Source organism: Micromonospora sp. B11E3 (assembly GCF_039871625.1).
Classification (GTDB): domain Bacteria; phylum Actinomycetota; class Actinomycetes; order Mycobacteriales; family Micromonosporaceae; genus Micromonospora.
Genome location: NZ_JBDPMC010000011.1, coordinates 1 through 56952, shown reverse-complemented (window position 1 = coordinate 56952; position 56952 = coordinate 1). Strand labels below are relative to the sequence as shown.

At 74.8% G+C, this 56952-nt stretch carries 48 protein-coding genes and 1 pseudogene (1 of these 49 only partly in view); 23 read left to right on the top strand and 26 right to left on the bottom strand.

The genetic code is table 11. The features are described 5' to 3' along the window. Positions 1-131, bottom strand: the beginning of a protein-coding gene (locus ABGB16_RS08680) for a hypothetical protein (RefSeq protein ID WP_347667522.1). The gene continues 178 nt to the left of window position 1, outside the view; only the first 131 of its 309 coding nucleotides appear in the window; the start codon lies at positions 129-131; the stop codon falls past the left edge of the window. A gap of 182 nt (positions 132-313) precedes the next feature. Next, entirely contained in the window at positions 314-1399 is a 1086-nt protein-coding gene (locus ABGB16_RS08675) for a 3-deoxy-7-phosphoheptulonate synthase (protein WP_347667450.1), read from the bottom strand. 228 nt (positions 1400-1627) lie between these two features. Here ABGB16_RS08675 and ABGB16_RS08670 point away from each other — a divergent pair. The 5 genes and pseudogenes from ABGB16_RS08670 to ABGB16_RS08650 form a co-directional block, all read left to right on the top strand. Beyond that, a pseudogene (locus ABGB16_RS08670) lies at positions 1628-2153 on the top strand (alkaline phosphatase PhoX); the annotation flags it as partial. A gap of 182 nt (positions 2154-2335) precedes the next feature. Continuing rightward, positions 2336-2590, top strand: a complete 255-nt coding sequence (locus ABGB16_RS08665) for a hypothetical protein (RefSeq protein WP_347667449.1) — start codon at positions 2336-2338, stop codon at positions 2588-2590. A 206-nt stretch (positions 2591-2796) separates the two neighbouring features. After that, positions 2797-4089 carry a pitrilysin family protein gene (locus tag ABGB16_RS08660; protein WP_347667448.1) on the top strand — a complete coding sequence of 431 codons (1293 nt, stop codon included), beginning with the start codon at positions 2797-2799 and terminating at the stop codon, positions 4087-4089. After that, positions 4086-5435, top strand: coding sequence for a pitrilysin family protein (locus ABGB16_RS08655; RefSeq protein WP_347667447.1), 1350 nt, complete (start codon positions 4086-4088; stop codon positions 5433-5435). Before ABGB16_RS08660 ends, ABGB16_RS08655 begins: the two co-directional genes overlap by 4 nt. Before the next feature lie 1077 nt (positions 5436-6512). Beyond that, a complete protein-coding gene (locus tag ABGB16_RS08650; RefSeq protein WP_347667521.1) occupies positions 6513-7112 on the top strand; it encodes a hypothetical protein in 600 nt (199 codons plus the stop codon). Positions 7113-7194: 82 nt separating this feature from the next. Here the strand turns inward: ABGB16_RS08650 and ABGB16_RS08645 are convergent, their stop codons facing one another. Further along, positions 7195-7740, bottom strand: coding sequence for a plasmid pRiA4b ORF-3 family protein (locus ABGB16_RS08645; protein WP_347667446.1), 546 nt, complete (start codon positions 7738-7740; stop codon positions 7195-7197). Positions 7741-7892: 152 nt separating this feature from the next. Between ABGB16_RS08645 and ABGB16_RS08640 the strand changes: the two genes are divergently transcribed. Continuing rightward, positions 7893-8639: a pyrimidine reductase family protein gene (locus ABGB16_RS08640; RefSeq protein WP_347667445.1), complete on the top strand. Its 747-nt coding sequence runs from the start codon at positions 7893-7895 to the stop codon at positions 8637-8639. Between the two features lie 64 nt (positions 8640-8703). Here the strand turns inward: ABGB16_RS08640 and ABGB16_RS08635 are convergent, their stop codons facing one another. Beyond that, positions 8704-8955, bottom strand: coding sequence for a M4 family metallopeptidase (locus ABGB16_RS08635; RefSeq protein ID WP_347667520.1), 252 nt, complete (start codon positions 8953-8955; stop codon positions 8704-8706). Beyond that, a complete protein-coding gene (locus tag ABGB16_RS08630) occupies positions 8841-10253 on the bottom strand; it encodes a M4 family metallopeptidase (protein ID WP_347667444.1) in 1413 nt (470 codons plus the stop codon). Before ABGB16_RS08630 ends, ABGB16_RS08635 begins: the two co-directional genes overlap by 115 nt. Before the next feature lie 400 nt (positions 10254-10653). Here ABGB16_RS08630 and ABGB16_RS08625 point away from each other — a divergent pair, with 400 nt between their 5' ends. From ABGB16_RS08625 to ABGB16_RS08615, 3 genes are all read left to right on the top strand, one after another. Next, complete coding sequence (locus ABGB16_RS08625) at positions 10654-12447, top strand: ATP-binding protein (RefSeq protein ID WP_347667519.1); 1794 nt, start codon at positions 10654-10656, stop codon at positions 12445-12447. Between the two features lie 197 nt (positions 12448-12644). Then, positions 12645-13793 carry an exonuclease SbcCD subunit D gene (locus ABGB16_RS08620; RefSeq protein WP_347667443.1) on the top strand — a complete coding sequence of 383 codons (1149 nt, stop codon included), beginning with the start codon at positions 12645-12647 and terminating at the stop codon, positions 13791-13793. After that, positions 13793-16267 carry an SMC family ATPase gene (locus ABGB16_RS08615; protein WP_347667442.1) on the top strand — a complete coding sequence of 825 codons (2475 nt, stop codon included), beginning with the start codon at positions 13793-13795 and terminating at the stop codon, positions 16265-16267. Before ABGB16_RS08620 ends, ABGB16_RS08615 begins: the two co-directional genes overlap by 1 nt. Positions 16268-16280: 13 nt before the next feature. On the opposite strand, the gene ABGB16_RS08610 is transcribed toward ABGB16_RS08615, so the two are convergent. Beyond that, entirely contained in the window at positions 16281-17540 is a 1260-nt protein-coding gene (locus ABGB16_RS08610; protein ID WP_347667441.1) for an RNA-guided endonuclease TnpB family protein, read from the bottom strand. Positions 17541-17836: 296 nt separating this feature from the next. On the opposite strand from ABGB16_RS08610, the gene ABGB16_RS08605 reads away from it, so the two are divergent. From ABGB16_RS08605 to ABGB16_RS08595, 3 genes are all read left to right on the top strand, one after another. Further along, positions 17837-18823 carry a hypothetical protein gene (locus tag ABGB16_RS08605; RefSeq protein ID WP_347667440.1) on the top strand — a complete coding sequence of 329 codons (987 nt, stop codon included), beginning with the start codon at positions 17837-17839 and terminating at the stop codon, positions 18821-18823. Continuing rightward, a complete protein-coding gene (locus tag ABGB16_RS08600; protein WP_347667439.1) occupies positions 18823-19680 on the top strand; it encodes a fused MFS/spermidine synthase in 858 nt (285 codons plus the stop codon). Before ABGB16_RS08605 ends, ABGB16_RS08600 begins: the two co-directional genes overlap by 1 nt. Positions 19681-19887: 207 nt before the next feature. Next, positions 19888-20748, top strand: coding sequence for a DNA-3-methyladenine glycosylase 2 family protein (locus ABGB16_RS08595; protein ID WP_347667518.1), 861 nt, complete (start codon positions 19888-19890; stop codon positions 20746-20748). Positions 20749-20860: 112 nt separating this feature from the next. On the opposite strand, the gene ABGB16_RS08590 is transcribed toward ABGB16_RS08595, so the two are convergent. From ABGB16_RS08590 to ABGB16_RS08580, 3 genes are all read right to left on the bottom strand, one after another. Then, the gene (locus ABGB16_RS08590; protein ID WP_347667438.1) at positions 20861-21376 is read right to left on the bottom strand and encodes a DUF1990 domain-containing protein; all 516 of its coding nucleotides are present in this window, start codon (positions 21374-21376) and stop codon (positions 20861-20863) included. 67 nt (positions 21377-21443) lie between these two features. Next, positions 21444-21866, bottom strand: a complete 423-nt coding sequence (locus ABGB16_RS08585) for an SRPBCC family protein (RefSeq protein WP_347667437.1) — start codon at positions 21864-21866, stop codon at positions 21444-21446. A 192-nt stretch (positions 21867-22058) separates the two neighbouring features. Beyond that, positions 22059-22271 carry a hypothetical protein gene (locus ABGB16_RS08580; RefSeq protein WP_347667436.1) on the bottom strand — a complete coding sequence of 71 codons (213 nt, stop codon included), beginning with the start codon at positions 22269-22271 and terminating at the stop codon, positions 22059-22061. Between the two features lie 134 nt (positions 22272-22405). On the opposite strand from ABGB16_RS08580, the gene ABGB16_RS08575 reads away from it, so the two are divergent. After that, complete coding sequence (locus ABGB16_RS08575; protein WP_347667517.1) at positions 22406-23518, top strand: ATP-dependent DNA ligase; 1113 nt, start codon at positions 22406-22408, stop codon at positions 23516-23518. 36 nt (positions 23519-23554) lie between these two features. Then, positions 23555-25138: an alpha/beta hydrolase gene (locus tag ABGB16_RS08570; protein WP_347667435.1), complete on the top strand. Its 1584-nt coding sequence runs from the start codon at positions 23555-23557 to the stop codon at positions 25136-25138. A 108-nt stretch (positions 25139-25246) separates the two neighbouring features. Here the strand turns inward: ABGB16_RS08570 and ABGB16_RS08565 are convergent, their stop codons facing one another. Next, positions 25247-25762, bottom strand: a complete 516-nt coding sequence (locus tag ABGB16_RS08565) for a potassium channel family protein (protein ID WP_347667434.1) — start codon at positions 25760-25762, stop codon at positions 25247-25249. A gap of 91 nt (positions 25763-25853) precedes the next feature. Here ABGB16_RS08565 and ABGB16_RS08560 point away from each other — a divergent pair, with 91 nt between their 5' ends. Then, complete coding sequence (locus ABGB16_RS08560; RefSeq protein WP_347667433.1) at positions 25854-26306, top strand: GNAT family N-acetyltransferase; 453 nt, start codon at positions 25854-25856, stop codon at positions 26304-26306. 31 nt (positions 26307-26337) lie between these two features. Here ABGB16_RS08560 and ABGB16_RS08555 read toward each other — a convergent pair whose 3' ends face one another. From ABGB16_RS08555 to ABGB16_RS08535, 5 genes are all read right to left on the bottom strand, one after another. Continuing rightward, positions 26338-27057 carry an ABC transporter ATP-binding protein gene (locus tag ABGB16_RS08555; RefSeq protein WP_347667432.1) on the bottom strand — a complete coding sequence of 240 codons (720 nt, stop codon included), beginning with the start codon at positions 27055-27057 and terminating at the stop codon, positions 26338-26340. Continuing rightward, the gene (locus ABGB16_RS08550) at positions 27050-28045 is read right to left on the bottom strand and encodes an ABC transporter ATP-binding protein (RefSeq protein WP_347667431.1); all 996 of its coding nucleotides are present in this window, start codon (positions 28043-28045) and stop codon (positions 27050-27052) included. Before ABGB16_RS08550 ends, ABGB16_RS08555 begins: the two co-directional genes overlap by 8 nt. 1 nt (position 28046) lies before the next feature. Next, positions 28047-30899, bottom strand: coding sequence for an ABC transporter permease (locus ABGB16_RS08545; RefSeq protein ID WP_347667430.1), 2853 nt, complete (start codon positions 30897-30899; stop codon positions 28047-28049). Further along, entirely contained in the window at positions 30896-34084 is a 3189-nt protein-coding gene (locus ABGB16_RS08540; RefSeq protein ID WP_347667429.1) for an FtsX-like permease family protein, read from the bottom strand. The genes ABGB16_RS08545 and ABGB16_RS08540 overlap by 4 nt, the downstream gene beginning before the upstream one ends. A gap of 199 nt (positions 34085-34283) precedes the next feature. Then, positions 34284-35021 carry a GntR family transcriptional regulator gene (locus tag ABGB16_RS08535; RefSeq protein ID WP_347667428.1) on the bottom strand — a complete coding sequence of 246 codons (738 nt, stop codon included), beginning with the start codon at positions 35019-35021 and terminating at the stop codon, positions 34284-34286. A gap of 417 nt (positions 35022-35438) precedes the next feature. Here ABGB16_RS08535 and ABGB16_RS08530 point away from each other — a divergent pair, with 417 nt between their 5' ends. After that, the gene (locus ABGB16_RS08530) at positions 35439-35627 is read left to right on the top strand and encodes a hypothetical protein (protein ID WP_347667427.1); all 189 of its coding nucleotides are present in this window, start codon (positions 35439-35441) and stop codon (positions 35625-35627) included. A 483-nt stretch (positions 35628-36110) separates the two neighbouring features. Here the strand turns inward: ABGB16_RS08530 and ligD are convergent, their stop codons facing one another. Continuing rightward, positions 36111-37136 (bottom strand): non-homologous end-joining DNA ligase, encoded by a 1026-nt coding sequence (gene ligD, locus ABGB16_RS08525; RefSeq protein ID WP_347667426.1) that lies wholly within the window; start codon positions 37134-37136, stop codon positions 36111-36113. A gap of 47 nt (positions 37137-37183) precedes the next feature. Here ligD and msrB point away from each other — a divergent pair, with 47 nt between their 5' ends. From msrB to ABGB16_RS08510, 3 genes are all read left to right on the top strand, one after another. Further along, a complete protein-coding gene (gene msrB, locus ABGB16_RS08520; RefSeq protein WP_347667425.1) occupies positions 37184-37594 on the top strand; it encodes a peptide-methionine (R)-S-oxide reductase MsrB in 411 nt (136 codons plus the stop codon). A 195-nt stretch (positions 37595-37789) separates the two neighbouring features. Then, complete coding sequence (locus ABGB16_RS08515; RefSeq protein WP_347667424.1) at positions 37790-38050, top strand: Prokaryotic metallothionein; 261 nt, start codon at positions 37790-37792, stop codon at positions 38048-38050. A gap of 53 nt (positions 38051-38103) precedes the next feature. Then, a complete protein-coding gene (locus tag ABGB16_RS08510) occupies positions 38104-38559 on the top strand; it encodes a GNAT family N-acetyltransferase (RefSeq protein WP_347667423.1) in 456 nt (151 codons plus the stop codon). A gap of 95 nt (positions 38560-38654) precedes the next feature. On the opposite strand, the gene hemQ is transcribed toward ABGB16_RS08510, so the two are convergent. From hemQ to hemE, 3 genes are read right to left on the bottom strand one after another with little or no spacing between them, the layout of a single operon-like run. After that, the gene (gene hemQ / locus ABGB16_RS08505) at positions 38655-39356 is read right to left on the bottom strand and encodes a hydrogen peroxide-dependent heme synthase (RefSeq protein WP_347667422.1); all 702 of its coding nucleotides are present in this window, start codon (positions 39354-39356) and stop codon (positions 38655-38657) included. After that, the gene (gene hemG, locus ABGB16_RS08500; RefSeq protein ID WP_347667516.1) at positions 39353-40762 is read right to left on the bottom strand and encodes a protoporphyrinogen oxidase; all 1410 of its coding nucleotides are present in this window, start codon (positions 40760-40762) and stop codon (positions 39353-39355) included. Before hemG ends, hemQ begins: the two co-directional genes overlap by 4 nt. Before the next feature lie 11 nt (positions 40763-40773). Continuing rightward, complete coding sequence (hemE, locus tag ABGB16_RS08495; protein WP_347667421.1) at positions 40774-41865, bottom strand: uroporphyrinogen decarboxylase; 1092 nt, start codon at positions 41863-41865, stop codon at positions 40774-40776. 134 nt (positions 41866-41999) lie between these two features. On the opposite strand from hemE, the gene ABGB16_RS08490 reads away from it, so the two are divergent. Beyond that, positions 42000-42572, top strand: a complete 573-nt coding sequence (locus ABGB16_RS08490) for a DUF3000 domain-containing protein (protein ID WP_347667420.1) — start codon at positions 42000-42002, stop codon at positions 42570-42572. 121 nt (positions 42573-42693) lie between these two features. On the opposite strand, the gene ABGB16_RS08485 is transcribed toward ABGB16_RS08490, so the two are convergent. Continuing rightward, positions 42694-43566, bottom strand: coding sequence for a hypothetical protein (locus tag ABGB16_RS08485; RefSeq protein WP_347667419.1), 873 nt, complete (start codon positions 43564-43566; stop codon positions 42694-42696). A 76-nt stretch (positions 43567-43642) separates the two neighbouring features. Beyond that, positions 43643-45004 (bottom strand): trypsin-like peptidase domain-containing protein, encoded by a 1362-nt coding sequence (locus tag ABGB16_RS08480; protein ID WP_347667418.1) that lies wholly within the window; start codon positions 45002-45004, stop codon positions 43643-43645. Positions 45005-45439: 435 nt separating this feature from the next. On the opposite strand from ABGB16_RS08480, the gene ABGB16_RS08475 reads away from it, so the two are divergent. From ABGB16_RS08475 to ABGB16_RS08465, 3 genes are all read left to right on the top strand, one after another. Beyond that, positions 45440-46771 (top strand): ribonuclease D, encoded by a 1332-nt coding sequence (locus ABGB16_RS08475; RefSeq protein WP_347667417.1) that lies wholly within the window; start codon positions 45440-45442, stop codon positions 46769-46771. A gap of 220 nt (positions 46772-46991) precedes the next feature. Next, entirely contained in the window at positions 46992-48212 is a 1221-nt protein-coding gene (locus ABGB16_RS08470) for a thiolase family protein (protein WP_347667416.1), read from the top strand. Further along, positions 48209-50311: a 3-hydroxyacyl-CoA dehydrogenase NAD-binding domain-containing protein gene (locus ABGB16_RS08465; RefSeq protein ID WP_347667415.1), complete on the top strand. Its 2103-nt coding sequence runs from the start codon at positions 48209-48211 to the stop codon at positions 50309-50311. The genes ABGB16_RS08470 and ABGB16_RS08465 overlap by 4 nt, the downstream gene beginning before the upstream one ends. A 125-nt stretch (positions 50312-50436) precedes the next feature. On the opposite strand, the gene ABGB16_RS08460 is transcribed toward ABGB16_RS08465, so the two are convergent. The 5 genes from ABGB16_RS08460 to ABGB16_RS08440 all read right to left on the bottom strand — a co-directional run bounded on the left by ABGB16_RS08460 (position 50437) and on the right by ABGB16_RS08440 (position 56492). Then, positions 50437-51270 (bottom strand): ABC transporter permease, encoded by an 834-nt coding sequence (locus tag ABGB16_RS08460; RefSeq protein ID WP_347667414.1) that lies wholly within the window; start codon positions 51268-51270, stop codon positions 50437-50439. Positions 51271-51277: 7 nt separating this feature from the next. Next, positions 51278-52225 carry an ATP-binding cassette domain-containing protein gene (locus ABGB16_RS08455; protein ID WP_347667413.1) on the bottom strand — a complete coding sequence of 316 codons (948 nt, stop codon included), beginning with the start codon at positions 52223-52225 and terminating at the stop codon, positions 51278-51280. A gap of 28 nt (positions 52226-52253) precedes the next feature. Continuing rightward, positions 52254-53093: a DUF4097 family beta strand repeat-containing protein gene (locus ABGB16_RS08450; protein WP_347667412.1), complete on the bottom strand. Its 840-nt coding sequence runs from the start codon at positions 53091-53093 to the stop codon at positions 52254-52256. A gap of 75 nt (positions 53094-53168) precedes the next feature. After that, the gene (locus tag ABGB16_RS08445) at positions 53169-53702 is read right to left on the bottom strand and encodes a hypothetical protein (RefSeq protein ID WP_347667411.1); all 534 of its coding nucleotides are present in this window, start codon (positions 53700-53702) and stop codon (positions 53169-53171) included. A gap of 249 nt (positions 53703-53951) precedes the next feature. After that, on the bottom strand, positions 53952-56492 hold the full coding sequence (locus ABGB16_RS08440; RefSeq protein WP_347667410.1) for a malectin domain-containing carbohydrate-binding protein: 2541 nt from the start codon (positions 56490-56492) through the stop codon (positions 53952-53954). Between the last annotated feature and the right edge of the window lie 460 nt (positions 56493-56952).

The following is a 56952-nucleotide window of genomic DNA, read 5'->3' as shown; positions in this document are numbered from 1 at the left end:
AGCGGCCGGGTGTCCGGCTCGTCGGCGGCCTCCGGGCCGGTCGGCGCGTCCGTCGCGGTGGCACTCGTCACGGCCGCGTCGCCCGCGGTACGGTCGAGCGCGGTCGGATCGGTCCCGGCCTCGTCACTCATGGACTCGTCGCTCACGCCGACCACCTACCCGGGGCGGAAACGGTCAAACGTCACCCGCGCCGCCCCACCCTGGCCCGGCTGCCGGTGATCATGGAGTTGGCGGCCTTGTCGATCTCCGAATCAGCCGCCAACCCCATGATCATCGGTGTCCCCGGGGGCCCGCGCGGGTGGGGGCGGGTGGGTCAGGCGGGGGTCGTCAGGGCGGGGGTGCGGCGGCGGGTACGGACGGCGGCGGCCAGGTCCTCCAGCACCTCAGCCGTCGTGTCCCAGCCCAGGCAGGCGTCCGTGATGGAACGGCCGTACTCCAGCTCCCGGGTCGGGTCCAGGTCCTGCCGGCCGGGGAGCAGGAAGCTCTCCAGCATGATGCCCACGATGCCGCGCTGCCCGGCGGCGAGCTGGGCCGCGACGTCCGCGGCGACCAGCGGCTGGCGACGGTGGTCCTTTCCGCTGTTGTCGTGGCTGGCGTCGATCACGACGCGCTCGGGCAGCCCGGCCGCCCGCAGCTGCCCCAGCGCCGCCGCCACCGAGTCCGCGTCGTAGTTCGGGCCGCCCCGGCCGCCGCGCAGCACCAGGTGGCCGTCCGCGTTGCCCCGGGTGTGCATGATCGCCGGGGTGCCGGAGACGTCGATGCCGGGGAAGACGTGCGGGACGCCCGCCGCCCGGATCGCGTCCACGGCCGTGGCGATGCTGCCGTCGGGGCGGTTCTTCATCCCGATCGGCATGGACAGGCCCGAGGCGAGCTGCCGGTGCACCTGGCTCTCCACCGTACGGGCGCCGATGGCGCCCCAGGCCACCGTGTCGGCGATGTACTGCGGGGTGATCGGGTCGAGGAACTCGCAGCCCACCGGGAGACCGAGGCGCAGCACGTCCAGCAGCAGCGCCCGCGCCGTGCGCAGGCCCGTGTTCACGTCGCCGGAGCCGTCCAGCCCGGGGTCGTTGATCAGGCCCTTCCAGCCGACCGTGGAGCGCGGCTTCTCGAAGTAGACCCGCATCACGATCAGCAGGTCGTCGGCGAGCTGGTCGGCCACCACGCGCAGCCGCCGCGCGTAGTCCAGGGCGGCGACCGGGTCGTGCACCGAGCAGGGGCCGACCACCACGAGCAGGCGGTCGTCGGCGCGGTCCAGCACCCGGCCGGCCGCGCGGCGGCCGTCGAGCACCGCCTCGGCGAGCGGGGCCTCCAGGGGCAGATCGTGGTGGAGCAGGGCGGGGGTGGTCAACGGCACGACGCGGTCGATCCGCTGGTCGATGACGCGGTCGGGGGTCGTCACGGTGGTTTTCCTTCCGCCGACCGCGCCCGGGGCCGGCGCCCGGGGTCGAGCCGGCTGCTCGTACGCAGAAAGGCAGGGGCTGGAAGTCCCTGCCTGGGCCGGCTCGAAGAGGAAGTGACGTCAGATCATGGTGAGGTCACCGGCTCCTCCAGCCGGCTGCCTAAACCATCGATACGACCGCGTCACGCCGGCCAGCCTACCCGACGCGACGGGTAACGCTCACCCCAGGTGCTGCTCGCCACCGTCGCGGGCGGAACCGCCGCCGTCGCCGGCAGCCTCTGGTCCGCCGCCGCGTCGGCCGCCCCGGCCCAGCCCGGCCCGAGCCCGTACGGGCCGCTGGGCGCCGCCGACGCCAACGGCGTCCAGTTAGTTGCCCGCCGGGTTCACCAGCCGGGTGATCGCCCGCTCCCGGCAGGCCGTGGCCGGCACCTCGTTCACCTGGCACGACGCGCCCGACGGGGGCGCCTGCTTCCCCGCCGGCACAGGCTGGATCTACGTCTCGAACTCGGAGATCAGCCCCGGTGGCGGGGCGTCGGCGGTGCGGTTCGACGCCGACGGCAGGGTCGCCTCGGCGTACCGGATCCTGTCCGGAACCAACCAGAACTGCGCCGGTGGCGCCACCCCGTGGGGCACCTGGCTCTCCTGCGAGGAGGTCAGCCGCGGGTACGTCTACGAGACGTACCCGCAGGGCGGCACCGCGGCCGTGCGGCGGCCGGCGCTCGGCCAGTTCAAGCACGAGGCGGCGGCGGCCGAACGAGGTGCGCGGCCCGTTCCGCTGAGCGGGGGTGCGCGGCCTGTTCCGCCGAGCCCCGGACGGGGTACAGGGGGCGGCATGAGCGAGCGTAGCGAGCGAGTCGGCCGGCTCAGTGCCACCGCTCATGACGGCGCCGAGCGCAGCGAGGTGACGGGCATGAGCGAGCGCAGCGAGGTGACGGCATGAGCCACGACCAGAGCGACCAGGACCGGGTGGAGTCCCGCGCCCACCACCTGCTGCCCGAGGAGGCGGCCGTCGGCAGCGAGGACCCGCAGGCCCAGGCGGACGCCATCCTCACCGAGTCGGACATCCGCGAGGACACCGACGTCGCCCCGGACACCATGCTGGAGCGGCGTACCTCGGAGGAGACGGTGACTCCGGTGCCGGAGCGGCGTACCTCCGAGGGGATGGTGATCTCGGACGAGCCGCCGGACTGAGCGCGGTGGCGGCCGCCCGGGCGCGGGACACCCATCCCGCGGCCGGGCGGCACCGTGCTGGATCGGCGCCGTGCGGGATCGAACGGCGCCGTGCGGATTCGGGCGGCGCTGTGGCGGATCGGGCGATCCGGGCCGTCCCGGCCCGGGCCGCGCCGACCCGGCCGGCTCGTCCCCTTTCCGTCCGCGCGATCGGATAGCGTCGGGCCATGCCCGACAGCGGTTACCCCTGGCCGATCGAGACGACCCGACTGGACAACGGCCTGCGTGTGGTGGTGAGCGAGGACCGCACCGCCCCGGCGGTCGCGGTGAACCTCTGGTACGACGTGGGCTCGCGACACGAGCCGGACGGACAGACGGGCTTCGCCCACCTCTTCGAGCACCTGATGTTCGAGGGCTCGGTGAACGTGGCGAAGACCGAGCACATGAAGTTCGTGCAGGGCGCGGGTGGTTCCCTCAACGCCACCACCAACCCGGACCGCACGAACTACTTCGAGACCCTTCCGGCCGAGCACCTGGAGTTGGCCCTCTGGCTGGAGGCCGACCGGATGGGCGGCCTGGTGCCGGCGCTGACCCAGGAGACGCTGGACAACCAGCGTGAGGTGGTCAAGAACGAGCGCCGCCAACGCTACGAGAACGTCCCGTACGGCGACGCGTGGCTGCGGCTGCTGCCGCTGCTCTACCCGCCGGGGCACCCGTACCACCACGCCACGATCGGCTCGATGGCCGACCTGAACGCGGCCGACCTGGCCACCTTCCAGGGCTTCCACCGCACGTACTACGCGCCGAACAACGCCGTGCTCACCGTGGTCGGCGACACCACGGCGACCGAGGTGTTCGCGCTCGCCGACAAGTACTTCGGCGCCATCCCGGCCCGGGAGGAGATCCCCGCCGCGCCCGACGGGCGGCACGTCCCGGCCAGCGGCGAGCCGGCCCGGGAGACCGTGGCCGCCGCCGTGCCCGCCCCCCGCGTCTACGTCGCGCACCGCACCCACCCGTTCGGCACCCCCGGGTACGACGTCGCCACGGTGCTCGCCACCGTGCTCGGCAGCGGGCGGGGCAGCCGCCTCTACCAGCGGCTCGCCGACGGCGAGCGGATCGCCCAGCCCGACCTCGTCGCCGCGTACGGGGTGGACCTCGCGTACGGCCCCGCGCCGCTGGTCGTCACCGCGACCGCCCGTCCCGGGGTGACCGCCGAGCGGCTGGCCGCCGGGGTGGCCGAGGTGGTCGACGAGCTGGCCACCGTTCCCGTCACGGCCACCGAGCTGGACCGGGCCAAGGCGCTGCTCACCACGGCCTGGTGGCGGCAGATGTCCACCGTGGACGGCCGGGCGGACACCCTCGGCCGGTACGCCACCCTGTTCGGCGACCCGGCGAAGGCCGCCGAGCGGTTGCCCGCCTGGCTCGCCGTGACCGCCGACCAGATCGCCGAGCTGGCCGCCCAGGTCCTGCGCCCCGAGGACCGGGCAACCCTGACCTACCTGCCGGAGGAGAACTCGTGACCCTCATCGCCGACCGTCCCGGGCCGGGGCTGGCCCGGCCGTACCGGTTCCCCCAGGTGGTCCGGCGGACCGTCGCCGGCGGCCCGGTCGTCGCCGCGCACCTGCCCGGGCAGAACCTCGCCGTGGCGCTGCTGCTGCTCGACGCCGGCGCCGGGCGCGAGCCCGTCGGCAAGGAGGGGCTCGGCGCGGTGCTGGCCAAGGCGCTGGAGGAGGGCACCGCGCAGCGGGACGCCGCCGCGTACGCGCTCGCCGTGGAGGGGCTCGGCACCGAGCTGGTGACCTCCCTGGACTGGGACTCGTTCCAGGTGAGCGTCCAGGTGCCGGTGGACCGGCTGGGCGCCGCCGTGGAACTGCTCGCGGAGGCCGTCCGGACGCCCAGGCTGGACCCGGACGACGTGCGCCGGGTCCGCGGCGACGAGGTGACCGCGCTGCGGATGGACTGGGCCAACCCCGGCCCCCGCGCCGACGCCGTGCTGCGCGCCGACCTGTTCGGCGCCCAGAACCGCTGGGGCCGGCCGATGTACGGCGACCCGGACTCCGTGGCGGGCCTGGACGTGGAGGACGTCACCGTCTTCCACTCCGAGTGGTTCATCCGCCCGGGCACGCTGATCGTCGCCGGCGACCTGGAGCGGATCGACCTGGACGCGCTCGGCGCGGCGGCCTTCGCGGGCGTCGGCGGCGGCCCGGTCGAGCGGGGCGGCCCGATCGAGGTCCCGCCGCACGCCGGGCGGCGGATCATCCTGGTCGACCGGCCCGGGTCGGTGCAGTCCACGCTGCGGCTGGGCCACCCGTCCCCGCACCGGGCGCACCCCGACCACGTGCCGATGACCCTGGCGGGGACGGTGCTCGGCGGGGCCTTCACCTCCCGGCTGAACCACCTGATCCGCGAGGTGCACGGCTACACGTACGGCATCCGGGGCGACTTCGCCTCGTCCCGCCGGTTCGGCCGGTTCGCGGTCAGCTCCGCGGTGCAGACCGCCGTCACCGCGCCCGCGCTGGTCGAGGCGGTGGGCGAGATCAGCCGTACGCAGGCGGGCGGGGTGACCGAGGACGAGCTGGCGGTGGCCCGCTTCTGGCGGGCCGGGCAGCTCTCGGTCGAGTTGCAGAGCCCCCGGTCGATCGCGTCGGCCCTGACCACGCTGGTCGTGCACGACCTGCCGGACGACTACCACGCCCGGCTGCGCGAGTCGCTGCTCGCCGCCGACGTGGCCGACGTCTCGGCGGCGGCCGCCGCCCACCTGCACCCGGAGTCGCTGACCCTGGTTGTCGAGGGCGACGCGGCGTTGATCCGCGACGACCTCACCGCCACGGGCCTCGGCGAGGTCGTCGACGCCCCGCCCCTGTGACCGTCCCGGTTCGCTGGGGTGGGGCCCGCCGTGACCGGCTCCGATGGTTGCGGTGGGGGTGGGGCCCGCCGTGACCGGCTCCGGGCGGTCAGGCTTGATCCCTGCGCCGGTCACGGCGGGCCCCACCCGGCCCCGTCCCGGTTGCTGTCCGTCGGTTCGTTTCGGTCGTTGCCGATCCGGCCTCGTTGCGATCCGGTAGCCGTTCGCGCCGCCTGTTCCGTACGCCACGCTCGTTCGGTGGACCGCGCTCGTTCGGTGGACCGCGCTCGTTCGGTGGACCGCGCTCGTTCGGCCAGGCCGCGGCGGGTCTTGTTTGCCTCGGTGTTCGCGTTCGCTGTGGGCGGTCCACGCGGTGATCGGCTCCATGTCGGCGACATGGCGGCCATCCCGGGGCTCGGACACCTCCATGTCGGCGACATGGCGGCCATCCCGGGCTTGGACACCGCCATGTCGGCGACATGGAGTGGATCAACCCGTCCGGGTGTACCCGTTCGCGTCGAATGTCCGGTCTGAGCGGTGTTGGCGGTGACCGGGGACATCGCCGGGGTGGGATCGTGGCCGGGGCGGGGTGGATGCCGGTGCCGTGATCGACTCCATGGCGGCGACATGGGGCTGTCCGAGTGACACGGATGCCCCGATGTCGGTGGCATGGAGTGGGTCATCCCGGCCGGGGTGCGGCGATTCGCCGCCGTGTGTCTGGTTCGCGGCTGCTGCTGGGTGTGATCGGCGGCATCGTGGGGGCGGAATCGTGGCCGGGGCGGGGTCGTTACACCTGACGCACGACCGAGCAGCAACCGATGCCCCGGAGGTAGCACGACGCCCCCCGTCGGCTTTTCGGATCGAGGCGAGTCCTCGCCGGGTTCGGGCCGGGTGGAATGCGGGCCGGCTGCCGGTCGTTGTACACGGTCCCGGCGCCCGTGACGAGGCACTCCTTGGCCCGACCGGGCATCCCTGCCCCGCGGTCGCACCGGGCTCTTTCCCCCCTTTTTCACGCTTTCGAGCGCCTGACGGTGCTTGCGCACGCCTGTCCGATCCCCCTCGGCGGTGTGCGCCAACCCCCGAATGGAGCTTTCGATGATGAACACGATGCTGCGTAAGAGCGTTCTCGGTATCGCCGGTCTCGCGTTCGCCGGTGGGCTTGCCGCCGGTCCGCTGCACGCCACCGCCGCCCATGCCGCCCCGGCGCAGGTGAAGCCGGTTGCCGTGGCCGTGCAGGCCGACAAGCCGGGCGTGGACAAGGCCAAGCTGATTCCGCACGGGGTGCAGGGCGCGCAGTCGCGCATCGACCTGAACGATGAGCAGGTGGCGAACGCGAAGGCGATCATCGCGGCGACGAAGAAGGCCGGCCTGCCTGAGCGGGCCGCGGTGATCTCGATCGCCACGAGCCTGCAGGAGTCGAAGCTGGAGAACCTGGGGCACCTGGGTGACCGTAACGACCACGACTCGCTGGGCCTGTTCCAGCAGCGCCCGTCGTCGGGTTGGGGCACCCCGGAGCAGATCACGGATCCGCAGTACTCGACGACGGCGTTCCTGAAGGGTTTGAAGCAGGTGGACGGGTGGCAGGACATGCCGCTGACCGACGCCGCGCAGACGGTGCAGGTGTCGGCGTACCCGGACGCGTACGCGCAGTGGGAGCAGCAGGCCGCCGACCTCGTCGCCCAGCACTGGAACAGCTGACCCGACGAGCACAACCGAACACGCACGATCGAACAGGCAGGCACGACGCCGCTGGCCGGCACCCCACAGGACGGGGTGCCGGTCAGCAGAGGTGGCGGAGGAGGGTGGTGGCGCGGCCCGGATCGAAGGCGTCCGGGTCGTACCAGTCGCCGACCCAGTCGCGCATCGAGCCGTGCTCGGGGTGGGCGGGGTCGGCCAGCGCGGCCAGCATCAGCTGGTGCCCGGGCGGGCCGCCGATGCCCTCCGGCGGACAGGCCCGCTCCCCCGCCAGGCAGATCGGATACCGCTCGTCCGGGTCGGCCGCGAAGGCGTCCTCGACGAGCAGGTCGTGCTCCCACCAGTCGCCGAAGTCGTACACGTACTGGAAACGGCTGCCCTTACCGAGCACCGCGTCGAGCCGGACGTCCAGCTCGTCGCGCAGGGCCAGTTCCCCGTCGGGGTCGGGCGCGCCGTACTGCCTGCCGTCGATCTCGAACGAGTGCAGGTGGCAGTTCCGCCAGCCCATGGCGTGCTGCACCACGCGGTGCAGCCGGTCGAGGGTGTATCCGCCGGGAATCAGCACCCGCCGCCAGACCGGCGGGCGAACCCCGGCGAGGGATACCTTCAGCTGGTAGATCTGACGCGGCATGTGCTGTCCCATCCTTCCACGACATAGGCTGCCGGCATGATCTGCCGAGCCTGCCGAGAGCGGCGGCACGACGACTGTCCGGGCCGGAAGTGGTGCGACTGCCAGCACCGTACCCCCGAACCCACCCCTCCGGTCACCGGTCCGGCGGGCGAATGAGCGCCACGGCCCCGATTTCCCGGCTCTGGCCGGCCCCGGCCGCCGAGCCGCTGCACGACGCGGAGCTGACGGCGCTGTACGGCCGGACGGAGCGTCCCCGGCTGCGGGTCAACTTCGTGACCAGCGTCGACGGCGCGGTCGCCCTCGACGGCTACTCGGCGGGGCTGTCGGGCGAACCGGACAAGCGGGTGTTCGGCCTGCTGCGGATGCTCTGCGACGGCCTCGTCGTGGCCGCCGGCACGCTGCGCCACGAGGGCTACCGGGCCGTACGGCTCAGCGAGCCGCGCCGCGCCTGGCGGCGGGAGCAGGGGCTGGCGGAGTACCCGACCCTGGTCGTGGTCTCCGGCTCCCTGGACCTCGACCCGGCGCAGGCGGCCTTCGCGGACGCGCCCGTACGGCCGATCGTGCTCACCTCCGCCGCCGCCGAGGCGCCGTCCGGCCTGGCCGAGGTGGCCGACCTGGTGCGCTGCGGCGCCGACCGGGTGGACCTGGCGGCCGGGCTGGCCGAGCTGCGCCGGCGCGGCCTCGGGCAGTTGCTCTGCGAGGGCGGGCCGCTGCTGTTCGGCGCGCTCACCGCCGCCGACCTGGTCGACGAGGTCTGCCTGACCCTGGCGCCGCTGCTGGCCGGCGCCGGGGCCGGCCGGATCACCGCCGGGGACGCCAGCGCGCCCCGCCACCTGCCGCTGCGGCACGTCCTGGCCGCGTCCGACGGCACGCTGCTGCTCCGGTACGCCCGCGACTGAGCCCCCGCGCTCCGCCGGGTGCCGGCAGCCCCGGAGCCGCCAGCACCCGCGGTGCGCGTACCGGTCAGTTGACGTTGACGGCCGACCAGGCGGCGGCGACGGTCTGGTACTCGGTGCTGGCGCTGCCGTAGAGGTCGGCGGCGGCCGACAGGGTGGCGGTGCGCGCCCCCGCGTAGCTGGTGCGGGAGGTCATGTACGTGGTCAGCGCGCGGTACCAGATCGCGCCCGCCTTGGCGTTGCCGATGCCGGTGACGGTGCTGCCGTTGCAGGTGGGGCTGGTGCCGTACGCGGAGGAGCCGCTGCCGACGGCGAGCAGGTAGAAGAAGTGGTGCCCACGCCGGAGGAGTAGTGCACGTCCAGCCGGCCGACGGAGCTGGACCAGCAGTCGGCCGAGCGGCCGTCCTTCGACGGCTGGTCCATGTACCGCAGCGGGACGCCGCTGCTGCGCAGCTTCTCCCCGATCAGGTAGTCGCCCGGGTCCCGGCTGTTCGCGGCGGAGAACTCGACGAGGGTGCCGAAGATGTCGCTGGTCGCCTCGTTGAGGCCGCCGGACTCGCCGCTGTAGCGCAGGCCGGCGGTGTTGCTGGTGACGCCGTGGCTCATCTCGTGCCCCGCCACGTCGAGCGAGGTCAGCGGGTACCAGCCGGAGCCGCCGTCGCCGTACGTCATGCAGAAGCAGGAGTCGCTCCAGAACGCGTTCGCGTAGTTGGTGCTGTAGTGCACCCGGCTGTACGCGGCGACGCCGTCGTTGCGGATGCCGTTGCGGCCGAACGTGTTCCTGAAGTAGTCCCAGGTCACGGCCGCGCCGTAGTGGGCGTCGGCGGCGGCGGTCTGCCGGTTGGCGAGGGTCCCGTCGCCGAAGACGTCCGACGCCGAGGTGACCAGCGTGCCGGTGCCGCTGGTGCCGCCGTTCAGGTCGTACGTGCGGTGGCCGCCGCGGGCGCCGTCGGTGAGCTGATACGTGCCGCCGGAGGCGGTGGTGCCGAGCGCCACGGTGCCGGAGTGGAAGGTGTTGCCGGTGCCCTCCCGCTGCACGCCCTCCCAGGAGTCCCGGACCGCGCCGCTGGTGGCGTCGACCACGACGTGCAGCTCGCTCGGGGTGCCGTCGGCGTACGCCCCGCCGACGACCACCTCGTACGCCAGGGCGGTGCCGGCGGCGTCGGCGTCGGCGTCGTACACCAGTTGGGTGCCGTCGACGGTGCGTCCGGTGGCGGTGGAGGCGGCGAGTGCCACGCGGCCCGCGGCGGACGCCCCGACCGCGGCCCGCGCGTCCCGGCGTGGGGCGGCGGTGAGGCTCTGGGTGACTCCCCGCCAGGAGTTTCCGTCACCCAGGTGGACGACCAGGTCGCCGCCGAGGACGGGCAGCCCGTCCTGGTAGCGGTGCAGGCGGACGTGCTCGGTGCCGTCGGCGTCGGTCGCCACGTTCTTGAGGGTGAAGCTCTGCCCGTCGGCGACGAACACGCTGGCGGAGCGGGCCTTGAGGTGGGCGACGGCGCGGCTGAGCGCGTCGGCGGCGGGGGCGGCGGGGCTGGGGGCGGCCGTGGCCGCGCCGGGCACGGCCGCGGCCAGCACGGCGGCCGCGGCCAGTCCGCCCAGGAGGGTGGTACGACGCATGGGTTCCTGCCTTCGCTAGGGACGGCCGGTCGGGGGGGGCACCGACCGGCGACGGCCCGCCAGTGTGGCGGCGGACCGGTCGACGGCCCGCAGGCGACGGGCCGCCAGGGCGCACACAAAGATCGATTGAGGGAAGATCTTCGATGTGATCCGAAGCCTATTCTCGCGCCACCCGTCCCCCGTCCGTCACGCCCCGCGGCCGACATTTCCGGGATGACTTTCGGTGACTCCCGCGACACGGAAGGCGACGCGAATCTGGTCGACGGGTGGCGTCCGCCGCGTCGCGTGGCAACCTGTCGCATCCCTCGGGCAGGATGCTCCTCGTGTTGTGCCCTCAGCGAGACGACCGACTGACCGGAGCGCGCGGATGACCGACAGCGTGCCGATCGCCGACGACGGAATCGCCGACGACGGCTTCGACGGCTCGAGCGAGGGCGTGGGCCGGGTGCTCGGCACCGCCGACGCCACCCCCCTGCAGTTCTGGACGGCCGTCTCCCCCGGCAGCTACCTGCAACTCGACGACGTGGTGGTGACCCGCCGGGAGCTGCCCGACCGGGAGCCGGTGACGATCGCCGGGGTGGTGACCCAGGTACGCGCCCGGCACGAGGGCGCCCAGTTCGACTCCGACGTGTTCGCCATCGCCGACGGCACGCTGCCCGCCCAGGTGCAGGAGGCCGCCGAGGTGACCACCACCCGGGTCGACCCCGAGTTCTACGTGCCGCCGACGCCCGGCGCGGTCGTGCACCGGGCCGAGGGCGACGCCCGGGCCCGGGCGCTGCACTTCGACCGGATGGAGCGGCGCATCCCGATGGGGATGGGCCGCGACGGGGTGCCGGTCTACCTCAACGCCGACTTCCTCGACGGCACCCGGGGCGCCCACGTCTCCATCTCCGGCATCTCCGGCGTGGCCACCAAGACCAGCTTCGCCACGTTCCTGCTCTACTCCGTCTTCCGGTCCGGGGTGCTCGGCGGCGACGCGGTCAACGCCAAGGCGCTGATCTTCAACGTCAAGGGCGAGGACCTGCTCTTCCTCGACCACCCGAACGCCAGGCTGGACGACGCCACCCGGGCCGGGTACGCGAAGCTCGGGCTGGACGCCGGCGCGTTCCCCGACGTGCGGGTGTACGCCCCGCCCCGGGTCGGCGACTCCTCCGGCACCCCGGACGTGAGCAGCCGGCTCACCGGCGTGGACAGCTTCTACTGGACGCTGAGCGAGTTCTGCGCCGACCGGCTGCTGCCGTACGTGTTCGCCGACGCCGACGACGAGCGCCAGCAGTACACGATGGTGGTGCACTCGGTCGCCGCCCACCTGGCCCGGTACGCCCAGCCCGCCGACGGCGGGGTGAGCGTCGACGGGGTCCGGCTGGGGTCGTACGCCGACCTGGTGGACCACGTCGTCGCGCAACTCAACGACGACGAGACCCGGGGCGACTGGGCCGGCAGCGCGGTCGGGCTGGGCACGGTCAACGCGTTCGCCCGGCGGCTGATCGGCAGCAAGAAGGACCTGGGCCGGCTGATCCGGGGCGACCTTGGGAGCCGCGGTGGCAAGCCCAGTCGGGGGGGCCTGGCGCCCGCGCAGCGGGCGCACAGCATCAACACCGCCGAGAGCGCCCAGGTCACCGTCGTCGACCTGCACAACCTGCCGGACCGCGCGCAGCGGTTCGTGGTCGGCGTGACGCTCAAGAGCGAGTTCGAGCGCAAGGAGAAGGCGGGCACCGCGAAGCCGCTGCTGTTCGTCGTGCTCGACGAGCTGAACAAGTACGCCCCCCGGGAGGGCTCCTCGCCGATCAAGGAGGTGCTGCTCGACATCGCCGAGCGGGGCCGCTCGCTCGGGGTGATCCTGGTCGGCGCGCAGCAGACCGCGAGCGAGGTGGAGCGGCGGATCGTCACCAACTCGGCGATCCGGGTGGTCGGCCGGCTCGACCCGGCCGAGGCGTCCCGCCCCGAGTACGGCTTCCTCCCGCCGGCCCAGCGGCAGCGGGCGCTGCTGGCCAAGCCCGGCACGATGTTCGTCAACCAGCCGGACATCCCGGTGCCGCTGTGTCTGGAGTTCCCGTTCCCGGCCTGGGCGACCCGGGTCTCCGAGGCCGGCCGGGTGCCGTCGCAGACGCTGCGCTCGATCACCGGGGCGGCCGACCCGTTCGCGGTGGTCGGCTCCGGCGGCGGCGCGACCGACGACGACATCCCGTTCTAGGGGGTGAGACCTGTGAGCGCGAGGAACGCCCGAGCGAAGCGAGGAAGTCCCGCAGTCGCGAACGAAAGGCGGGCAACCGTGAGCGCGAGGAGTGCAGCGAAGCGGAGCCCCGCAGTCGCGAACGAAAGGCGGGCAACCGTGAGCGCGAGGAGTGCAGCGAAGCGGAGCCCCGCAGTCGCGAACGAAAGGCGGGCACCATGAAGATCCTGCACACCTCGGACTGGCACGTCGGCAAGGTGCTCAAGGGGCAGTCCCGGGCCGAGGAGCACAAGCAGGTCCTCGCCGGGGTGATCGAGGTCGCCCACGCGGAGCGGCCCGACCTGGTGATCGTCGCCGGCGACCTGTACGACACGGCCGCGCCCACCCCGGAGGCGACCCGGCTGGTCACCCGGGCGCTGACCGCGCTGCGCCGCACCGGCGCGGACGTGGTGGCCATCGGCGGCAACCACGACAACGGCCAGGCCCTCGACGCGCTGCGGCCGTGGGCGGAGGCCGCCGGGATCACCCTGCGCGGCGGCGTACGGGACAACCCCGACGAGCACGTCATCGACGGCACGACGCCGGGCGGCGAGCGGTGGCGGCTGGCGGCCCTGCCGTTCCTGTCCCAGCGGTACGCCGTCCGCGCGGTGGAGATGTACGAGCTGACGGCCGCCGAGGCCAACCAGACGTACGCGGACCACCTGCGCCGGCTGCTCGGCCGGCTCACCGAGGGCTTCACCGAGCCGGACCGGGTGCACCTGGTCACCGCCCACCTCACGGTGGTGGGCGCGGCGACCGGCGGCGGGGAGCGGGACGCGCACACCGTCCTCGGGTACGCCGTCCCGGCGACCGTGTTCCCGGGCACCGCACACTACGTGGCGCTGGGCCACCTGCACCGCTCGCAGCGGGTCGACGGCCCCTGCCCGATCCGGTACAGCGGCAGCCCCCTGGCGGTGGACTTCGGCGAGCAGGAGAACGTCCCGTCGGTGACCGTGGTGGAGGTGACCCCGACGACCGCCGCCCGCATCCGGGAGGTGCCGGTGCCGGCGGCGGTGCCGCTGCGCACCATCCGGGGCACCCTGGCCCAGCTCGCCGAACTCGCCCCGCCGGACGGCTGGCTGCGCGTGTACGTCCGCGAGCAGCCCCGGGCCGGGCTGCGCGAGGAGGTGCAGGAGCTGCTCCCCCGGGCCCTGGAGATCCGGATCGACCCGGAGCTGGTGCCGGCCCCCGGCAGCGGCGCGCGGGCGGCGCAGCGGGCCGGCCGGTCGCCCCGGGAGCTGTTCGCCGACTACCTGGACAGCCGGGGGCACGCCGACGACGGGGTCCGGGAGCTGTTCGACGAGCTGCTGGAGGAGGTGGACCGCTGATGCGCCCGATGCGGCTCGACATGGCGGGGTTCACCGTCTTCCGCGACGAGACCACCGTCGACTTCACCGACGCGGACTTCTTCGCCCTGGTCGGCCCGACCGGCTCCGGCAAGTCCACGATCCTGGACGCGATCTGCTTCGCCCTCTACGGCACGGTGCCCCGCTGGGGCGGCGCGCGGGGGCTGGCCAACGCGCTGGCCCCGTCGACCGGCGAGGCCCGGGTGCGGCTGGTCTTCGAGTCGGCCGGCGCGCGGTACGTGGCGACCCGGGTGGTGCGCCGGGACGGCCGGGGCAACGTGAAGACGGCCAACGCCGGGTTGCAGCTCATGCCGGCCGGGTTCGACGTGACGAAGCTGGACACGGGGCTGAGCCCGGAGGACCTGGGCGAGGTGGTGGCCGGCACCCCCGCCGAGATGGAGCAGGCGGTGCTGGAGGCGGTGGGTCTGCCGTACGAGCAGTTCACCAGCTGCGTGGTGCTGCCGCAGGGGCAGTTCGCGGACTTCCTGCACGCCAAGCCGGCGACCCGGCAGCAGATCCTGGTGAACCTGCTCGGCCTCGGCGTCTACGAGGAGGTGCAGAAGAAGGCCACCGAGCGCGCCGGGCAGGCCGAGGCGAAGCTGGAGACGGTCGACCGGATGCTCGGCGGGCTCGCCGACGTCGACGACGCCGCGCTGGCCGAGGCGCAGGCGCGGGTGGCGGGGGCGCACGAGTTGGCGGAGGCGGTCGCGGCGGCCGTACCGGAGCGGGAGCTGGCCCGGGCGGCGGCGCGGGACGCGCGGGCGGCGCTGGCCGCGCTGGACGCCGAGCTGGCCGTGCTGGACGCCGTGCGCCCGCCCGACGGGGTGGCCGAGGTGGCCCGGGCCGTGGCCGCCGCGCGGGCCGGCGCGGACGATACGGCCGCGGCGGTGACCCTGGCGGAGGAGCGCGAGGAGAAGCTGCGCGGCGAGCTGGCCGGCGCGGGCGACGAGAGCGCGCTGCGGCTGCTGCTGAAGGCGTACGCGGACCGGGACCGGCTGGCCGGCGAGGCCGAGTCGGTGCGCGCGGCGCTGGGCGCGGCGCAGGGCGGGCACGACGCGGCGGTGGCCGCGCTGGCCGAGGCCCGGGCGGCCGCCGAGCGGGCCGAGGCCGCGCTGGAGGCGGCGTTCCGGGCGCACGAGGAGGCCAAGGCCACCGACCAGGCGGTGGCGCTGCGGGCGCACCTGGTCGACGGCGCGGCCTGCCCGGTCTGCGAGCAGGTGGTGCACGAGGTGCCGCCGGTGCCGGCCGGCTCGGCGGTGGCGAAGGCGGTCGCCGCCGGAAAGGCGGCCCGGGCGGCCAGCGACGCGGCCAAGCGCACCGCGCAGGAGCGGGACGCGGCGGCGCGCGAGCAGGAGCGGGTGCTGCTGCGGGCGCGCGCCGAGCACGACCAGCTCGCGGCGCGGCTGGCCGAGCTGGACGGGCAGCTCGCGGGGGCCGCCGCCCCGGAGGCGCTGCGCCACGACCTGGCCGAGCACGCCCGGCTGCGGCGGGCGCTGGAGGAGGCGGCCGGCGCCGTCCGGGCCGGCCGGGACGCCGCCCGGCGGGCGCGGGGCACGCTGGACGCGGCCGAGGAGCGGCTGCGGGCCGCGTGGCGGGACTTCGACGCCACCCGCGACGGGCTGGCCCGGTTCGGCCCACCGGCCGCCGACCGGGAGGACGTCGCCGCCGCGTGGGCCGTGCTGGCCGACTGGGCCGGCGGGGAGGCGGACCGGCGGCGCGCGGAGCGGACGGGGCTGGCGGCGGCGGTCGCCGAGGCGGACGGGGCCGCGGCGGAGGTGGAGGAGCGGATCGCCGGAATCTTCGCCGCCGCCGGGCTGCCCGCCGAGGACGACCCGGTGCGCGCGGCCACGGTGGCGGTGGAGCGGGCCGAGGCGGCCCACCGCCGGCTGCTGGAGCGCCGGGAGCAGGCGGCGGAGCTGCGCGAGCAGCGGGCCGGGCACGAGCGGGACGCCCGGGTCGCCCGGGCCCTCGCGGGGCACCTGCGGGCCAACAACTTCGAGCGTTGGCTGCTGGCCGAGGCGCTGGACCTGCTGGTCGACGGCGCGTCCCGGATCCTGCGCGAGCTGTCCGGCGGCCAGTACGACCTGGTGCACGACAAGGGCGAGTTCTTCGTCGTCGACCACCACGACGCCGGGCTGCGGCGCGGGGTGCGCACGCTGTCGGGCGGGGAGACGTTCCAGGCGTCGCTGGCGCTGGCGCTGGCCCTGTCGGAGCAGCTCGCCGGCATGTCGACCACGGCGGCGAGCCTGGAGTCGATCGTCCTGGACGAGGGCTTCGGCACGCTCGACGCGGCCACCCTGGACACGGTGGCCGCCACGCTGGAGAGCCTGGCCGCCCGGGGCGACCGGATGGTCGGGGTGGTCACCCACGTGCCGGCCCTGGCCGAGCGCATCCCGGTGCGGTTCGAGGTGCGCAAGAACGCCCGCACCGCCCGCGTGGAACGGACGGGCCTTTGACATCCTCCCCCGCCTAGAGGCGGGGGATTCCCACCCTCGCGGGTTGGGGTTCCTGGTTCACCGCAGACCGCACGGAAGGAGGTCCTTCGTGTCTGACGTCCGCTCCGCAGGCGTTTTTCGTCTCGACCAGCCCGGCCGCGACGGCGATGTTCTTGGCGGCGTTGACGTCCCGGTCGTGCCGGGTGCCGCAACTCGGGCACGTCCAGTGGCGTGTGCCGAGGGAGAGTGTGGCGAGCAGGTGCCCGCAGGCGGAGCAGGTTTTCGACGACGGGTACCAGCGGTCCACCACGGCGAGGGTGCGGCCGTCGCGATGGGCCTTGTAGGTGAGCAGGGTGCGGAACTCGGCCCAGCCGGTGCGGGAGATGGCTTTGGCCAGGGACCGGTTGCGGACCATGTTCGCCACGGCCAGGTCCTCCACAGCGATGGCGTCGAACCGGCGTACCAGGGTCGTGGACTGCTGGTGGAGGAAGTCCCGGCGGGCGTCGCGTACCCGCGAATACGCTCGGGCGACCTTCCGTTTGGCTTTGGCGCGGTTGGCGGAGCCCTTCTGTCGGCGGGCCATCATCCGCTGATACCGCTTGAGTCGGCGCTCCCGCCGCTCCATGTGCCTCGGGTGCGGAATGCGTTCGCCGGTGGACAGCACCGCGAAGTCGGTCAGCCCGAGGTCCACCCCCACGACCCCGCCCACCGGCTCGGGGGCGGCGGGCGCGGCGACGTCGACGGCGAAGGTCACGAACCAGCGGCCGTCCGGGTCACGCGACACCGTCACCATCGTCGGATCCAGTGCGGTCACGTCCACGGCGGGCCAGGACCACACGAACCGCAACACGCCGGGTGTCTTTCCCAGCGTCAGGTTCCCGCCCCGCATCCGGAACGCCGAGCGGGTGTAGGAGGCGGACTGGCGGCCGTGGCGGGACTTGTAGCGCGGGTACCGGGCCCGCTTGGCGAAGAACGCGGTCATGGCGGTGTGCTGGTGTCGCAGGGTCTGCTGCAACGGCACCGACGACACCTCACCCAGGAACGCCAGGTCGGGCTGCTTTTTCATCTCCGTCAACCCCCGGTCCGTCTCCGCGTAGGAGGTGGAGATCTGTTCGGTGCGCCAGCGGGCGTGGCGGGCGGCGAGGGTGCGGTTCCAGACGACGCGTACGCAACCGAATGTGCGGTTCAGCACCACCGCCTGCTCCGGAGTCGGGTACACCCGACACCTGTACGCCGTCCGCACAGGACCAGTCCTACCAGAAAGGACAATCGTGGCTGACAGCGCGTCCGCCATTCGTCCCCGCCCTGAAGGACGGGGCATCCTGGCGGTGATCCGGTGAGCGCGAGGAGTACAGCGCAGCGGAGCCCCGCAGTCGCGAACGAAAGGCCAGCACCGTGAGCGCGAGGAACGCCCGAGCGAAGCGAGGAAGTCCCGCAGTCGCGAACGAAAGGCCAGCACCGTGAGCGCGAGGAACGCCCGAGCGAAGCGAGGAAGTCCCGCAGTCGCGAACGAAAGGCCAGCACCGTGAGCGCGAGGAACGCCCGAGCGAAGCGAGGAAGTCCCGCAGTCGCGAACGAAAGGCCAGCACCGTGAGCGGGGCGGAAGAGGCGGCCCCGGAGCTGTTCGTCGACGTCTGGGACCCGGGGTTCGGGGCGTCCTTCGAGGCGGCCCCGGCGGGCCCGGCGGCGCCGAGCAGCCAGCAGGTCGACGCGAACGTCGAGCTGCCGGCGGTGGACTGGCGGGCGATCGACGTCCGGCGCGGGATGCGGGCGCCCGACGTGGTGCTGCTCGTCGACGGGGTACGCCGCATCGACGCCAGCGTCTGGACGGCCGAGGCGGACGGCGGGTCGTACCCGGGGGTGGCCGCCTCGTACGCGGCGGGCGTGGTGCGCTGCGACCTGGATCGGGGCGCCGCGGCGCTGGCCGGGGCGAAGGTCGGGCGGGGCCTGTTCACCGCGAGCCCCTCGGCGCGGGAGGTGCGGGCCGGGTCGGTCCGCTACCCGGTGCACCGCGTCGGCGGCTCCGGCGAGCTGAACAAGCTCCAGGCAGCGGTGCAGGGGCCGCTGACCGCGCTGGAGGTGGAGGTCTCCGGCGCGGCCCGGATCGACGGGGACCTGCTGGTGGTCGACGGCCCGCTGCGCAACCGCCGCCAGCTTCCCCGCACCCTCGGCTACGTCAAGACGCAGCACAGCCAGTATCTCGACGCCCGGTTGACCACGGTGGTGACCAGGCTGCGCGCCGGCCAGCGGTGCCCGGTGTTCCGGCTGGGCACGGCCTGGGGCGGGTACTCGTGGTACCTGCGGCTGCCCGTGGCGAGCGGCGCGCCGTGGGCCGGCATCGTGCGGGTGGAGTGCTCGGCGGAGCTGAGCGAGCAGGAGGCGATCGCGCTGGCCGACCTGTCGCTGGTCACCCTCCCCCGGTTCGCGTCCACCCCGTACAAGGATCCGCGCGCGCCGCAGAACCTGATCCCGATCGCCGGCCTGGAGCGCCGCCTGCGGGCCCTGCTCGGCGACGCCCGCCTGCTGCACCGGGCGCTGACCGCCGCGGCCCGCGCCGGCCGCGGCCACCGCCGCTGATGGGCCGCAAGCGGGACGCCGGCCGGATCGCGGCGCGGGTCGACACCGGCGAGGCGGAGCTGGTCCCGGACCCCGACCGCCCGGGCTCGTGGACGCTGCTGCTCGACGGCGCGCCGCAGTCGCACGTCGACCTCGCGGATCCGACCCACCTGGAGTTCGAGTACGTCCGGCGGCTGGCCGCCGCCGTCGACCTGCTCGCCCCGGCCGGCACGCCGCTGCGGGTGCTGCACCTGGGCGGCGGGGCGCTGACCCTGCCCCGGTACGTGGGCGCGACCCGGCCCGGCTCCACCCAGCGGGTCGTCGAGGTGGACGCCGCCCTGGTCGACCTGGTCCGGCGGGAGCTGCCCTGGCCCGCCGACCCCCGGCTGCGGGTGCGGGTCGGCGACGCCCGGGCCGCCCTGACCGCCAGCCGGGACGCCACCTACGACGTGGTGGTCGCCGACGTCTTCGCCGGCGCCCGCACCCCCGCCCACCTGACGAGTGTGGAGTACGCCGCCGAGGTGGCCCGGGTGCTGCGCGCGGGCGGCTGGTACCTGGCGAACGTCGCCGACGGCCCGCCGCTGCGACACGCCCGCGCCCAGGTCGCCACGGTCCGCGCGGTGCTGCCCCGGGCCTGCCTGGTGAGCGACGCGGCGGTGCTGCGCGGCCGGCGCTACGGCAACCTGGTGCTGGTGGCGGGCCGGACGGAGCCGCCGGTGCCGGAGCTGACCCGGCGGGTGGCCGGGGACTGGTTCCCGGGCCGGGTGCTGGCCGGCGACGAGCTCGACCGCTTCGCCGGGGGCGCCCGGGTGGTCCGCGACGCGGACGCCACCGACTCCACCCCGCCGCCGCCGGGGCTCTTCTCCGTCGAGCGTTGACGAGGGGCGCTCGGGGTTTGACCCCATGTCGCCCACATGGGGTCAACCACGCCAGGCGGACTCCGCCATGTCGGCGACATGGAGCGACCACCATGCCCTGGCCGGCGTGGCAGAGGGGCCGGCGTGGCAGAGGGGCCGGCGTGGCAGAGTAGCCGGGTGACCGAACCCTCCGCCCGCCGGGTGCTGCGCCCGCCCGCCGGCTACCGGATGGCCGCCTCGGTCCGGCCGCTGACCTTCAGCCCGTACGACCCGTGCGCCCGGATCACCGCCGGGGAGTTCTGGTGGGCGACCCGCACCCCGGCTGGCCCGGCCACCCTCGCGTTGCGTCCGAGCGGCGGGGAGTTGCTCGCCGAGGGGTACGGTCCGGGCGCCGGCTGGGTCGTCGAACGGGCCGACGGGATCGCCGGGCTACGCGACGACCTGACCGGGTTCGCCGAGTTGGCCGCCGCGCACCCGCTGGTCGCCGAGCTGGCCGCCCGGCACTCCGGGCTGCGGATGCCCGCCACCGGCCTGCTGTTCCCGCGCGTGCTGCGGGCGGTCCTGGAGCAGAAGGTCACCGGCACGGAGGCGTACCGGGCGTACGCGGCGACCGTGCGACACTTCGCCGAGCCCGCGCCCGGCCCGGTGCGGCTGCTGCTGCCGCCCGAACCGGCCGCGGTGGCCGCCGCGCCGTACTGGGTCTTCCACCCGTTCGGCGTGGAGCAGCGACGGGCCGACACGCTGCGCCGGGCCGCCGCCGAGGCCGACCGGCTGGAACGCTGCGCCGACTCCGCCGAGGCGACCCGCCGGCTCACCGCCGTCCCCGGGATCGGCCCGTGGACCGCCGCCGAGGTCGTGCGCATCGCGTACGGGGACCCGGACGCCGTCAGCGTCGGCGACTACCACGTACCGAACACGGTGGCGTGGGCGCTGGCCGGCGAGCCGCGCGGCGACGACGCCCGGATGCTGGCGCTGCTGGAGCCGTTCCGGGGGCACCGGGGGCGGGTCTGCCGGCTGCTGGAGGCCGACGGCGTCCACGCCCCCCGGTACGGGCCGCGGGCGCCGATCCGCTCCTTCGCGGGATACTGAGGCAGGGTGCCGCCCCGGGGCCGCCTCTGCCCGCCGACTCCCCCGGGATGCCCGCCGACTCCCCCGGGATGCCCGCCGGCTCCCCCGGGATCGGACCGGGGTGGCAGCCGGGTCAGCGCCGGGCGCAGAGCCGGCTCAGGGTGCGGCCGAGCCACCAGGCGTACCCGTGTTGGACGGCCCGGCCGAGCGGCCCGGCGGCCCGCATCAACCAGCGGTCCGGTCGGCTGAACGCCCGCACCTCGAACCAGACCGCGCCGGCGTCGTCGCGCGCGACCACGAACGCCTCCTCCCCGCGCGCCGGGTGCCCGGGCAGGGTGCCGTACCCGAAGCCGGCCCGCCGGTCGCCCTCCTCGGCCCAGACCACCTCGCAGGGCCCCCAGAGCCGCAGCGGCCCCAGCCCCAGGCCGGGCGTGACCGCCACCGTGGCCGCCGCCCGGGGCGCGTCGGTGCGCACCCGCACGCCGGCCGACCGGTGCAGCCGCCAGCTCAGCACGGCCTCCGCCGCGACGGGAAAGCAGCCGTCCGGCAGCCGACGCCGGTGGCGCAGATGGCGGTAGCCCGCGGGCAGCCGGTCCGCCCGGGTGGCGCCCACCTCCGGGTACGTCAGCTCGGGCACGTCGACGCCCACCTCCTCGTCGTTGGGGCCGAGGGTGAGCGTACGGCCGACGCCGGCGGCACGCGGTGCGGTACCGCCGTCAGCTCCGCTCGCAGCGGCGCCTGAGGCCCTCGGCCTCCATCTCGAGGTAGCCCCGCACCAGCCCGCCGTAACGCCGGCCGACCGGCCCGGCCAGCAGGCCGGACTGCTCCAGGGTCAGCTCGACCCGGACCCGCCCCTCGGTCAGCGGGACGATCCGGTGGTCGCCCCGGGTGCGTACGCCCGGGGCCCGGGAGACCCAGGCGAAGCCGTACGGCGGCTCGGCCTCCACGACGCGCCACACCGCGGTACGCAGCCGGGGCTGCTCCAGCCGGGCGGTCGAGCCCACCGTCAGCGGCCCCGGCTCCAGCCGTCGCGCCGACCGCACCGAGGCGGTCCACTCCGGCCACCGCTCGACGTCGGTCAGCACCGCCCAGACCCGCTCGGCGTCGGCGCCGATCTCCGTGACGACCTCGAAGCGCATGTTTCCTCCCCCGCTTCCGCGCCGGCCGAGCGCGGGCCACTGCGGCCACGCCCGACGGCCGGCGTCACCTGACCCGGACGAGTCTGCGCGCCGAGCCCAACTCAGGAAACCCCATGTCGCCGACATGGCGGCATCCCGTTGGCTCGGACACCGCCATGTCGGCGACATCGCCTCGTCCCAGCCGGGCCGAGGTCAGGCGGCCTCGTGGAGGTCGGCGAGGGTGAGCGGGGTGCGCCGGCGCAGCAGGTCCTCCAGCTCCGCGATCGTGGCGGCCTCGCCGAGCACGTTCTTGCCGCCGCCGAAGCGGGCCGGGTAGCGGCGCACCAGCCGGTACCGGTACCGGCCGCGGATCAGCTCGACGCTGACCCGCCAGCGCCCGCAGCAACCGCAGACCCACTCACGCACCCGGCGACGGTAGCTCTGACCTGCGGTTACGCCATCCGGACGGTGGGGACACGGGGAGCGGAGCGGAACACGCCGCACCCGCACCGCCGGTGATGTGCCTCACGACTGTCGGTGGTGTCTGGTTGACTGTCGCCGTGGACCTGCCGATCAACCCGCCGGTCGAACCGATGCTGGCCAAGGCCGTGGCCCGGCTGCCCACCGACCCCGGGATGACGTACGAGCCGAAGTGGGACGGCTTCCGCTGCATCGTGTTCCGCGACGGCGACGAGGTGGAGTTGGCCAGCCGGGGCGGAAAGTCGATGACGCGTTACTTCCCCGAGGTGGTCGAGCAGGCGCTGCGGCAGCTGCCGGAGCGCTGCGCGGTCGACGGGGAGCTGATCGTGATCCGCCGGGACGGCCCGGACGGCCAGCCCCGGCTCGACTTCGAGCTGCTCGCCCAGCGGATCCACCCCGCCGCCTCCCGCGTGCGGCTGCTCGCCGAGACCACCCCGGCCGACTTCGTCGCGTTCGACCTGCTCGCGATCGACGACGAGTTGCTCACCGACCAGCCGTACCCGCAGCGGCGGGCCCGGCTGGAGCAGGCCCTGGCCGGGGTCCGCCCGCCCGTGCACGTCACCCAGGTCACCACCGACCCCGACACGGCCCGTCGCTGGTTCGACGTCTTCGAGGGCGCCGGGCTGGACGGGCTGATCGTCAAGCCGGCCGACCTGCCGTACGAGCCGGGCAAGCGGCTCATGTTCAAGGTCAAGCACGCCCGCACGGCCGACGTGGTGGTGGCCGGCTTCCGTTGGCACAAGTCCGGCCCGGTGGTCGGCTCGCTCCTGCTCGGTCTCTACGACGACGCCGGCGTGCTGCACCACATCGGCGTCAGCTCGTCGTTCACGGCGGCGCGGCGCAAGGAGCTGCTGGACGAGCTGGAGCCGTACCGGGACGTCGGGCCCGACCACCCGTGGGTGCACGGCGACCACGAGCGCGGCCAGCGCATCCCGGGCGGGGTCAGCCGGTGGACGGGGGCGAGGAACCTGGAGTGGGAGCCGCTGCGCCCCGACCTGGTGGCCGAGGTGGCGTACGACGCGATGGAGGGCGACCGGCTGCGGCACACCGCCCAGTTCGTCCGCTGGCGGCCCGACCGCGACCCGCGCTCCTGTGGGTACGAGCAGCTCGACCGCCCGGTGCGCTACGACGTGGACCAGGTGCTGCGCGGCGACCCGGCGGCGACGGCGAAGCCCGGGCCGGCCCGGGCGTAGCCTGGAGGCGTCGACACGATCATGAGGGGCCCACTGGTGACGCGCTTACCCGACCGGATCCGCCGGGTCCGGCTGACCCTGGCCGGGCTCGTCGCGGCGACGGTGGTCGCCACCGGCTGCACGCTGCCGGCGCTGGCGCCGCGCACCGAGGGCGCCGGCGAGGCGGCGGCTCCGGGCACCGCGCCGACCTGGCGGGCCTGCCCGGAGGTCGCCGAGGACCTGGTGGGCCGCGGCGCGCCGGACATGCGCTACGAGTGCGCGCGCATCGCCGTGCCGCGCAACTGGGGCGGCGGCAACGGCACGACCACCGGCCCGGGCGCGGGGCGGACCTTCGAGATCGCCCTGCTGCGGGCCCGGTCGACGAACCAGCGGGACCGGCTCGGTTCCCTGGTGGTCAACCCGGGCGGCCCCGGCGGCTCGGGCGTGGACATGGCCGTCTACCTCTCCTTCGGCCCGGCGTTCGGTGGCCTGCCTCCGGCGGTCACCGAGCGGTTCGACATCGTCGGCTTCGACCCTCGCGGGGTGTCCCGGTCCAGCCCCGTCAAGTGCATCCCGGACGCCGACCTGGACGCCAGCTTCGGCTACGACCCGGACCCGCGCTCGCAGGAGTCCTTCGACGGCTACCTGGGCCTCAACCGGCGTATCGGCAGGGGCTGCGGCGACAAGTACGGCGATCAGCTCGCGCTGTACGGCACCGAGCAGGCCGCCCGGGACATGGACGCGGTCCGCGCGGCGGTCGGCGACGAGCGGCTCACCTACCTCGGCTACTCGTACGGGACGCTGCTCGGCGCCACGTACGCCCAGCTCTACCCGAAGCGGGTCCGGGCCCTGGTGCTCGACGGCGCGGTCGACCCGATGCAAGACCTGGTCGACAGCTCGGAGAGCCAGGCGAAGGGCTTCGAGCGGGCGTTCGGCAACTTCACCCGGTGGTGCGCGGTCAACGCCGGGCGCTGTCCCCTCGCCCCGGACGCCCGGGCCGCGGTGACCTCGGCGATCGACAAGGCCCGGGTCTCCCCGGCGCGCGGCGCCGACGGCCGGGAGGCCACCCCGGGCTGGGTCTTCTACGCGGTCATCTCCTCGCTCTACACGGAGTCGGGCTGGCAGGAGCTGGCCCGGGCGATCGACCGGCTGGACGGCGGCGACCCGGCGGAGGTGTTCCGGCTGGCCGACGCGTACGCCGGCCGCGGAGACGACGGGCACTACTCGAACCTCTTCGACGCCAACCTCGCGGTCAACTGCACCGACGAGACGGAGAAGCCGAGCGTCGAGCGGATCCGCGAGCTGCAGTCGGAGTGGCGGAGCAAGTACCCGCTGTTCGGCCCGGCGCTGGCGGTCGGGATGCTCAGCTGCCGGGAGTGGCCCGGGGCGAGCGACCCGTACCCGACCGGCAAGGCGACCGGCGCGTCGCCGATCGTGGTGGTGGGCACCACGGGCGACCCGGCGACCCCGTACGAGCAGACGTCGAAGCTGGCCGCGATGCTCGGCGTGGGCCGGGTGCTGACGTGGGAGGGCGAGGGGCACACGGCGTACCCGCAGACCACCTGCGTCACCGACGCCGTGGACGCCTACCTGATCTCGTTGCGGCTGCCGCGCGAGGGCCTGCGCTGCCCGGCCCGCTGAGCCACCGGCCCGTCACCCCGCGGCCGACCCGTCAGGCCCGCCCGCCGAACCGCCAACCCGTCAGCCCGCGGCCGACCCGTCAGGCCCGCCCGCCGAACCGCCAACCCGTCAGCCCACTGGTCGGCCCGTCAGCCCGCCCGCCGACCCGTCAGACGCCCGAGCGGCCGGCCCGTCGGTCGGCTCCGCCTCCGGCGGGGTGGGCCCGGTCGGCAGTGCGATCCCCTGCCGGGCCGCCATCTCCTCCAGCAGCGCCCGCATCCGCCGCACCTCGGCCTTCAACTCCTCCTGCTCGGCGTGCTCGAAGGCGTCGTCGTCCACAATCAGCTGGCTGGCGAAGTGCGCGGTGATCAGCGGAATGACCAGCAGCACCATGGTCGAGATGAGCAAGGCGGCGAGGATACGCCCCTGCCACGTCGCCGGGGAGATGTCCCCGTACCCGACGGTGGAGGCGGTCACCACCGCCCACCACACCGAGTCGGCGGCGTTCCTGTGCTCGGCCTGGCTGTAGAGGACCCCGGCCACCACGATCATCAGCAGGTACGACGCGATCAGCGTCCGGGGCGAGTTGGCGAACCAGACCAGCCCCCGGTAGATCTTGCGGAACGGCAACAGCAGGACATCCATGCCGAATTATGGTGCCCGGTGGGGCCAAACGCGCGCCCACGGGGGAACGCCGGCCCGCATCGGCCGGTCCCGCTGTGGCAGGCTGGCCGGCATGAGCGAGGTGATCTTCCGGGAGGCGGTCCGGGCCGACCTGCCCGCCGTCATCGCCCTGCTGGCCGACGACGTGCTGGGCAAGGCCCGCGACTTCACCGAGGTCGACGAGGCGTACGAGCGGGCCTTCGCCGACATCGCCGCCGACCCGCGCAACCACCTGATCGTGGCCGAGCAGGACGGCACGCTGGTCGGCTGCATGCAAATCACCTACATCCCGGGGCTGGGGCGGCACGGCGCGGAGCGCTCCCTGATCGAGTCGGTGCGGGTGCGCTCGGACCGGCGGGGGCAGGGGCTGGGCCGGCAGATGATGGCCTGGGCGATCGAGCAGGCCCGCCAGCGGGGCTGCGCGCTGGTGCAGCTCACCACGGACAAGACCCGGACGGACGCGCACCGCTTCTACCTGAGCCTCGGCTTCGTGGCCAGCCACGAGGGCATGAAGCTCACCCTCTGACGCTGCCACCCGCCCCGGGCGGGGCAGCCCGTCAGGCGTCGGTCAGGCGGCCGTCGCGCAGGGTCAGCGTCCGGTCGGCCAGCTCCATCAGGGCCGGGTCGTGGGTGGCGACCAGCGCGGTCATCCCGCGCGCGTGCACCACCGCCCGGAGCAGGTGCATGATGGACCGCCCCGTCTCCGAGTCGAGCTGGCCGGTGGGCTCGTCGGCGATCAGCAGGTCCGGCTCGTTGGCCAGGGCGCGGGCCACCGCCACCCGCTGCTGCTGCCCGCCCGACAGCTCGTACGGCCGCTGCGCCGCGTGCCCGCCCAGCCCGACCAGCTCCAGCAGCACCGCCACCCGTTCCTCCCGCTCGGCGGCGGGCACCCGGGCCAGCCGCAGCGGCACCCCGACGTTCTCGGCGGCCGACAGGATCGGGATCAGCCCGAACGTCTGGAACACGAACCCGACCGTTCCCCGGCGCAGCCGCAGCAGCTCCCGCTCGCCGGCCGCGCCGAGGTCGTGCCCGGCCACCCGGACCCGGCCGGAATCCGGGCGGTCCAGGCCGCCGACCAGGTTCAACAGGGTGGTCTTGCCGGCGCCCGAGCGCCCCCGGACGGCCACCAGCTCGCCGCGCCCGGCGGTGAACGAGACGTCCCGGACGGCGTGCACGGCGTGCTCGCCCCGGCCGAAGGTGCGGCTGACCCCGTCCACCCGCACCACCTCGTCGAGGGTGGTGCCGGCGGCTGGCCCCGCGGACAACTGCTCAGTCATTCTCGCTCCGTTCGGCGTCGGCCCGGTCGCCCGGCCGCACCTCGACGTGGTCGGTCTCCAGGTTGAGGCGTACCCGGTCGCGCAGGCTCAGGGCGTCGACGAACGACGCCGGCAACTGCATCCGGCCGGTGCGGTCGAGCACCGCGTACTCCTCGCTGACCAGCTCCGTGCTGCCGTCCGCGCCGATGCGCGCGGTGCGGCGTACCTCGGAGGAGGTCCGGCCGTCGCGGATCGCGACGGTCCGGCGGACCTGGGTGGCGACCGCCTGGTCGTGGGTGACCACGACGACGGTAACCCCCAACTCGGCGTTGATCTGCCGCAGCGCGGCGAACACCTCGGCCCCGGTGGCCTCGTCCAGCTCGCCGGTCGGCTCGTCGGCGAAGAGCACCTCCGGGTCGTTGGCCACGGCCACGGCCACCGCGCAGCGCTGCTGCTCGCCGCCGCTGAGCTGGCCGGGCCACCGGTCGGCGCAGTACCCCACGCCGACCAGGTCGAGCAGCTCCCGCGCCCGCTCCCGGCGGGGCCGCCGTCCGCGTCGGCCGGCCAGCTTCATCGGCAGCTCGACGTTCTCCAGCGCGGTCAGGTACGGCAGCAGGTTGCGCCCGGTCTGCTGCCAGACGAACCCGACCATGTGCCGGCGGTAGCTCAGCCGGCGCCGGGCGGAGAGGGCGAGCAGGTCGTACTCGGCCACCCGGGCGATCCCGGCGGTCGGGGTGTCCAGGCCGGAGAGGATGTTCAGCAGGGTCGACTTGCCGGACCCGGACGCGCCCACGATCGCGACCAGCTCGCCCCGGTCGATGACCAGGTCGAGCCCCTGCAACGCGACCACCTCGACGCCCTCGGTCTTGAAGATGCGGACCAGTCCGTCGCAGACGATGTGCCCGCGCAGCCGGTTGTGCCCGCCGGCCCGGTCGGCCGCGCGCTGCGCGGCCCGCTGTTGCAGGGCGGCCAGGTCCGGTACGACGGACGCCTCCGCGGTGGCTGTCATGTCAGCTCTCCTCTCCGAGCCGCAGCACCTCACCGAGGCGCAACCGACGGTTGTTCAGGGTCTCGACGGCGATCGCGAAGCCGAGCGCCAGCACGGCCAGCCCGAGGCCGGCGGCGACCAGGCCGGGTTCGAACCGGACGGCCACGGGCGCACCCCCGGTGAACGCGCCCAGGCCGAGCACGGGGGTGAGCAGCACCGGCAGCAGCGCGCCCACCAGCACCCCGGTGAGCACCGACACCAGCACCAGCGGCGCCAGCTCGACCAGCACCAGGCCCCGCCACTGCCGGCGGGACAGCCCCATGGTGCGCAGCCGGGACAGCGCCTGTCCCCGGTCCCGGGCCCCGGCGAGCACGACGAACGCCAGCGCCAGCAGGCCCAGCGCGGCGCCGCCGGCCGCCCCGGTGGCGAAGCCGAAGACCAGCACGCCGTTCACCCCGGCGCCGCCGAGCTGCGCCCGGTGCGCCGACCAGGTGGACACCTGCGGCGGGAGCGGTGGCTCGCCGCCGGTCACCGCGCCCAGGCGCTGGTAACGGCGCTGCCCCTCCTCGGCGATCCGGTACAGCGCGGCCTCGTCGATCCGGGCGGCCCGGGCCGCGTCCGCCGCGGGCGGGTCGGCGGCGAGCACGAAGCCGGTCGGCGCCAGCGGGTGCGGCCCGCCGGACACGTCCGGCCAGGGCAGCACCACGAACCGCTCGGTGTCCCGGTCGACCAGCGGAAACTCCTCGACCGTCGCCGCCACCCGCAGCGGCAGCCGGTTGCCCTGCACGTCCACGAATGCCGGCCGCCCGGCCGCCGCGCCGAGGCCGGCGTCGGCGAGGTCGGCCGCGAGGGCCGGGGATACCAGCGCGGGCAGTGGCTGCCCGCCGCCCCCGCCCGGGGCGGCCGGACCAGCGGTGCCCGAAGCGGCCGTGGCCGGCGTTCCCGGACCGGCGGTCGTCGGCGGGGTGCCGCCGCGCGCCAGCGCCGGCGGGACGGACAGGTCGACCCCGGCGCGGCGGGCGACGCCGGCGAGCCCCGCGCCGTCGACCAGCAGCACGTGCACGTTCCGGATGTCGGTGGGCCGGCCGGCGGCGTCGGCGAGCACCGGCTGCCGGGGCTCGGCCAGCACCGGGGCGACCGCGCCCACGCCGGCCAGCGCGGCCAGCGCGGTCGCCGTGTCGGGGGCGAAGCGCATACCGGTCACGAGGGCGTCGCCGGGCACCGCGCGGGTGGCGGCGCGGTCCCGGCTGGCCTCGATGCCGGCGGCGACCACGCCGCAGAACGCCGCGGTGGCGACGGCCAGCACCACCACGACCAGGGGGGCGCCCACCCCGGCCCGGCCGGCCCGGGCGGTGCCGAGGAACGCGACGCTGCCCCGGGCGCGGGCGGCCACCCGGCTGGCCAGCCGCAGCGGCCACGGATACAGGCGCAGCGCCAGCACGGCCGCGGCGACCGCGAGCAGCACCGGCACGGAGACCAGCAGCGGGTCCACCGCGCCCTCGGCGCCCAGCCCGCGCCGCCGCAGCAGGAACGCGCCGACCCCGGCGAGCAGCAGCAGGGTCAGCTCGGCGGTGAGTCGACCGGCCCGGGACCGGGACCCGAGGTCGCGGCGGCCGCCGCCGGCCCGCTGGGCGACCAGCACCGCGAGCGGCAGCACGAGCGTGGCGGCCACCGCGGCGGGCAGGGCGGCGAGCGGGTCCGCCGGGCCCGCGCCGGGCAGCCGGCCGCCGAGGTACCAGCCGAGCGCGGCGGCCGCCGGCAGCACCAGCAGCGACTCGGCCAGCCCGCGGGCGACCACCGTACGCGCCGCGCCGCCCCGGGCGCGCAGCAGCACGAACTCGGCACGGCGGCGGCGTACCGCCAGGCCGGCGGCGAGGACGGCGAGGCCGGCCAGGGTGGCCAGCATCCCGGCCACGATGACCGCGAGCAGCGTACGGGCGGCGCGGAGCGAGGCGGCGAACTGCCGCAGCGGGATGTCCAGGCCCTGGGTGAGGCCCAGCCCGGCCGGCCGGGTGCGGTCCATCGCCGCGAGGCCGTCGACCGTCTCGTCGAGCCGCCGCGGGTCGAGCCGCTGCGGGTCCACCCGGTAGCGCCAGGCGAAGCTGACCTCCCAGCCCCTGTTGGCGAGGGCCTCGAAGCCGCCCGTCCCGGTCACCCCGGCGATCAGGAACGGCTCGCCGTCGCCCTCGGGCTCGGCGAGCCGCAGCGCCGACGGCAGGGACGCCCAGACCCCGTCGGCGGGGTCGTTCGGCCGGAAGACGCCGACCACGGCCACCGGGCTGGCGGGCGGCGCGCTGCCGGGCCTGGTGGGTGGCGTCAGCCGGAGCCGGTCGCCGACCCGCAGCCCGAGCTGGGCGGCGACCGGCTCCGCCAGGGCCAGTTCCACGGGCCCGTCGTCGGGGGCGGCGTCGGACCCGTCGTCGGGGGCGGCGTCGGTCGGCCACCGACCGTCGACCAGGGTCGCCGCGTCCCGTACCCCGCTCATGCTGCGGGCGGTCAGGTCGATCAGGCCCTTGCCGGGGTCGAGGGCCGGCCCGCGGAGCCGGGCGAGGGTGGTCTGGGCGACGTACCACCGCTCCCCGACGGTGTCCCGGACGGCCGGCGGCATCGCCGCCTCCAACTCCGTCAGCCTCGCCGCCGCGAGCCGGGCGTGCGGGCCCGGCGGGGGCACCGCAGCCTCCGGCGCGGTGTAGAGCAGGTCCCGCTGGGCGGGCGGCACGGCGGCCACCTGCTCCCGCAGCCCCTGGCCGCCGAGCCGGTCGACGACCCGGGGCACCCCGGTGAGCAGCAGGGCCGCGACCAGGGTCAGCAGCCCGAGCAGCACGAAATGTCCCCCGTACGTCCGCACCCGGCGGGCGGCCTCCGCGACGTTCACCGGTCTCCCCCGATCCGCAGTTGCAGGGCGGCCACCCGCTGCCGGAGGCCGGTGGCGATGGCCGCGCTGAACGCCAGCGCGACCAGAAGCAGGCCGAGCGCGGTCAACCCGACCGGCGCCCAGGGCAGCACGAAGGCGGCCTCGGGCACCGGGCGGTCGGCGGCCGGGGTGAGGATCACCAGCGGGGCCATCGTCGCCGCGACGCCGGCCCCGACCAGCAGCCCGACCGTCACCCCGATGCCGGCCAGGAACGTCTGCTCGGCCAGCAGCGCCCGGGCCAGCAGCCGGGGCGAACCGCCGAGGGTGTGCAGCACGGCGAACTCGCCGAGCCGGTGCCGGGCGGTGGCCCACCCGTCCACGCCCAGGCCGACCAGGGCGAGCAGGACCGCGCCGAGCGCCGCGGCGAGCAGCCCGGTACGCGCACCCAGCCAGTACGGGTCCCGCGCGGCCGCCTCGGCGCTCTCCCACCGGTCGAGGACGGTCGTCCCCGGCAGCTTCCGGACCGCGTCGGCCACCCCGGCCCGGTCGCCGTCGTCGGCGCGCAGCCACCACTCGGACGTCGGCCGGTCCGCACCCCGGTGCCGGAGCAGCCAGTCCGCCGCGGCGGGCAGGTCGAGCAGCATGCCGGCGGCCGTGGTGGTGGGCACCGCGTCCAGCTCGCCGACGACGGTGACCGGCACCGACGCCCCGGACAGCGCCACGGTGACGGTGTCGCCGACCCGGACGCTCAGCGCCTCCCGGACGGCCGGCGTGAGCAGGGCCGGCACCGGCGGGTTCGGGCCGCCGGTGACCGCGGCGAACCGGGCCGGCGGCTGGTACGCGAACCGGCCGCCGGCGAGGAACCGCACCTCGTACGTGACGTCGACCCCGGCCGGGCTCACGCCGAGGGTGGGCTTGGGATCCTGGGCGGCGTCGGCCAGGGCCCACGCACCGGGCAGCGCCACACGGCTGCTCGCGCCGGCGGAGTCGACCTGCGCCAGGTCGCCGACCACCAGCCGGTACGCCCGGCCCTGGGCGTCGCCGGCGTCGGCGCCGAACCCGACGAGCCGCAGTTCCCCGTCGGGGGTGGCGGGCAGCTCGACGTCGAACGGGACGGGCCGTCCGTCGCTCCCGCCGGCGCCCAGTGGCACCCGCCAGGTGAGCCCACCGGGCCCGGTGAGCAGGGCGGTGACGTCGATCCGGTGCGGGGCGACCGCGTCGCGGACCGGGGTGCGCAGGGTGCCGGTGAGCCGGCGCGCGGCGGCCGGCAGTGGCACCCCGGCGGGCGCGCCGCGGGCCGCCACCATCCGGTCCAGCAGGGTACGCGGCGGCTCGTCGGCGAGCCGCTCGTCGAGCCGGACGACCTGCGGCGCGGCGGCGGCGTCCAGGGCGACCACGGTGGTCGGCAGGTCGTCACGGCCGAGCCGGACCTCGTCCCGCCAGGCCGGCAGCGCCCCGGCCAGCCCGGGCACCGCCGCGAGCCGGGCGGCCCGGTCCCGCGGGGCGGCCCCGGTGCGCTCGACGGCCCGCAGGTCCGCGCCGACGGCGTAGTCGGCCTGGTCGGCGTGCGACCGCTCCCAGGTGGTCACCAGGGACCAGGCGAGGGTGCTGCCGCCGACGGCCAGGGCGAGCAGCAGCACCGGGCCGGCGTGCGGGCGGCGGCCGGCCTGCCACATGCCGAACATGGTGGCCGTCCACGGCCTGCGGTCGACGAACCGCTCGGCGTACCGGGTGGCGGGGGGCAGCAGCCGCAGCGCCAGCACCGCGCCCGCCAGCACGCCGACGATCGGCGCGGCGGCGAGCAGCGGGTCGATGCCGAGCCGGCCGCCCGCGCCGGCCAGCGGCGAGGAGTACTGCCGCAGCTGTGCCCAGGCGAGCACGGCGAGCAGCACCAGCGCGAGGTCGACGCTGGCCCGCTGCACGGCCGCGCCCCGGGTGGGGCGGGACCGGGCGGCCATGTCGGCGACGTAGGTGCCGGCCCGGCGCAGCGCCGGCAGCACCATCGCCAGCAGGCAGCCGAGCGCCGCGGCCAGGGCCACCGCCCAGACCGTACGGCCGCCACCCGCGTCGAGTGGCAGGCCGGCGGGGCCGTCGCCGCCGATCCGGCGCAGTGCCTCCCCGGCCAGCGGGGGCGCGAGCAGCGCGGCCGGCAGCACCACCAGCGTCGCCTCCCGTACGGCCAGCCCGGCAAGCTGGCCGCGCGCCGCGCCCCGGGCCCGCAGCAGCGCCGTCTGCGCCCGCCGGTCCTCGTTGAGCAGCGCGGCGACCAGCACCAGCGCGTAGCCGCCGAGGACGAGGATCAGCAGCAGCGGGGTGAGCAGCGCGGAGCGGCCCACCAGGTCGGCCCGGCCCAGCCGGTCGATGAGGCGGTCCAGGCCGGTGACGGTCTGCGCGGAGGAGCCGAGGCCGGCCTCCTGCGGCACCCGCTCCGCGGCGGTCGCGACGGCCTGCTTCACCGCGCCGAGCCGGCTCGGGGGGACGCTCGCGAGGTCCGGCTCCACCAGCCAGGACACCGAGACCGAGCCGGGGAACGTCCGGGTGAAGTCGGCCGGGTCCAGCACGAACGGCCCGTACGAGGTGGCGGTGCCTTCGGTCCCGCCGACCCCCGGGGCCAGCCGCCAGTACGCCTCGGTCGGGTCCCGTGGGCGCCAGACGCCCGCCACCAGCACCTCGCCCCGCCGCTCCGAGCCGCGGTCCAGCAGCGGCACGCGGTCCCCGGCCGCCAGGCCTAGCACCGCCGCGACCCGCTCGGGCACGGTCACCTGGGTCGGGGTGGCGCCGGGGACGGCCCAGGCCCCGCTGGTCAGCTCCGCGTGGGCGGCCACCTCGCCGAGGTCCACCAGGTCGGCGAAGACAGGATCGTCGCTGGTGCGGGCGGCACCGAGGTCGCCGGTCAACTCCCGCCCGGTCCCGTACCGGGCGCCGGCCACCCGGGTCGGCACGCCGCCGAGGCCGGCGGCGAACCGGTCCCGGACCGCCCGGTCCCGGGCGGCGAACTCGGCGACGTCGCGCCCCCCGGCGCCGCTGAGCAGCACGCTGCGTTCCTCGGCCGGCGCGGCGCGCAGCATGGCCCGCTGGCCGGCGTCGACGGCGCGGCCGTTGTACTCGGACAGCCCGGTCACCAGGGCGACGGCGACCAGCGCCGCGACCACCCCGGCGAGCAGCAGCCCCCGTGCCTCGCGGGCGCGCCTCCACACCAGTCTCATCCGACCCCTCCCCGGGCCCCCACAGGGCCGACGACCAGGAAGAGCCACGACGGTCGGGAAAAGGTTCGCGCCCGTTACTTGATCGTTACCCCGCCGACGTCGGGACGCAGTCCGGGCGGCCTGATCCACTCCGTGTCGCCGACATAGGGCCATCCGGACAGCCGGGATGCCGCCATGCCGCCGACAAGGCGGGGACATGTCAGTCCACCGGCACCCGGTAGACGAACTCGTACCTGTGCCCCGGGAACACAATGTCCGCCGTCTCCACGGGCGCTCCCCCGGCCAGGTACGTCCGGGCCACCACCAGCACGTACGCGCCACGTGGCGACAAGTTCAGAGCCTCGATCTCCTCCCCCGTCGCCGGCCGGGAGGTCACCCGTTCCTCGAACTCGTCGATGCGGACCCCGATGCGGTCCATGCGGGGTACCACGCCAACTGCTGCCCCATCCTCCGGCCACTCAACGTCCGTGCCCCCGGTGACCGCCAGCGGCTCCCACGACACCGACAACTGCACCGGCTCCCCGTCGGCGAAGAACCGGTAGCGGGTGCACATGACCGGGTCACCTGGCTCGATGCCCAGACGGGCGGCTACGGCACGGTCGGCGCGGGTGTGCTGGCTGTCGTGTTCCCACGTCGGCCGCGTTCCGGCCTGCTCCGCGTCTTCGGCGAACGGAGACCGGGTGCGAAACGCGCGGGCCATGACATTGCGGGTGATGCGCCGCACCTCACGGACGTAATTGCCGGAGCCGCGCCGGCCCTCAATGAGCCCTTCACTCTGCAGGATGCCCAGGGCGTTCTTGACGACGGTGGTCGACACGTCGAAACGCTGGCGTAGCTGCGCCTCGGTGGGGAGTTTGGCTCCCGGGGCGAGCGTTCCGTCGGTGATCTGGGCGCGTAGCTCTGCGACGATGCGCAGGTACGCGGGGGTTTCGGGCATGGCGAACCTGCCCTCCTTTCCGGTCTGCGCTGCCCAGTCGACCACACCCGAGTTAGTGCATCAAATCTTTGCGGGAGCCATTGCCCCTTGCGAGTTAGTGCACTAACTTTGAGGTGACTCCGTCACCGGTCAACTCCGGTCTGCAACCAGCGACCGGCGGCGGAGTCCCCGCATCCGTCCAAGCCTGGAGAAACTCCATGAGACTGTGGCCATTCCGTCGCCGAAAGACTCCACCGGAACCGACCTGCCGACCCGCGACCGTCTACTCCGGCCACACCGGGCTTACGCCGCACGCAGCCCGGGCCCTGTCCGGCCTCAGCGGCGAAGCGGGACCTACTGGGCAAGCGAGCCCACGATGGAGTACCAACAAGCGCCTCTGCTCACCCGAGGACAGCGACACAGAGGCAGGGGACGGCAATGACGCCCGAACGACAGGAGGCGCCGTTCTCGGTGATCCTGGCGAGCTACTGCATCGAGTTCCACACCCGGAACACCTGCTTCAAGTGCACCGACGACGGCTGTCCTCGACTGGCCGGCGCCCAGCTCAGGATCGACACCTATCGGTTGGCGAAGCTGGCCCTGCGTCGCTCCCGGCGCCTCATCTGACATACGCGCGTGCGTCGCGCCCCGTTCACCCAGTTCCCCGTAGGGGCGACTTGAGTCTGTCACCAGGTTCAGCCAATGCTTCCCACTCCACTCAATGTCGATCAACACCTGGCAAGGGGTCGGAAAGTCATGTCCGCACGATGGGCCCGCCGAGCATCTCCCCGATGCACGGGTGCCAGGGCCGGGCCTTACGTCCACACATACCGATGCGGCCCCTGTGGCTGAGGTCGGCCAGCCACACCGAGATCGAGTGGCGGTTGAGCTGGCCGAGTGTGGTGGGTCGGCCCTGGGCGGTGAGCCAGTCGCAGAAAGACCGGATCGACTGTCCGTGAAGGATCTGGGTGCGCGCGGCCTTGCCGGTGGCGCGCAACGATCGTCGGAACGATGCAACGAGGTCAGAGAGTTGGGGCGGCGACATGCCCGGCAGATCAACGGGCGAGTCAGCGCTATGCCACCCCCGTCCGGGTCCGACAGGCCGGCGTGTTAGCTGGTGGGGCGCTTCGCGCGGCTCGGTTGCACCCGCTTCGGCTCGCCCGGCATCTTCGGGTACTCCGGCGGGTACGGCAGGTCGCCCGCGCCGCCGGTGGCGTCCCGGTCGGCCCACTCCAGCAGCGGGGTGATGTCCCACGGGGTGTCGTCGATGCCGGCGTGCGGGTCGCCCCGCTCGGCCAGCCGGGCCGGCACGCTGCCCAGGTGCAGGTCGTCCGGGTCGACGTCGGACAGCTCGTCCCACGTGACGGGGGTGGAGACGGTGGCCTTGGCGTTGGCGCGCAGCGAGTACGCGCACGCGATCGTCCGGTCGCGGGCCATCTGGTTGTAGTCGACGAAGACCCGGGCGCCCCGCTGTTCCTTCCACCAGGCGGTGGTGACCAGTTCCGGGCGGCGGCGCTCCAACTCCCGGGCGAGCGCGATGGTGGCGCGGCGCACCTCGACGAACGTCCACCGTGGCTGGATGCGCAGGTAGACGTGCACGCCCCGGCCGCCGGACGTCTTCGGCCAGCCGGTCGCGCCCAGCTCGTCGAGCAGGGCACGCACCTCGCCGGCGGCGGCCACCGCGTCGACGAAGTCCGTGCCGGGCTGCGGGTCGAGGTCGATGCGCAGCTCGTCGGGGCGGTCGACGTCGGCGGCGCGGACGGGCCAGGGGTGGAACACGACGGTGCCCATCTGCGCGGCCCAGGCCACGTGGGCGAGGTCGGCCGGGCACAGCTCGTCGGCCGTACGGCCGCTGGGGAAGCTGATCCGGGCCGTACGCACCCACGGCGGCACGCCCCGGCTCGGCACCCGCTTCTGGAAGAACATCTCCCCGCCGATGCCCTCGGGGAAGCGTTGCAGCGTGGTCGGGCGGTCCCGCAGGGCCCGCATGATCCCGTCGCCGACCGCCAGGTAGTAGTTGAAGACGTCCGCCTTCGTGAAGCCCCGCTCGGGGAAGATCACCCGATCCGGGCTGGTCAGCCGCACGGTGTGCCCGGCCACCTCGATCTCGGCCGCGGCCTTCGTCGTACCACCCATCCCGCGACCATATTCCACCCCGCCGACACTCGTCGTACGGTTGTCGGGTGAGTCTTGACGAGAGCGAACTGCCCCGCACCGAGGAAGAGTGGCGGGTCCGGCTGAGCCCGGAGGAGTTCCGGGTGTTGCGCCAGGCGGGCACCGAGCGCCCGTGGACGGGCGAGTACGTCAACACGAAGACGCCCGGCGTCTACCACTGCCGGGCCTGCGGGCTCGAGCTGTACCGCAGCGACACGAAGTTCGACTCCCACTGCGGCTGGCCGAGCTTCGACGACACCATCCCGGGCACGGTGAAGGAGATCGAGGACAACAGCCACGGCATGCGGCGCACCGAGATCCGCTGCGCCCGCTGCGACAGCCACCTCGGCCACGTCTTCCGCGGTGAGGGCTTCACCCCGAAGAACACCCGGCACTGCGTCAACTCGGTCTCCATCCGGCTGGAGCCGACGCAGGGCTGAGCTACGACACCCGGCGATCTGGGTACGAAACGGCCCTCAGTGGGCCGTTTCGTACCAAAATCCTCGATCGACCCGGCGACACGCCGGCTGCGACGCGCCGCCGCAGGCGGCCGGATCCGGCCGTTTCCGCCGCCCAGGCCGCGACGTTGTCGCACGCTGGGCAGAGAAACTGTCCTTCTCTACGGGGGTCCGGCCATGGCGACGTGCGAGGTCTGCGGCAACGACTACTGGATGGCGTTCGAGGTACGGACGGTCAGCGGCGACGTGCACACCTTCGACAGCCTGGAGTGCGCGGCGCACCGGCTGGCGCCGATCTGCGAGCACTGCCAGGTCAAGATCCTCGGCCACGGCGTGGAGGTCTCCGGGCGCTTCTTCTGCTGCGCCCACTGCGCCAGGGCGAAGGCGGGCCAGCAGGGCGCGGAGATCCGCGACGCGGTCGGCGCCCGCCCCGCCTGAGCAGGGAGCCCGCCGACGGGTGAGAGGGGCGCCTCCCCGGCTACCATCGCCGGGTGCCCGCGCAGACCCTCGTGACCCGGATCGCCTCGTTCGCCGAGCTGGACGCCCGCACCTTTCACAACCTGCTGAGGCTGCGCATCGACGTGTTCGTGGTCGAGCAGGCGTGCCCGTACCCGGAACTCGACGGGCGGGACGTCGAGCCGGGCACCCGGCACCTCTGGCTGACCCGGGACGGCGACGTCGTGGCGTACCTGCGGATCCTCGCCGACCCGGGCGGCGTGACGCGGATCGGGCGGGTGGTGGTGGCGCCGCGGGCCCGGCGCGGCGGGTACGCGGGCCGGCTGATGGCCGAGGCGCTGGCCGTGGTGGGCGACCGGCCGTGCGTGCTGGAGGCGCAGTCGCACCTGGTCGCGTTCTACGCCCGGCACGGGTTCACGGTCAGCGGGCCGGAGTACGTCGAGGACGGCATCCCGCACACCCCGATGCGCCGGGAGCCCGCCGCCGGCTGACCGCCCCCGGCGCCCGCCAGGGCCGGGGCCGGGGCGGCCAGGGCCACCGCGACCAGGGCCACCGCCGGCAGGACAGGCCCCTAGTCAGGCTCCGGTCACGGCAGGCAGGTGACGATGTCGGCGATCGGGCGGCGGCGGCCCGTGTAGAACGGGATCTCCTCCCGGACGTGCCGGCGCGCGCCGGAGGCCCGCAGGTCGCGCATCAGGTCGACGATCCGGTGCAGCTCGTCGGCCTCGAAGGCCAGCATCCACTCGTAGTCGCCGAGGGCGAACGAGGCCACCGTGTTGGCCCGCACGTCGGGGTAGCCGCGGGCCAGCCGGCCGTGCTCGGCCAGCAGCTCGCGCCGCTCGGCGTCCGGCAGCAGGTACCACTCGTACGAGCGGACGAACGGGTAGACGCACAGGTACGGGCGGGCCTCCTCGCCGGCGAGGAACGCCGGGATGTGGCTCTTGTTGAACTCCGCCGGCCGGTGCAGGGCCATCTGCGACCAGACCGGGGTCATCGCCCGGCCCAGCGTGGTCCGGCGGAACCGCAGGTACGCGTCCTGGAGGGCGTCGCTGGACGAGGAGTGCCACCAGATCATCAGGTCGGCGTCGGCGCGCAGCCCGGCGACGTCGTACGTGCCGCGGATCGTCACGTCCTTGCCGGCCAACTCCTCGAACAGCGCCTCGACCTCGCCGGTGACGTTGTCGCGCAGCGACGGGAGCGGGCCCGTGGCCCGGTACACCGACCACATGGTGTAGCGGATGCTCGCGTTCAGCTCGCGCAGCCGGGCCGCGTTGGTCTGCTCGGTCATGGTGCCGATCCTCCCAGTGCCGTGATGATCTCTTCGGCCGCGGTCTCGCCGGAGCGGACGCAGGCCGGGATGCCGACGCCGTCGTAGCCGGCGCCGGCCAGCGCGAGGGTGGGGTGCGCGCCGCGCAGCGCCGCCCGGACGGCGGCCACCCGGTCGAGGTGCCCCGGGGCGTACTGCGGAAGCGCGCCGCCCCAGCGCTGGACGTGGCTCGCGACGGGGGCGGGCAGCGCGACGCCCAGCACCGTGGACAGCTCCCGGTGCACGGTGGCGACCAGGTCGGCGTCGGTGAGCTGCAGCGATGTCTCCTCGCCGTACCGGCCGACCGAGGCGCGAACCAGGGCGAGCCCGTCCGGCCGGGCCAGGTGCCCCCACTTCGTGGTGAAGAACGTCGACGCCTTGACCAGCAGCCCCTCGGTGGCCGGCACCAGGAACCCGGACAACGCCGGCAGGTCCGGCTCGGGCAGGGCCAGGGTGACCAGCGCGACGCCGGCGTAGTCCAGCCCGCCGACCGTGGCGGCGGCCCCGGGCGCGACCGCGGCGAGCAGTCGGGCGGCCGGGCGGGCCGGCACGGCCAGCAGCACCGCGTCGGCGTCGACCAGCTCCGGGTCGCGGGTCGGGCCGACGGTCAGCCGCCAGCCGGCGCCGGTCGGGGTCAGCTCGCGCACGGCCGCGTCCCGGCGGATCGTCGCCCCGCTGACCGTGGCCGCGGCCTCGACCAGCCGGCCCAGCCCACCGGCGAGGGTCCCGAAGACCGGCGCGCCGGGGGCGCGGGGCGCGGCGGCCTGCGCCGCCCGTACCGCGCCGACGAGGGTGTGCTCCACCCGGGCCGCGCGGGCCAGCGCCGGCATGGTGGTGGCCAGGGACAGGCCGTCGGCCCGGCCCGCGTACACGCCGCCGAGCATCGGGTCGACCAGCCGGTCGACGACCTGGTCGCCGAACCGGGCCCGGACCAGCGCCCCGACGGCGACGTCCGCCCCGGGGGCGAGCAGCGGCCGGCCCTCGTCGCGGTCGGCGTCCGCGGCCGGCTCGGCGACCGCCGCCACCTTGTCCAGATCCCCGGGTACGCCCACCAGCGTCCCGCCGGGGATCGGGCGCAGCCCGCCGTCGACGGCGAGCGCGGCCTGCCCGACGCTGGGGTGCACCACGTCGCCGGCCAGCCCGAGCCGGCGCACCAGGGCCACGGCGGCGGACTCCCCGCCGGCCGGGTCGCGCATCAGGAACGACTCCGCGCCGAACTCCACCTGCCGGCCCGCGAGGGCCCCGGTGCGCAGCTTGCCGCCGAGGGCGCCGGACTGCTCGTACACGGTGATCTCGGTGCCGGCGGGGGCGCGGTCGCGCAGCCGGACCGCGGCGGCCAGGCCGGCGATCCCGCCGCCGACCACCGCCACCCGCCACGGCTTCCGCACGGTCACTCGGATCACCCGGCCCGGCGCGCGGACACCTCGTGCACCAGGGCGACCACCCGGGTCAACACGTCAGGGTCGGTCTCCGGCAGCACGCCGTGGCCGAGGTTGAACACGTGGCCCGGGGCCGCCCGGCCCTGGTCGAGGATCCTGCGCACCTCGGCCTCCACCACCGGCCACGGGGCGAGCAGCACGGACGGGTCGAGATTGCCCTGCACGGCCTTGTCCGGGCCGATCCGGCGGGTCGCCACGTCCAGCGGCGTACGCCAGTCCACGCCGACCACGTCGGCGCCGGCCTCGCCCATCGCGCCGAGCAGCTCGGCGGTGCCCACCCCGAAGTGGATGCGGGGCACCCCCGCGTCGGCCAGCCCGGACAGCACGACCGTCGAGTGCGGCAGGACGTACCGCCGGTAGTCGGCCTCGGAGAGCGCGCCGGCCCAGGAGTCGAAGAGCTGCACCGCGGACACCCCGGCGTCGATCTGCACCCGCAGGAAGGCGAGGGTCACCTCGGCCAGCCGGGCGCAGAGCGCGTGCCACAGCTCCGGCTCGCCGTGCATCAGGGCCTTGGTCTTCGCGTGGGTCCGCGACGGCCCGCCCTCGACCAGGTAACTGGCCAGGGTGAAGGGCGCGCCGGCGAAGCCGATCAGCGGGGTGTCGCCCAGCTCGGCGACGAGCAGCCGCACCGCCTCGTCCACGTAGGAGACGTCGTCGCGGGTGATCGGGCGGATCCGCTCGACGTCGGCGAGGGTGCGCACGGGCTCGGCCACCACCGGCCCGGTGCCCGCGACGATGTCCAGGTCCACCCCGGCGGCGGCCACCGGGATCACGATGTCGCTGAACAGGATCGCCGCGTCGACCCCGTGCCGGCGAACCGGTTGGAGGGTGATCTCGGCCACCAGGTCGGGGCGGCGGCAGGAGTCGAGCATCCCCACGTTCGCCCGGATCTCGCGGTACTCCGGCAGCGACCGGCCGGCCTGGCGCATGAACCAGACCGGGGTGTGCGTGGTCTGCTGGCGCCGACAGGCCCGGACGAACGGGGAGTCGGCCGGCCCGCCGCGGCGGGATTCTCCGTCTCGGGCGGCAGTGCCCGTGGTGTCGGTGGTCATCGCGGCAATCGTGCCACGCCACCCGGCCCGCTCCCCCACCCCCGTCACCTTTTGTGACGCGTACCGGGCGGGCGGGCCGGACGTCGGCGCGCCGTTTCCGGCGACCGGCGCGCGGGCGGCATAGGCTGCCCGACATGGCCCCCCCGATCGCGCTCCCGGAGACCTTCGCCCGCGCGGTCGCCGGGCTCCGGTCGGCCGCGCCCCGATCGGAGATCATCCTGGAGGAGGTCGGCGCGCCGCAGCGGCTCGCGCCGTACGCCTTCGCGCTCGCCGCGAGCGTGCTGCGCGACGGCGACGAGGTGGCCACCGGGCGGCTCATCCTGCTGCACGACCCGGCCGGGCACGAGGCGTGGCAGGGCACCCTGCGGCTGGTCACCTACGTGACGGCGGAGCTGGAGGTCGACCTGGCCGCCGACCCGCTGCTGCCCGGGGTCGGCTGGACGTGGCTGACGGACGCGCTCGACGGGCAGGACGCCCGGCACCGGGCGATCGGCGGCACGGTCACCCAGACCATGTCGACCCGCTTCGGCGACCTGGCCGGCCCGCCCACGGCGGGCGACATCGAGATCCGGGCCTCCTGGACGCCGCTCGGCGAGGACCTGACCCCGCACCTGCTCGCCTGGTGCGCGCTGCTGTCCTCGACGGCGGGGCTGCCGCCGCCCGGGGTGACCGCGCTGCCGGAACACCGCCCGGCCGGCGCGGCCTGACCAGAGCACCGCGGGCCGGCGGAGTCTGACCAGAGCACCGGCCGGCGCGGCCTGACAGACCAGCGCGGGCCGCGCCGCCGGAACGGTGTCCGTGGCGCGACCCGCGGTACGGGCGTACCCGTCAGAGGTAGTTCTCGGCCTCGTCGCAGACCTTGTTCATGCCCTGGGTGGCCCTGTCGTACGCGGCCTTGTTGTTCGCCGCCGCGGCGGCCAGCGCCGAGGTGAGCTTGTCCAGGCAGGTCGCGATGACCTTCTTCTGCCGGGCCTGCTCGTCCCGGTCGTTGCGGGTGCCGGTGAGGTCCTGCTCGGTGTCGGCCAGCTTGTCCCGCACGCTCTGCAGGTCGGCCTTCAGCTTCTCGATCTCGGTCTTGTTCGCCGCGATCGTCCCGTCCCGCTCGCCGACCTGGGCGGTCAGCCGCTTCTCGGTACGGTCCAGCTCGCTGCTCTTGGTCACGTAGAGGCCGGTCATCACCCCGCCGAGGACGAAGAGCAGCCCGGCCACCAGGCCCAGGACGAGGGCGGTGCGTCCGCCCTTGCCCCCGGCGGGGGCGGGCGCGCCGTAGGGCGGCGCGGAGCCGGGCGGGCCGGACATCGGCTGGCCGAAGGCCGGGGGCACCGACATCTGCTGGGGGTACCCGGGCCCGGAGACCGGGGGCGTGGAGACCGGCTGCCCGAACGGCGGGGCCGACTGGGGCTGCTGGCCGAAGGCCGGTGCCGGCGGGGCCGACTGCGGAGCGGGCGGAACCGACAGCGGGGCGGTGGGCGGGGCCGGCGGCGCGGCCGGCTGACCCGGCCGAGGGCCCGGATACTGCGGCATCTGCTGCGTCGGCTCGGTCGGCTGCGGCGCCCCGTACTGGCCGGGGGTGAACTGGCGGGTGGGCTCGTTCGGCTGACCGGTCGGGCCGTACTGCTGGGGCACGGGCTGGCCGGCGCCGTAGCCGGCGCCGCCGGGCGGCGGGTACTGGCCCCCCGGCCCGGTCGGTGGCTGGGTCATGTCTCTTCTTCCTCCAGTTGGCTGGCCCGACTGCCGGGCGAGGCCGACGGACCGGTTGGTACGAGGGCGGCGGCGGTCAGCAGATCCGGAAGCCGTCGCAGGCGACCTTGATGGGTACGGCGAGGCCGATGCCCTCGGCGTCGCGGGCCTTGGCGGTGGCGATCCCGACCACCTGCTTCTGGCCGTTGATGACGGGGCCGCCGGAGTTGCCGGGGTTGATCGGGGCGTCGAACTGGATGACCGGCCCGGAGCCCGCGTCGGCGTCACGGAAGGCGCTGACCACGCCGGTGGTGACGCTGTCCTCCAGGCCGAGCGGGGCGCCCACGACGACGATCTGCTGCCCGGACTTGACCGGGGTGGCCGCCGTCACGAGGCCGGTGAACCGCCCGGTCGTGCGCAGGTGCGCGATGTCGTTCTCCTTGTCGACCTTGACGATGGTGGCCGGGAAGCGCTGGTCCGTGCGCTCCAGGAAGACCTCCCGGCCGCCGCCGTTCCAGACCGCCTCGACGACGTGGAAGTTCGTGAACAGGTTGGCCCCGCCGCCGGCGGCCGGCTTGCCGACCGCGAACGCGGTGCCGGTGAACTGCCCGGCCCGAACCCGGAACACGCTGGGCAGCACCGCGCTGGCGACCGCCTCCGGGTTGAACTGGGCGCCGGCCTGCTTCTCCAGCGCCTGCGTGCGCTGGTCCAGGCCGTCGAACCGGGTGTTGTCGCCGTCCTGCGTCGCGGTCAGCCGCTGGTTCGTGTCGGCGAGCCGGTCGGAGAGCCGGTTGATCTGGTACGCCTGCACCCCGGCCGCCACGGCCAGGACGACGGCCAGCCCGAGGGCGACCAGGGTGAGCGCCCGCCCCCTGACGGGGGTGGCCGGGCCGGGCGTGCCGGCCGGGGCGGGGGCGCCGGCCGTCGGGGCGGGCCAGGCCGGCCCGGGGACCGGGGATGCCCCGGCCTGCGGATACGCCGCCCCGGTCGCGCCCGGGGTGTGCGGGTGCGCGGGGCCGACCACCGGCGGCGCCTGCGGAATCGACGGCCCGCCCGGCGCGGACTGCGGGAGCGACGGGCCGCCCGGCGACGCCTGCGGAGCCGACGGCCCGCCCGGCGACGCCTGCGGGAACGCTGGGCCGACCGGCGACGCCTGCGGGAACGCTGGGCCGACCGGCGTGGCCTGCTGCGGGAACGCCGCGGCGGCCGGCGACGCCTGCGGGTACGCCGAAGCGCCCGGCGCGGGCTGCGGGTGCGGCGAACCGGCGACCGGCGGCGCGACGGGCGCGGCGGGCGCGGCGGGCGCGGCGGGCGCGGCGGGGCGTTGCCCGGGGGCGGGCCAGCCGGCGGGGGTCGAGCCGCCGCCCCACTGGCCGGGGACCGCCGCCTGCGCCGGCACGGCCGCCTGGCCGGGGACGGCCGGCGGCGGGTACGGGGCCGCCCCGCGCGGGGGCTCCATCCGCGGCGGCAGCGGGCCGGGGCGGGTGCCGGCGTCCCGGGCCTCGCCGGGAGCGCCCGAACCGGCGGGGGCAGCAGGAGCAGCGGCGGAACCGGCGGCAGCGCCCGAAGCCGCTGGAGGGGCGGAAGCGGCAGGAGGCTCGGAAGTCGCGGGAGCGACCGGGTCGCGCCAGCCTGACCCGTCGCCGGGGACCTGCCCCCCGCCCGTCGGACCGTATCCAGCCGTCGTCATGGCCAACGCCCTCCCCGTAGCCGCCCCGGTGCATCGCGCCGCCGCCGGTGCGATCTCCGGACGACGGCCCGAAGGAACGTACCGGCACGAACGCGCTTTGTCTCCCCCGATGTCCGACCCTGCCATGCCGCGTCAAGTCCGCGGCGCCGACACGGCCGTACCCGGCTGCACGCGCCTGTCGGCCCCGCGCACTAGGGTTGTCAGGTGACCGACGAACCACCCCTGCGCCGTCGGGCCGCCGAGAGCCGAACGGGAGACGAGCCGCGCCACACCCCGTCGGCCGCGCCGGAGCCGCCGGGCGCGGGGCCCGAACCGACCGGCGGCGCGCCCGTGCCGCTGACCGCCCCCCGCGAGGGCACCCCTCAGCCGGTGGCCACCGAGGCCGAGCTCGCCGAGGTCGTCGCCCGTTTCGCGGCCGGCACCGGCCCTGTCGCCCTGGACGCCGAGCGCGCCTCGGGGTACCGCTACAGCCAGCGCGCGTACCTGGTGCAGTTGCGCCGCGCCGGCGCCGGCACCGTGCTGATCGACCCGCTCCCGCTGCCCGACCTCAGCACCCTCGACGCGGCGATCGCCGACGCCGAGTGGGTGCTGCACGCCGCGAGCCAGGATCTGCCCTGCCTGGCCGAGCTGGGGCTGCGCCCGCGGCGCCTCTTCGACACGGAACTGGCCGCTCGGCTGGCTGGATTCGAGCGGGTCGGCTTGGCCGCGCTGACCGAGCAGCTACTCGGGTTCAGCCTCGAGAAGCACCACTCGGCGGCGGACTGGTCGAGCCGACCGCTGCCGGAGTCCTGGCTCACCTACGCCGCGCTCGACGTGGAGCTGCTGGTCGACCTGCGCGACGCCCTCGACTTGGAGCTGGCCCGGCAGGGCAAGTCGGCGTGGGCGGCGGAGGAGTTCGCCGCGTCGATCCGCGCCGGCGCGCGCCCGCCCCGGGTCCGCGCGGAGCCCTGGCGGCGCACCTCCGGCATCCACCGGGTGCGCGGCGCCCGGGCCCAGGCCCGGGTCCGCTCCCTCTGGTACGCGCGGGACCAGATCGCCGCCCGCCGCGACGCCGCCCCGGGCCGGGTGCTGCCGGACTCGGCGATCGTCGCGGCGGCCGAACTGGACCCGAAGGACGAGAAGACCCTGCTCACCCTGCCCGGGTTCGGCGGCCGTTCGGTGCGCCGGCTGGCCCGTACGTGGCTGGCGGCGCTGGACGACGCCCGGCAACTGCCGGACGACGCGCTGCCGGTCGCCCCCGCGGTGGAGGGGCCGCCCCCGCCGCACCGGTGGGCGGAGCGGGACCCGGTGGCCGCCGGCCGGCTGGCCCGGTGCCGGGAGGTGGTGATCCGGATCGCCGCGGCGCACACGCTGCCGCCGGAGAACCTGATCGCGCCGGACTCGATCCGCCGCCTCGCCTGGACGCCGCCGGACGAGATCACCGAGGACACCGTCGCCGAGACGCTGCGCGGCTTCGGCGCCCGCGAGTGGCAGCTGACCCTCCTGCTCCCGGAGCTGACCCCGGCCCTCCTGCCCCCCGCACCCCCAGCCAACTGATGATCATGGGGTTGGCGGCCGTTTCGGAGCGCGAACCGGCCGCCAACCCCATGATCGACGGCGCGGCCGGCGGTGTGGGGTGGGCCACACCGGGGCGGGTGCCGGCACTGGTTACTGACGAGTAGCATCCGAGGGACCACGCCCGTGCCGGCGACCGTCGTTCGGTCCGTGGCGCCGCCTGTCGGCGCGCGACCGAATCGTGGTCGAAAAGGAGGCTCCAGTGCCCCGTGAAGTCCGGGATGTCGTCTTCGTCGACGGCGTCCGCACCCCGTTCGGCAAGGCGGGTGGCATGTACGCCAACACCCGCGCCGACGACCTCGTGATCCGCTGCATCCGCGAGCTGCTGCGCCGCAACCCGCAACTGCCGCCGGAGCGGGTCGAGGAGGTCGCCATCGCCGCCACCACCCAGATCGGCGACCAGGGCCTCACCATCGGCCGCACCGCCGCCCTGCTGGCCGGCCTGCCCAAAACGGTGCCCGGCCTGGCCATCGACCGGATGTGCGCCGGCGCGATGACCGCCGTCACGACCGTGGCCAGCGGCATCGCCGTGGGCGCGTACGACGTGGCGATCGCCGGCGGCGTCGAGCACATGGGCCGGCACCCCATGGGTGAGGGCGTCGACCCGAACCCGCGCATCGTCGCCGAGAAGCTGGTCGACCCGTCCGCCCTGGTCATGGGCGCCACCGCGGAGAACCTGCACGACCGCGTCCCGCACGTCACCAAGGAGCGCGCGGACGCGTTCGCGCTCGCCTCGCAGCAGAAGACCGCGAAGGCGTACGCCAACGGCAAGCTCCAGGGCGACCTGGTGTCGGTGGCCACCCGCGACGCCGACGGCGGCTGGGGCCTGGCCACGGCGGACGAGGCGCCCCGCGACACCTCGATGGAGAAGCTCGCCACCCTGAAGACCCCGTTCCGCCCGCACGGCCGGGTCACCGCGGGCAACGCGGCCGGCCTGAACGACGGCGCGACCGCCAGCCTGATCGCCGCCGAGTCCACCGCCCGCGAGCTGGGCCTCCCGGTGGCCATGCGGCTGGTCTCGTACGGCTTCGTCGGCGTCGAGCCCGAGGTGATGGGCGTCGGCCCGATCCCGTCGACCCAGAAGGCGCTGCGCATCGCCGGCCTGACCATCGACGACATCGGCCTGTTCGAGCTGAACGAGGCGTTCGCCGTGCAGGTGCTCGCCTTCCTCGACCACTTCGGCATCGCCGACGACGACCCGCGGGTCAACCCGTGGGGCGGCGCGATCGCCATCGGGCACCCGCTCGCCTCCTCCGGGGTGCGGCTGATGACCCAGCTCGCCCGGCAGTTCGCCGAGCACCCCGAGGTCCGCTACGGCCTCACCGCCATGTGCGTCGGCATCGGCATGGGCGGCTCCGTGATCTGGGAGAACCCCCACTGGACGGAGTCCAGCAAGCCGGCTCAGCGGGAGGGCAACAAGTGAGCACGCTCGCGGCACCGAACGAGGTGGTCACGAAGGCGCTGCTGCGCCAGGTGAACGTGCCGGGGCTCGACCGCCCGGCCGCCCTGATCACCCTCGACAACGGCTTCGACCACACCAAGCCGAACACCTTCGGCCCGGGCGGCCTGGCCAGCCTGGACGAGGCGATCACCGCCGCCCTGGCGGGGGACCCGGCGTTCGTCGCGGTCACCGGCAAGCCGTACATCTTCTGTGTGGGCGCGGACATCACCAGCCTGCCGCAGCTCGCCGACCGGGAGCAGGCGCTGGAGATCGGCCGGCTCGGCCACCGGGTCTTCGCGCGGCTGAAGGACAGCCCCGTCCCGACGTTCGCCTTCGTCAACGGCGCGGCGATGGGCGGCGGCCTGGAGCTGGCGCTGCACTGCCACTACCGGACGCTGTCCGGCGGGGCCACCGCGCTCGCGCTGCCCGAGGTCTCCCTCGGCCTCGTCCCGGGCTGGGGCGGCACCCAGCTGCTGCCGAACCTGATCGGCATCCCCGCCGCGACCCAGGTGATCATCCAGAACCCGCTGATGCAGAACCGGATGCTCAAGCCGAAGCAGGCCGCCGAGCTGGGCATCGCGGACGTGCTGCTGGAGCCGGCGGACTTCCTGGAGCGGTCCCTGGAGTGGGCCGCCGGCGTGGTCCGCGGCGAGATCACGGTGACCCGGCCCGAGGTCGACCGGGACATGTGGGCGGGCGTGCTCTACTTCGCCCGGCAGACGCTGGACCAGCGGCTGCACGGTGCGGTCCCGGCCGCGTACCGGGCGCTGGACCTGCTGGACACCGCGAAGGACGCGGACTTCGCGGCCGGCACCGCCGCCGAGGACGAGGCCCTGGCGGACCTGGTCTTCTCCGAGGAGCTGCGCAGCGGCCTGTACGCGTTCGACCTGGTGCAGCGGCGGGCCAAGCGGCCGGCCGGCGCGCCGGACAGGGACCTGGCCCGCCCGGTCACCAAGGTCGGCATCGTCGGCGCCGGCCTGATGGCCAGCCAGCTCGCGCTGCTGTTCGCCCGCCGCCTTGAGGTGCCGGTGGTCATGACGGACCTGGACCAGGCCCGGGTCGACAAGGGCGTCGGCTACGTGCACACCCAGATCGAGAAGCAGGTCTCCAAGGGCCGGATGGACAAGGGCACGGCGGCCAAGCTGTACGGCCTGATCAGCGGCTCCCCAAAGGCAGCGGCCTTCGCCGCGTCGACGCCGGGCCAGCTCACTTCGTTCGCTGACTGTGACTTCGTCATCGAGGCCGTGTTCGAGGACCTGAACGTCAAGAAGCAGGTCTGGGCCGAGCTGGAGAAGATCGTCTTCCCGGAGGCGGTGCTCGCGACGAACACCTCCAGCCTGTCGGTCACCGCGATGGCGGCCGAGCTGGAACACCCGGAGCGGGTGGTCGGCTTCCACTTCTTCAACCCGGTCGCCGTCCTGCCGCTGCTGGAGATCGTCCGGGGCGAGCGGACCGACGATGCCACGCTGGCCACCGCGTTCGCGGTCGGCAAGCAGCTGAGGAAGTCGTCCGTGCTGGTGAAGGACGCGCCCGCGTTCGTGGTGAACCGGCTGCTGACCCGCTTCCTCGGCACCGTCTTCGCCGCGGTCGACGCCGGCACCCCGCTGGAGGTCGCGGACAGCGCGCTGGACCCGCTGGGCCTGCCGATGCGGCCGCTCGCCCTGCTCCAGCTCGTCGGCCCGGCGGTGGCGTACCACGTGGGCGGCACCCTGCACGCCGCGTTCCCGGACCGGTTCGGCGTCAGCGAGAACCTCAGGCGGATCGCCGACTCCGGCCAGCCGATCGTGGTCGACGACGAGATCAATCCCGAGGTGGCGAAGCTGCTGGTGGTCGGCGACCAGCCGCTGACCGCCGAGCAGGTGCGGCAGAACGCGCTCGACGCGCTGGCGCAGGAGATCCGGCTGATGCTCGACGAGGGCGTCGTCGCCGAGGCGCAGGACATCGACCTGTGCATGATCCTCGGCGCCGGCTGGCCGTTCCACCTGGGCGGCGTCACGCCGTACCTGGACCGGACGGGCACCAGCGAGCGGGTCACCGGCCGGCGGTTCCTGCCGGCCGGGGTGGCCAGCCTGCCCGCCTGAGGCGCCCCCCGTCCCTCCGCCGCCGGACGGCCGGACGGGTGGGCCGCACTCCCGGGAAGTGGGGCGACACCCTGTCGCGTAGCCACACTTCCCGGGAATCCGCGCGGAGAGCCACGGACGTTGGGTCAGGACTCGCGGTTGAACAGCCGTTTCGACCAGAGGTATCCGCCCAGCGCGATGGCGGCGCACCAGGCGAGGGCGACCCACGCGTTGTTCCCGATCGGCTCGTCCATCAGCAGGCCGCGCAGGGTTTCGATGATCGGCGTGAACGGCTGGTGCTCGGCGAACCAGCGCAGACCGGCCGGCATGGAGTCGGTGGGGACGAACCCACTGCCGAGGAACGGCAGCAGAACGAGCGGCATCGGCAGGTTGCTCGCGGTCTCGACGCTCCCGCTCACCTGACCGAGCGCGACGGACAACCAGACGAGGGCGAAGGTCACCGCCATCAGGAAACCGGCCGTGGCCAGCCACGCGCCCGGCCCGGCGGTGGGCCGGAAGCCGATCAGCAGCGCCACGCCGATCACGATCGCCAGGCTGGACACGGCCTGGATCATGCTGCCCAGGACGTGTCCGGTCAGCACCGAGACGCGGGCGATGTGCATGGTGCGGAACCGGGAGATGATGCCTTCGGTCATGTCCATGGCGATCGAGATCGCGGTCCCCTGGACCGTGGCGGTCACGGTCATCAGGATGATCGCGGGCGCCACGTAGTTGGCGTACTCGGCGCGTCCGCCGGCCGCACCGCCGTGCGCCGGCCCGCCGAGCCCGGCGCCCAGCGTGCCGCCGAACACGTAGACGAACAGCAGCAGGAAGACGACGGGCATCCCGACGAGCGTCACGGTCATCGACGGGTACCGCAGCATGCGCCTGAGGTTACGGCGCAGCATGGTCGCCGAGTCGCGTAGCGGGTGGAAACGGAGGCTCGCCGACGCCGGGCCGGTGAGGGTGTGGGTGCTCATCGGATGGTCACCTTCCCGGGGTGGAGTCGCCGGTGAGGGCGAGGAAGACGTCGTCGAGATCGGGGGTGAGCACGGACAGCTCCTCAACCTCGATGGCCCGGTCGTCGAGCCGGCTGATCAGGGTCTTCAGCGAGCGCAGGCTGCCGTCGTTGGGCACCCGCAGGGCGAGCGCGTCGTTGTCGCGTGCGGCCTGACCCAGCACGCGCATGGCCGCGTCGAGGCCCTGCGGGTCGGCGAACCGCAGACGAACGTGCCCACCGGGGACACGGCGCTTCAGTTCCTCCGCGGTTCCCTCGGCGACCACCCGACCGTGGTCGAGGACCGCGATCCGGTCGGCCAACTCGTCGGCCTCCTCCAGGTACTGCGTGGTCAGGAAGATGGTGACGCCGTCGGCCACCAGGTCCCGGACGATCTGCCACATGGTCCGGCGGCTGCGCGGGTCCAGTCCGGTGGTCGGCTCGTCGAGGAAGATCACTTGCGGGTTGCCGACCTGGGTCATCGCCAGGTCGAGCCGCCGCCGCATGCCCCCGGAGTAGGTCGATGCCGGCTTCCGGGCCGCCTCGGTCAGGTCGAACTGTTCGAGCAGCCGGGCGACGCGCCGCCGGCCTTCGCGTCGGGCGAGGTGGTGCAGATCCGCCATCAGCAGCAGGTTCTCCTCGCCGGTGAGCAGGTTGTCCACCGCGGAGAACTGACCGGTGACGCCGATCGCGGCGCGCACCGCGTCCGGTTCGCGGGCGAGGTCGTGCCCGGCGACCTGGACGTCACCGGCGTCGGCGCTGATCAACGTGGACAGGATCCTGACCGTGGTGGTCTTCCCGGCGCCGTTCGCGCCGAGCAGCGAGAAGACCGTTCCCCGTGGCACGTTCAGCTCGAGACCGTCGAGCACGACCTGGTCGCCGAACGATTTCCGTAGCCCGGTCGCGGCGATCGCCGGCCGGGATTGCGTGCTGGTCATGGTTCTCCTCTCCGGGGCCCGAAGTCGATCAGGAGCGGTGGATGGTGATGTCGCCGTAGGAGGTGCGGCCGCGTACCTCGACGGTCTGGTCGGTCTCGTCGGGCCGGGTGGTGTGCTCCAGCAGGTTGTGTACGTGCCCGAATCCGGTGTTGACGTCGAGCCAGGCGGCGGTGCCCTCGGCGATGCCGAGGTCCAGGTCGCCCATGGCGGTGCCGAGGACGATCGAGCCGCGGACCACCTCGCCGAGGCGGATGCCGCCGTTGGACGTCTTCGCGTCGACGCCGGCGCCGGCCCGCTCGACGGCGATGGCGCCGTTGGCGTTGCGCACCCGCACGTCGCCGCTGACCGCGTCGATCGTGGTGTCGCCGTTGGAGTTCTTGACCACCACAGCGCCGTCGACCTCGCCGATCTCGATCCTGCCGGAGCCGGTGGAGATCTCGGCGTTGCCCGTGACGCCGTCGACGGTGACGTGACCGATCCCCGTGTGCAGTCGCAGCGGGCCGGTTCGTCCGAGCCGGACGTTGCCGGTGGTCTTGAGTCGGCACTCACCGAGCCGGCCAGCGCAGTGGATGTCGCCCATCTGCAGGTGAGCGGACAGTTGGGAACCGCTGGGCAGTTCGATGGAAACGTTCACCGACCTGCTCTTCTTGGAGAAGTCGAAAGTGCGCTTCGGGCCGGTGACCTGGAGTGTGCCGTTGGTGCAGTCGACCCGGACCTCCGCGGCGGCCTGCACGTCGGACTCGTCGGTTTCGTCGCTCGGCCGGACCTCGACGACGGTGTCGGTGCGGTCGCTCGCGGCGATCCGCACGTTGCCGACACCGAGTTCGAGCGTGACGGAGATCGGTTCGGGCGTCTCGTAACTGGGCATGGTTGTCCCCGCATCCTGGGTGGGTGAGTCGTCCCCGCAGGTCGGGGACGTGGTGTGCGGAACGGTGCGGTGCGGTCAGCGCACCCAGCCGGTGAAGCGCTGCTGGGTGCGTTTCCCGCTGCCGCGTGGCTCGGGACGCTGATCGCGGTCGGACCGCTGCAGGCCGGCGGCGGCCGCCCGGACCAGCCAGGCGTTGACCGAGCGCCCCTCCTTGGCCGCGGCGTCCTCGATCGCGGCCTTGAGCTGCTCGGGCATGCGTACGTTGATCCGGGCGGCGGGGCTGTCCTCGGCGATCAGCAGATCGCTGTCCGGCGCGCCGGACACCGTCACCGCGGCCTCCCCGGCCGCGGGCCCGAGCGGCTCGGCGGGTGGCGGGGTCACGACGAAGTTCGGATCGCGGCCGCGCAGGCGCAGCTCCACCGAACCCGGAGCCAGATCCCGGGTGATCTCGTCGGCGGCGGCCGACAGCGCGTCCAGCAGCGTCATCCGGATCGCCGACTCGAGCGAGCCGGTCAGGCGCTCGACCAGCGCACGCGCCTCTTCACCGCCGGCCTCGGCAAGCGTGGCGACCTCACGTCCGAGGTTGCTCACATAGGGGGTCAGGTCCATGGCACCATGGTGGCACACGCATGGCACACAGACAAGCCACGTTGGCTCAATTGCGTGCCATGTCGGCGACATGGCGGCGTCCGGGCGCCGGAATGCCCCCATGCCGCCGACGCGGAGTGGATCAACGCCGTCCGGGTGGGCGCGTTCGGGTCAGCTGCCCGGTGCGGTGGCGCTTGCGGCGTACGCCGACAAGGCGCCGGCCCGGCCCCGCGGACGCGGGACCGGGCCGGAAACCTGCCGGGCGGGGTGTCACGGGCCGACGAAGACCGCCTTGGCCCGCCAGTCCACCCCGTCGACGGCGGGGCCGCTGACCGTGGTGAACGTGCCGGTGGGCGCGCCGCCGGACCAGGCGGTCGAGGCGAGCGCCCCGGTCGAGCGGCTGACCCGGTAGAGGGTGCCGCCGGCGAGGAAGACGCCCCCGCTGTCGGTGAAGCCGGTGACCCCCGCGACGGTGAACCGCTCGGCGCCGACCGCGCCGCTGTCCGGGGTGAACCAGCGCCAGAACAGCCCGCTCTGGCCGGCGAGCGTGTAGTAGAGCCGACCGGCGGTGTAGAACATGCCGGTGACGTTGGGGATCTCGGGGTAGAAGTTGACCGTGGACCCGGCGTACGTCTGGCCCTCCGGGCCGGAGTCGGTCACCACCGTGTCCCAGTACGCGTCGTGGTACGGGTCGACGAGGCTCGGCGTGCCGAACGTGGACCCGTCGAAGGTGCGCCGCCACAGCGCCCCGTTCATCCCGTAGAACAGGGTGCCGCCGACCCAGAACCCGCCCCTGGCCGTGGACCAGGCGGTGCCGTCGGGGTTGGCCACGTCGACCGGCGCGCCGACGGTGGCAGCCCCGTCGTACGACCGGGCCTGCACCTCGTTGCCGGTGCCGGCCGGCGGCGGGCCGGTCTTGACGAGCTCGATCGCGTCGACGAGCGGGTTCTCCACGACGTGCCCGAAGTCGATGTCGACGGTGCCGTCGCTGACGATCGTGAACGACCGCATGGTGCCGGCGTTGTGGCCCACGCTCGCGGACAGGTCCAGGTTGTCGAGCACCAGCGTGCCGTCCAGCGTCACGTCGAACACCCGGGCGCCGGGTGCGGCCGTGCCGTCGTACCGGTTGGCCAGGTAGAGGCGCACCTGGACCTCGGTGCCGGCTGGGACGGGGAAGTCCCACTGCATCTCCGGGGCGCCGCCGCCGTCGTACCGCTCGTCGCTGTACAGCGCGGCCGGGGTGCCGGCCGGCACCGTGGCGTCCAGGCTGCCGACCGCGGCGAACCCGGCCGTGCTGCTGCCCGTGTTGTGGTACGGGCTGGGGTTGCCGCCGTCGTCGGCGCTCCAGTCGGGCCCGTTGTCGGCGGCGAGGACCGCCGGGCCGCCCGCGTTGACCCGGTACAGCACGTTCGTGGGCGCCGGCACGCCGGCCCGGTACACGGTGCCGGGCAGGCCGGCGGTGGTGGTCGGGTGCGGGGCGGCACCGCCGGTCAGCGGGAAGAACGCGATCCGCTCCCGCCGGTACCGGAAGTTGCCGATCCAGGACTGGTCCGAGCCGAGCCAGATGCCCTCCGGGGTGACCAGCAGCTCGGCCACGCCGTAGCCGCGCGGGTGCCGGCCCGGGTTCCAGGACAGCGGCAGCCCGTTGCGCGGGTCGAGCGCGGCGATGCTGGCCCGGCCGATCGCGCCGGCCTGCGCGGCGTCCGAGCCGAAGCTGTTGTTGACCCAGCGCAGGTGCCCGCCGACGTAGACGGCCTGCTCGCTGATCCCGACGGAGAGGAAGGTGTCGCCGCCGGAGAAGTTCACCCAGGTGGGCTCCTGCCCGTCGCCGGTGGCGGCGGCCTCCCAGCGGGCGGCGGTGTCGCACAGCGTCCCGCCGTGCGCCGCGCCGGTGGTGACCAGCACGAAGTAGCTGCCGTCCGGGGCGAAGGCCACGTCCCGCACGTACGAGTCGTACGCCCAGTACGAGCAGCGCGGGGTGTACCGGCTGGTGTTCCAGTCGGCGACGGTGGCCGCCGTCGCCCCGAGGTCGAGGCGCACGATCTGGTCGTGCACCACCCCGTCGGCCTTGCGGAAGTTGCCGATCACCACGAGCTGGGTGCCGTCCGGGGAGAGCGCCAGCTTGTCGGCGCCGACGCCGGCCTTGGCGCCACTGACCCCGTCCCAGTTGTGGTTCTCGGTGAGCGAGGTGGTGAGGTAGCCGTCGAGCGCGCCGGTGCCGGCGTTGAGCGACGCGAGCCCGCCGCGCGGGTTGGCGTTGCCGGCCGTGGTGAAGATGCCGCCCACCAGCAGCCGGTTGCCGGCCACGGCGACGTCGTTGACCAGGCCGTTGAACGCCGGCCCCGCGAAGCTGGTGACCGTGGCGCCGGTCGCGACGTCGACCACCGCCACCTTGCGCCGGGTGATCCCGTTGACAGTGTTGAACTTGCCGGCCAGGTAGACGGTGCCGGCGGTCGGGCCGGCCTCCACGTCGTACACCTCGCCGTCGACGGCCGGCGCGAACGCGGTGTCGACGGTGCCGGTGGCCTTGTCGAAGGCGAGCACGTGGTTGCGGGTGATGTCCACGTCGGAGCCGCGGTTACGCACCCTGGTGAACGAACCGGCGGCGATGATCTTCGTGCCGGCGTCGTGGATGGCGAAGACCGTGCCGTCCATGATGTTCGGCGACGCGGCGGACGGGACGGCGGAGACCACCGTGTCGTGGTCGGGCGCGGCGTGCGCCGCCGGCGCGACGGCGAGGCCGACGGCGGTCACGGCAACCGCGGTGAGCCCCGCCAACGTGCGGCGGAGCAGGGCCGAGGGATGGGTCACGGGCAACTCCCGGGACGGATGCGGACACGGAGAAGCGGCCCCACCCGGACGGCGTGGGCACCGACCGGCCGGGGCGCGCACCGTGCGTACACGGTGCCATCACACACCTTGGCCGACGACGCAGCCGGCGTCCACCCCGCGACGGCCCTTTCTGCCCGCCCCACGCGACGGCCCCGCCCGAGCACCCGACTCCCGCTCGGACCGCCCGGCGCCGGCCGGGCCGGTCGGCCACCGCGAGCACACGAAAAGCCGAGCGCCGATGCCGCACCGGCGAGGCGGCCGGAGACCACCGGTCCATCGTGTCCGCCGTCGTGGTTCGGCGTGGGTGGCAGGGCCTAGGCCGTGTCTCGTCGATCTTGGGTGAGGTCGCGTAGCCAGATCTTCATCGTGGCGATGTCGACGGTGGCCTGGTACATGTAGTCGCGCTTGTCGTACCTGGTCGCGACCGCCCGGAACTGCT

Bases quoted from the DNA above. Each gene is read 5' to 3' on its own strand.
- ABGB16_RS08535 (WP_347667428.1), bottom strand. From the start codon at position 35,021: ATGCCCGAAACCCCCGCGTACCTGCGCATCGTCGCAGAGCTACGCGCC.
- ABGB16_RS08560 (WP_347667433.1), top strand. From the start codon at position 25,854: ATGAGCGAGGTGATCTTCCGGGAGGCGGTCCGGGCCGACCTGCCCGCC.
- ABGB16_RS08600 (WP_347667439.1), top strand. From the start codon at position 18,823: ATGGGCCGCAAGCGGGACGCCGGCCGGATCGCGGCGCGGGTCGACACC.
- ABGB16_RS08445 (WP_347667411.1), bottom strand. From the start codon at position 53,702: ATGGACCTGACCCCCTATGTGAGCAACCTCGGACGTGAGGTCGCCACG.
- ABGB16_RS08480 (WP_347667418.1), bottom strand. From the start codon at position 45,004: ATGGAGCCCCCGCGCGGGGCGGCCCCGTACCCGCCGCCGGCCGTCCCC.
- ligD (WP_347667426.1), bottom strand. From the start codon at position 37,136: ATGGGTGGTACGACGAAGGCCGCGGCCGAGATCGAGGTGGCCGGGCAC.
- ABGB16_RS08540 (WP_347667429.1), bottom strand. From the start codon at position 34,084: ATGAGACTGGTGTGGAGGCGCGCCCGCGAGGCACGGGGGCTGCTGCTC.
- hemE (WP_347667421.1), bottom strand. From the start codon at position 41,865: ATGACCACCGACACCACGGGCACTGCCGCCCGAGACGGAGAATCCCGC.
- ABGB16_RS08595 (WP_347667518.1), top strand. From the start codon at position 19,888: ATGGCCGCCTCGGTCCGGCCGCTGACCTTCAGCCCGTACGACCCGTGC.
- ABGB16_RS08630 (WP_347667444.1), bottom strand. From the start codon at position 10,253: ATGCGTCGTACCACCCTCCTGGGCGGACTGGCCGCGGCCGCCGTGCTG.
- ABGB16_RS08555 (WP_347667432.1), bottom strand. From the start codon at position 27,057: ATGACTGAGCAGTTGTCCGCGGGGCCAGCCGCCGGCACCACCCTCGAC.
- ABGB16_RS08610 (WP_347667441.1), bottom strand. From the start codon at position 17,540: ATGGCGGACGCGCTGTCAGCCACGATTGTCCTTTCTGGTAGGACTGGT.
- ABGB16_RS08515 (WP_347667424.1), top strand. From the start codon at position 37,790: ATGGCGACGTGCGAGGTCTGCGGCAACGACTACTGGATGGCGTTCGAG.
- ABGB16_RS08650 (WP_347667521.1), top strand. From the start codon at position 6,513: ATGAACACGATGCTGCGTAAGAGCGTTCTCGGTATCGCCGGTCTCGCG.
- ABGB16_RS08585 (WP_347667437.1), bottom strand. From the start codon at position 21,866: ATGCGCTTCGAGGTCGTCACGGAGATCGGCGCCGACGCCGAGCGGGTC.
- ABGB16_RS08665 (WP_347667449.1), top strand. From the start codon at position 2,336: ATGAGCCACGACCAGAGCGACCAGGACCGGGTGGAGTCCCGCGCCCAC.
- ABGB16_RS08620 (WP_347667443.1), top strand. From the start codon at position 12,645: ATGAAGATCCTGCACACCTCGGACTGGCACGTCGGCAAGGTGCTCAAG.
- ABGB16_RS08490 (WP_347667420.1), top strand. From the start codon at position 42,000: ATGGCCCCCCCGATCGCGCTCCCGGAGACCTTCGCCCGCGCGGTCGCC.
- ABGB16_RS08485 (WP_347667419.1), bottom strand. From the start codon at position 43,566: ATGACCCAGCCACCGACCGGGCCGGGGGGCCAGTACCCGCCGCCCGGC.
- ABGB16_RS08615 (WP_347667442.1), top strand. From the start codon at position 13,793: ATGCGCCCGATGCGGCTCGACATGGCGGGGTTCACCGTCTTCCGCGAC.
- ABGB16_RS08530 (WP_347667427.1), top strand. From the start codon at position 35,439: ATGACGCCCGAACGACAGGAGGCGCCGTTCTCGGTGATCCTGGCGAGC.
- ABGB16_RS08450 (WP_347667412.1), bottom strand. From the start codon at position 53,093: ATGCCCAGTTACGAGACGCCCGAACCGATCTCCGTCACGCTCGAACTC.
- ABGB16_RS08565 (WP_347667434.1), bottom strand. From the start codon at position 25,762: ATGGATGTCCTGCTGTTGCCGTTCCGCAAGATCTACCGGGGGCTGGTC.
- ABGB16_RS08645 (WP_347667446.1), bottom strand. From the start codon at position 7,740: ATGCCGCGTCAGATCTACCAGCTGAAGGTATCCCTCGCCGGGGTTCGC.
- hemQ (WP_347667422.1), bottom strand. From the start codon at position 39,356: ATGACCGAGCAGACCAACGCGGCCCGGCTGCGCGAGCTGAACGCGAGC.
- ABGB16_RS08550 (WP_347667431.1), bottom strand. From the start codon at position 28,045: ATGACAGCCACCGCGGAGGCGTCCGTCGTACCGGACCTGGCCGCCCTG.
- ABGB16_RS08455 (WP_347667413.1), bottom strand. From the start codon at position 52,225: ATGACCAGCACGCAATCCCGGCCGGCGATCGCCGCGACCGGGCTACGG.
- ABGB16_RS08660 (WP_347667448.1), top strand. From the start codon at position 2,797: ATGCCCGACAGCGGTTACCCCTGGCCGATCGAGACGACCCGACTGGAC.
- ABGB16_RS08640 (WP_347667445.1), top strand. From the start codon at position 7,893: ATGAGCGCCACGGCCCCGATTTCCCGGCTCTGGCCGGCCCCGGCCGCC.
- ABGB16_RS08460 (WP_347667414.1), bottom strand. From the start codon at position 51,270: ATGAGCACCCACACCCTCACCGGCCCGGCGTCGGCGAGCCTCCGTTTC.